Origin of the sequence: Desulfobulbus elongatus DSM 2908 (assembly GCF_000621145.1) — a bacterium.
GTDB lineage: Bacteria > Desulfobacterota > Desulfobulbia > Desulfobulbales > Desulfobulbaceae > Desulfobulbus > Desulfobulbus elongatus.
Genome location: NZ_JHZB01000026.1, coordinates 1 through 54,497, shown reverse-complemented (window position 1 = coordinate 54,497; position 54,497 = coordinate 1). Strand labels below are relative to the sequence as shown.

At 61.6% G+C, this 54,497-nt stretch carries 45 protein-coding genes and 1 tRNA gene; 20 read left to right on the top strand and 26 right to left on the bottom strand.

The window, feature by feature from the left end:
* From Q362_RS22885 to Q362_RS0112840, 10 genes are all read right to left on the bottom strand, one after another.
* Positions 1–234: transposase (locus tag Q362_RS22885; RefSeq protein WP_028319031.1), on the bottom strand; the 234-nt coding region annotated here is incomplete at its 3' end.
* Positions 235–689: 455 nt separating this feature from the next.
* The gene (locus Q362_RS0112880) at positions 690–1,811 is read right to left on the bottom strand and encodes an ABC transporter permease (RefSeq protein WP_028319029.1); all 1,122 of its coding nucleotides are present in this window, start codon (positions 1,809–1,811) and stop codon (positions 690–692) included.
* A gap of 2 nt (positions 1,812–1,813) precedes the next feature.
* Complete coding sequence (rbbA, locus tag Q362_RS0112875; protein ID WP_028319028.1) at positions 1,814–4,576, bottom strand: ribosome-associated ATPase/putative transporter RbbA; 2,763 nt, start codon at positions 4,574–4,576, stop codon at positions 1,814–1,816.
* The gene (locus tag Q362_RS0112870; RefSeq protein WP_028319027.1) at positions 4,573–5,658 is read right to left on the bottom strand and encodes an HlyD family secretion protein; all 1,086 of its coding nucleotides are present in this window, start codon (positions 5,656–5,658) and stop codon (positions 4,573–4,575) included. Before Q362_RS0112870 ends, rbbA begins: the two co-directional genes overlap by 4 nt.
* A gap of 21 nt (positions 5,659–5,679) precedes the next feature.
* Positions 5,680–6,081, bottom strand: a complete 402-nt coding sequence (locus tag Q362_RS23655) for an avidin-fold protein (RefSeq protein WP_028319026.1) — start codon at positions 6,079–6,081, stop codon at positions 5,680–5,682.
* A 15-nt stretch (positions 6,082–6,096) separates the two neighbouring features.
* A complete protein-coding gene (locus Q362_RS0112860) occupies positions 6,097–6,738 on the bottom strand; it encodes a TetR family transcriptional regulator (RefSeq protein ID WP_028319025.1) in 642 nt (213 codons plus the stop codon).
* Positions 6,739–6,816: 78 nt separating this feature from the next.
* The gene (locus tag Q362_RS0112855; protein WP_051554266.1) at positions 6,817–8,259 is read right to left on the bottom strand and encodes an efflux transporter outer membrane subunit; all 1,443 of its coding nucleotides are present in this window, start codon (positions 8,257–8,259) and stop codon (positions 6,817–6,819) included.
* A 1-nt stretch (position 8,260) separates the two neighbouring features.
* Entirely contained in the window at positions 8,261–11,401 is a 3,141-nt protein-coding gene (locus tag Q362_RS0112850) for an efflux RND transporter permease subunit (protein WP_028319023.1), read from the bottom strand.
* A gap of 3 nt (positions 11,402–11,404) precedes the next feature.
* Positions 11,405–12,598 (bottom strand): efflux RND transporter periplasmic adaptor subunit, encoded by a 1,194-nt coding sequence (locus Q362_RS0112845; protein ID WP_028319022.1) that lies wholly within the window; start codon positions 12,596–12,598, stop codon positions 11,405–11,407.
* Between the two features lie 12 nt (positions 12,599–12,610).
* On the bottom strand, positions 12,611–13,735 hold the full coding sequence (locus tag Q362_RS0112840; protein ID WP_028319021.1) for an HlyD family secretion protein: 1,125 nt from the start codon (positions 13,733–13,735) through the stop codon (positions 12,611–12,613).
* Positions 13,736–13,952: 217 nt separating this feature from the next.
* Between Q362_RS0112840 and Q362_RS0112835 the strand changes: the two genes are divergently transcribed.
* Complete coding sequence (locus Q362_RS0112835) at positions 13,953–15,482, top strand: sigma-54-dependent Fis family transcriptional regulator (protein WP_028319020.1); 1,530 nt, start codon at positions 13,953–13,955, stop codon at positions 15,480–15,482.
* A 126-nt stretch (positions 15,483–15,608) separates the two neighbouring features.
* Here the strand turns inward: Q362_RS0112835 and purM are convergent, their stop codons facing one another.
* The gene (purM, locus tag Q362_RS0112830) at positions 15,609–16,667 is read right to left on the bottom strand and encodes a phosphoribosylformylglycinamidine cyclo-ligase (protein ID WP_028319019.1); all 1,059 of its coding nucleotides are present in this window, start codon (positions 16,665–16,667) and stop codon (positions 15,609–15,611) included.
* 174 nt (positions 16,668–16,841) lie between these two features.
* Here purM and Q362_RS0112825 point away from each other — a divergent pair, with 174 nt between their 5' ends.
* The 3 genes from Q362_RS0112825 (at position 16,842) to Q362_RS20560 (ending at position 19,338) form a co-directional block, all read left to right on the top strand.
* Positions 16,842–17,042, top strand: a complete 201-nt coding sequence (locus Q362_RS0112825) for a DUF2065 domain-containing protein (protein ID WP_028319018.1) — start codon at positions 16,842–16,844, stop codon at positions 17,040–17,042.
* 217 nt (positions 17,043–17,259) lie between these two features.
* Positions 17,260–18,192 (top strand): magnesium/cobalt transporter CorA, encoded by a 933-nt coding sequence (gene corA, locus Q362_RS0112820; protein WP_028319017.1) that lies wholly within the window; start codon positions 17,260–17,262, stop codon positions 18,190–18,192.
* Positions 18,193–18,252: 60 nt separating this feature from the next.
* On the top strand, positions 18,253–19,338 hold the full coding sequence (locus tag Q362_RS20560; RefSeq protein ID WP_035216646.1) for a S1C family serine protease: 1,086 nt from the start codon (positions 18,253–18,255) through the stop codon (positions 19,336–19,338).
* Between the two features lie 19 nt (positions 19,339–19,357).
* On the opposite strand, the gene Q362_RS22315 is transcribed toward Q362_RS20560, so the two are convergent.
* Both Q362_RS22315 and Q362_RS0112805 read right to left on the bottom strand, forming a co-directional pair.
* Positions 19,358–19,990, bottom strand: a complete 633-nt coding sequence (locus tag Q362_RS22315) for a TIGR04211 family SH3 domain-containing protein (protein ID WP_028319016.1) — start codon at positions 19,988–19,990, stop codon at positions 19,358–19,360.
* A 268-nt stretch (positions 19,991–20,258) separates the two neighbouring features.
* Positions 20,259–21,293 carry a hemolysin family protein gene (locus Q362_RS0112805; protein WP_028319015.1) on the bottom strand — a complete coding sequence of 345 codons (1,035 nt, stop codon included), beginning with the start codon at positions 21,291–21,293 and terminating at the stop codon, positions 20,259–20,261.
* Positions 21,294–21,455: 162 nt separating this feature from the next.
* Here Q362_RS0112805 and Q362_RS0112800 point away from each other — a divergent pair, with 162 nt between their 5' ends.
* The 4 genes from Q362_RS0112800 to Q362_RS0112780 all read left to right on the top strand — a co-directional run bounded on the left by Q362_RS0112800 (position 21,456) and on the right by Q362_RS0112780 (position 26,546).
* Positions 21,456–23,015, top strand: coding sequence for a leucyl aminopeptidase (locus Q362_RS0112800; RefSeq protein WP_084312681.1), 1,560 nt, complete (start codon positions 21,456–21,458; stop codon positions 23,013–23,015).
* Positions 23,016–23,072: 57 nt separating this feature from the next.
* Complete coding sequence (gene fbp / locus Q362_RS0112795) at positions 23,073–24,089, top strand: class 1 fructose-bisphosphatase (RefSeq protein WP_028319013.1); 1,017 nt, start codon at positions 23,073–23,075, stop codon at positions 24,087–24,089.
* A 247-nt stretch (positions 24,090–24,336) separates the two neighbouring features.
* Entirely contained in the window at positions 24,337–26,034 is a 1,698-nt protein-coding gene (gene leuA, locus Q362_RS0112785; RefSeq protein ID WP_028319012.1) for a 2-isopropylmalate synthase, read from the top strand.
* A gap of 5 nt (positions 26,035–26,039) precedes the next feature.
* Complete coding sequence (locus Q362_RS0112780; protein ID WP_028319011.1) at positions 26,040–26,546, top strand: CreA family protein; 507 nt, start codon at positions 26,040–26,042, stop codon at positions 26,544–26,546.
* A 16-nt stretch (positions 26,547–26,562) separates the two neighbouring features.
* On the opposite strand, the gene Q362_RS0112775 is transcribed toward Q362_RS0112780, so the two are convergent.
* Together Q362_RS0112775 and Q362_RS0112770 are read right to left on the bottom strand one after the other, a co-directional pair.
* A complete protein-coding gene (locus Q362_RS0112775) occupies positions 26,563–27,102 on the bottom strand; it encodes a carboxymuconolactone decarboxylase family protein (RefSeq protein ID WP_028319010.1) in 540 nt (179 codons plus the stop codon).
* An 80-nt stretch (positions 27,103–27,182) separates the two neighbouring features.
* A complete protein-coding gene (locus Q362_RS0112770; RefSeq protein WP_245590224.1) occupies positions 27,183–27,797 on the bottom strand; it encodes a TetR/AcrR family transcriptional regulator in 615 nt (204 codons plus the stop codon).
* Between the two features lie 169 nt (positions 27,798–27,966).
* Between Q362_RS0112770 and Q362_RS20550 the strand changes: the two genes are divergently transcribed.
* Positions 27,967–28,863 carry a universal stress protein gene (locus Q362_RS20550; RefSeq protein WP_051554264.1) on the top strand — a complete coding sequence of 299 codons (897 nt, stop codon included), beginning with the start codon at positions 27,967–27,969 and terminating at the stop codon, positions 28,861–28,863.
* Complete coding sequence (locus Q362_RS0112760) at positions 28,860–30,977, top strand: SulP family inorganic anion transporter (protein ID WP_028319008.1); 2,118 nt, start codon at positions 28,860–28,862, stop codon at positions 30,975–30,977. The genes Q362_RS20550 and Q362_RS0112760 overlap by 4 nt, the downstream gene beginning before the upstream one ends.
* 57 nt (positions 30,978–31,034) lie before the next feature.
* Here Q362_RS0112760 and Q362_RS0112755 read toward each other — a convergent pair whose 3' ends face one another.
* Positions 31,035–32,675, bottom strand: a complete 1,641-nt coding sequence (locus Q362_RS0112755; RefSeq protein ID WP_028319007.1) for a fatty acid--CoA ligase — start codon at positions 32,673–32,675, stop codon at positions 31,035–31,037.
* Positions 32,676–32,956: 281 nt separating this feature from the next.
* Here Q362_RS0112755 and Q362_RS0112750 point away from each other — a divergent pair, with 281 nt between their 5' ends.
* Both Q362_RS0112750 and Q362_RS0112745 read left to right on the top strand, forming a co-directional pair.
* On the top strand, positions 32,957–34,762 hold the full coding sequence (locus Q362_RS0112750; protein ID WP_028319006.1) for a sulfatase-like hydrolase/transferase: 1,806 nt from the start codon (positions 32,957–32,959) through the stop codon (positions 34,760–34,762).
* A 15-nt stretch (positions 34,763–34,777) separates the two neighbouring features.
* Positions 34,778–36,085, top strand: a complete 1,308-nt coding sequence (locus tag Q362_RS0112745) for a helix-turn-helix domain-containing protein (RefSeq protein ID WP_028319005.1) — start codon at positions 34,778–34,780, stop codon at positions 36,083–36,085.
* A gap of 63 nt (positions 36,086–36,148) precedes the next feature.
* Here Q362_RS0112745 and Q362_RS0112740 read toward each other — a convergent pair whose 3' ends face one another.
* From Q362_RS0112740 to Q362_RS20545, 5 genes are all read right to left on the bottom strand, one after another.
* The gene (locus Q362_RS0112740; protein WP_028319032.1) at positions 36,149–37,786 is read right to left on the bottom strand and encodes a glutamate synthase-related protein; all 1,638 of its coding nucleotides are present in this window, start codon (positions 37,784–37,786) and stop codon (positions 36,149–36,151) included.
* 262 nt (positions 37,787–38,048) lie between these two features.
* Positions 38,049–38,762 carry a GAF domain-containing protein gene (locus Q362_RS0112730; RefSeq protein ID WP_028319004.1) on the bottom strand — a complete coding sequence of 238 codons (714 nt, stop codon included), beginning with the start codon at positions 38,760–38,762 and terminating at the stop codon, positions 38,049–38,051.
* Between the two features lie 16 nt (positions 38,763–38,778).
* A complete protein-coding gene (locus Q362_RS0112725; protein WP_028319003.1) occupies positions 38,779–39,021 on the bottom strand; it encodes a hypothetical protein in 243 nt (80 codons plus the stop codon).
* A gap of 381 nt (positions 39,022–39,402) precedes the next feature.
* Positions 39,403–40,725 (bottom strand): M18 family aminopeptidase, encoded by a 1,323-nt coding sequence (locus tag Q362_RS0112720; protein WP_028319002.1) that lies wholly within the window; start codon positions 40,723–40,725, stop codon positions 39,403–39,405.
* A 37-nt stretch (positions 40,726–40,762) separates the two neighbouring features.
* Positions 40,763–41,515: a putative metalloprotease CJM1_0395 family protein gene (locus Q362_RS20545; protein ID WP_211248492.1), complete on the bottom strand. Its 753-nt coding sequence runs from the start codon at positions 41,513–41,515 to the stop codon at positions 40,763–40,765.
* A gap of 204 nt (positions 41,516–41,719) precedes the next feature.
* On the opposite strand from Q362_RS20545, the gene Q362_RS0112710 reads away from it, so the two are divergent.
* Positions 41,720–42,400 (top strand): DUF533 domain-containing protein, encoded by a 681-nt coding sequence (locus Q362_RS0112710; protein ID WP_245590223.1) that lies wholly within the window; start codon positions 41,720–41,722, stop codon positions 42,398–42,400.
* Between the two features lie 59 nt (positions 42,401–42,459).
* Here the strand turns inward: Q362_RS0112710 and Q362_RS0112705 are convergent, their stop codons facing one another.
* On the bottom strand, positions 42,460–43,455 hold the full coding sequence (locus Q362_RS0112705) for a TIGR00266 family protein (RefSeq protein WP_028319000.1): 996 nt from the start codon (positions 43,453–43,455) through the stop codon (positions 42,460–42,462).
* Positions 43,456–43,885: 430 nt separating this feature from the next.
* Here Q362_RS0112705 and Q362_RS0112700 point away from each other — a divergent pair, with 430 nt between their 5' ends.
* Positions 43,886–44,362, top strand: coding sequence for an SET domain-containing protein-lysine N-methyltransferase (locus Q362_RS0112700; RefSeq protein WP_028318999.1), 477 nt, complete (start codon positions 43,886–43,888; stop codon positions 44,360–44,362).
* Positions 44,359–45,573: a type III PLP-dependent enzyme domain-containing protein gene (locus Q362_RS0112695; RefSeq protein ID WP_028318998.1), complete on the top strand. Its 1,215-nt coding sequence runs from the start codon at positions 44,359–44,361 to the stop codon at positions 45,571–45,573. Before Q362_RS0112700 ends, Q362_RS0112695 begins: the two co-directional genes overlap by 4 nt.
* Positions 45,574–45,637: 64 nt before the next feature.
* Here the strand turns inward: Q362_RS0112695 and Q362_RS22310 are convergent, their stop codons facing one another.
* Both Q362_RS22310 and mutY read right to left on the bottom strand, forming a co-directional pair.
* Positions 45,638–47,158, bottom strand: a complete 1,521-nt coding sequence (locus Q362_RS22310) for a sigma-54 interaction domain-containing protein (protein ID WP_051554260.1) — start codon at positions 47,156–47,158, stop codon at positions 45,638–45,640.
* A gap of 150 nt (positions 47,159–47,308) precedes the next feature.
* On the bottom strand, positions 47,309–48,421 hold the full coding sequence (mutY, locus tag Q362_RS0112685; RefSeq protein WP_028318997.1) for an A/G-specific adenine glycosylase: 1,113 nt from the start codon (positions 48,419–48,421) through the stop codon (positions 47,309–47,311).
* Positions 48,422–48,478: 57 nt separating this feature from the next.
* Between mutY and Q362_RS0112680 the strand changes: the two genes are divergently transcribed.
* The 5 genes from Q362_RS0112680 (at position 48,479) to Q362_RS0112660 (ending at position 53,531) form a co-directional block, all read left to right on the top strand.
* Positions 48,479–49,615 carry a TIGR03790 family protein gene (locus Q362_RS0112680; RefSeq protein ID WP_035216643.1) on the top strand — a complete coding sequence of 379 codons (1,137 nt, stop codon included), beginning with the start codon at positions 48,479–48,481 and terminating at the stop codon, positions 49,613–49,615.
* Between the two features lie 109 nt (positions 49,616–49,724).
* The gene (locus Q362_RS0112675; protein WP_028318995.1) at positions 49,725–50,954 is read left to right on the top strand and encodes an AmpG family muropeptide MFS transporter; all 1,230 of its coding nucleotides are present in this window, start codon (positions 49,725–49,727) and stop codon (positions 50,952–50,954) included.
* Positions 50,955–51,033: 79 nt separating this feature from the next.
* Complete coding sequence (cysS, locus tag Q362_RS0112670; RefSeq protein ID WP_028318994.1) at positions 51,034–52,497, top strand: cysteine--tRNA ligase; 1,464 nt, start codon at positions 51,034–51,036, stop codon at positions 52,495–52,497.
* 46 nt (positions 52,498–52,543) lie between these two features.
* Complete coding sequence (gene amrB, locus Q362_RS0112665) at positions 52,544–53,350, top strand: AmmeMemoRadiSam system protein B (protein WP_028318993.1); 807 nt, start codon at positions 52,544–52,546, stop codon at positions 53,348–53,350.
* A gap of 107 nt (positions 53,351–53,457) precedes the next feature.
* Positions 53,458–53,531 (top strand) — tRNA-Gln (locus tag Q362_RS0112660).
* 212 nt (positions 53,532–53,743) lie between these two features.
* Here Q362_RS0112660 and Q362_RS23650 read toward each other — a convergent pair.
* Together Q362_RS23650 and Q362_RS20535 are read right to left on the bottom strand one after the other, a co-directional pair.
* Positions 53,744–54,178 (bottom strand): hypothetical protein, encoded by a 435-nt coding sequence (locus Q362_RS23650; protein ID WP_157470102.1) that lies wholly within the window; start codon positions 54,176–54,178, stop codon positions 53,744–53,746.
* Between the two features lie 107 nt (positions 54,179–54,285).
* Positions 54,286–54,497 (bottom strand): ATP-binding protein (locus Q362_RS20535; protein WP_169737421.1); only part of this gene is annotated, 212 nt, incomplete at its 5' end.

Genomic DNA, 54,497 nt, shown 5'->3' with positions numbered 1-54,497 from the left:
CATAGCAGAACTGACGCCTTCAAATTTCTCACGCGGCAAGGCGTTCCAGATGATTCCTGTCCTCAGGACGTACACTATTGCGGAGAAAAAGAGTCGGTTCGAATACTTCGGCTTTCGGCCGCCGCCCGGCTTACGAGTATATTCTTTTCCGGCTTCTCGCAGATCTGTGGGGATCAACGGTTCAACGATCGCCCAGAATGCATCCGAAATTTCCCAGGTTTTGATGCGTGCCATTTCTCCCCCCGTTGCTTGGTTTCAACGGATATTAGCTGGTGGCAGGAAAATTGCGAGCAATTTATTTGTGGATAATCACTAAACACCAGCGAAGCCTCCGAGCTGATCCTGCTACCGCAAAAAAAACGTGACCGCCCGGGGGGTGTTTGTCGGCTGTCGGCCCAAGGGGTGCGGGCTGATATGCATCTTGGAATCGATGTGCTTGCCTTTGCACAATTGCTTCGATTTCGCAATGCTGGAAAGATCCAAGTGTAAAGGTGACGATCAGTTCTTCATCGATTCGAAGAGTGGAATCATGTTGATGAAGTATCGTGTGAATCTGAGGTCTGCGAGCGCAATAGTCCGGATTCTTTTGCAGGCAAGGCATCGGATTGTTATCTTGTCGTTTTTTCCAACATAGTGTTTCTGTGCAGTTTTCATGCATGCTCCATGCATTTATGACCTCGGTCTGTTGTTCAGGCCATTAATGATATCGTCTTGCGAAAACGGACAAGAGCCAGCACAAAAAGAAGAGTGCCGATAAGGAGTAACTTGAGGAAGTCGAGCCAGACGACCTCGATGCCTCCTCCACGGTACAAGATGGTTTGCGCCAGAGCGACAAAATGAGTGGTCGGAGCCAGTTGCATCACGTTTTGGACAATGACAGGCATGCTTTCCCGCGGAGTGACACCGCCGGACAGCATTTGGAGAGGGAGCAGCACCAGCATCATCAGCAGGCCGAATTGAGGCATGGAACGGGCCACCGTGCCCAGGAAGATGCCCATGGAGGTGGTGGCGAAAAGATGCAAGCCGGCACCGATGAAAAACAGCAGCAGGGAACCCTCGACGGCCACCGCCAGCATCCCCTGAACCACGACGGTCAGGCTCAGGGCGCTGGTGATCAGGACCACGAGCCCCATCGACCAACTTTTGCTGATCATGATCTCCAGGGGGGTGACCGGCATGGCCAGAAGATGCTCGACCGTGCTGTGCTCCCGTTCGCGGATCAGAGAAGCCCCAGTCAGGATAATGGAAAGCATGGTCACATTGTTGATCACCTCCATGACCGCACCGAACCAGGATTGGGTCAGGGCAGGATTGAAGCGGGCACGGAGGGCCAGGGAAGCCGCTGTCGCGGTCTCTCCCCGATAACGGCGGACAAATTCGGCCACCTCGTCGTTGATGATGGATTGGATGTAGTTGTTGCCGGTGAATGCCTGGCTCATCCGAGTGGCATCGACGTTGAGCTGGATGGTCGGGGAACGGCCGGCCAGGAGGTCGCGCTGAAAATCAGGAGGGATGTTGATGGCAAAGGTGTCCAGCCCGGCATCCATGCGGGCATCCATCTCCTGGTGGTTGATCATCACGGGGTGGAGGAAATGGGGAGGATAAAAGGCTGCGGCGATACGCGCCGACAGCGGCGAATCGTCTTCATCGACAATGGCGACCGGCGCCCTGTTCAGGGAATCCGGCATGGCGATGGCGGAGGCGTACACGCCCACGGTGAAGGCGTAGACGATCAAGAAGAGCAGAATCGGGTCCCTGATCAGGCAATACAGTTCCTTGTTTCCCAGACGGACAACATTGGCGATGCGCATGGTCAGGCCTCCTGTTTTCTGAGAAGCAACGTGCACAACGTCAACAGGACGACAATGGTGAGGGCGAGGGCGAGAAACTCTTTCTGGAGATCGGCGAATCCCAGGGATTTGGAGAAGATGCCCCGGGTGATGACGAGGAAATGCGCGGTGGGATACATCTGGCCGATCAGGTGCCCCGCTCCTTCCAGCGACGAGACGGGATTGGTCATGCCGGAGAAATTGACCGAAGGCAGGATGGTGAAGATGGCTGTCCCAAAAAGCGCAGCGACCTGGCTGCGCATGAATGTGGAAACCAGGAGGCCCAGCGCCGTGGCGGCCGTGACATACAGCAAGGCCGCCAGGCACAGGGAGGCGAGATCGCCCTTGATCGGCACCCGGAACAGAAACACCGCCAGCAAGGCCAGCAGGCAGAAATTGACCATGGCCAACCCCATGTACGGCAACTGTTTGCCCAGCAGGAACTCCAGCTTGGTCACCGGGGTGACGTACAGGTTGACGATGGAGCCGAGTTCCTTCTCCCGGACGACGCTGAGCGCGGTGAGCACGGCCGGAATCATGATCAGCAGGAGGGGGATGACCGCCGGGACCATGGCGACCAGGCTCTTGACATCGGGGTTGTAGCGGTAACGGGTTTCAATGTGTGCCGATGTGCGGTCGGATGCGGATGAGGACCGGTGGGTCGTCTGGTCGGATAGCCACAGACTGTGCATGCCGCTGACATATCCTTGAATGGTTTCGGCCCGTTGCGGGTTTGACCCGTCGATCCAGACGCCGATGGCCGGTTGGCGGCCGCGCGCCAGATCGCGGCCGAATCCCGGTGGCATTTCAATGGCGAGGCTCAGTTCTCCCGAGCGCATGCGTCGGTCCAGGTCCTGGTAATCGGTAATCGGCGGCCGCTCGATGAAATAACGGGAACCCGACAGATTGAGGATGTATTCCCGGCTGGTTGTGCTTTGGTCCCGGTCCAGGACCGCAAAAGCCAGATCTTCCACATCCATGCTGATGCCGTAGCCCATGACCACCATCAGGATGACGCTGCCCAGGAGCGCCAGCGTGGCGCGGATCGGGTCGCGGCGCAGTTCCATGGCCTCGCGCCGGGTGTAACTCAAGAGCCGGGCAAGGCTGAAACGCCGATGCGGTACGCCGGGGCAATCAGAGGAGGTGTCGGCCAAGGGAGGAGGGTGGAACCCTTCGCCGCGTTCTGTCCCGCTTTGATCGCCCCGCGCACCCGCCTCCTGCAGGTAGCCGATAAAGGCCTGTTCCAGCGTTGTTGTGTCCCGTTCGGCGACCAGGTCCGCAGGGCGGCCGCTGACCAGCACCTTGCCCTCGTGCATCAGGGAGATCCGGTCGCACCGTTCGGCCTCGTTCATGAAGTGGGTGGAGATGAAAATGGTGACGCCATCCCGTCGGGCGAGATCGATCATGATCCGCCAGAAGCCGTCGCGGGCAATGGGATCGACCCCCGAGGTCGGCTCGTCGAGAATCAGGATCTCCGGTTTGTGGATCATGGCCACGGCCAGGGACAGTCGCTGCCGTTGGCCAAGCGGCAGGTTGTCGGGTAGCGCGGCCATGACATCGGTCAAGCCGAACCGTTCCGCCATTTCGTCGATCCGATCGGCAATCAGCTCCGCCGGCACGCCAAACAGGCGGGCGTGGAGCACCAGGTTCTGCTCCACCGTCAACTCGGAATAGAGCGAGAATGCCTGGGTCATGTAGCCGACCCGCCGCCTGGTTTCGATATCCTCGGGATTCACGGGGTGGCCGAAGAGGCTGGCCTGCCCTGAACTGGCCGGAAGCAGGCCGGTCAGCATCTTCATGGTGGTGGTTTTGCCGCAGCCGTTCGAGCCGAGAAAGCCGAAGATTTCGCCGCCGGTAATCCGGAAATTGACCCGGTCGACCGCGACAAAATCGCCGAACCGCATGGTCAGGTCCCGGGCCTCGATGGCAACTTCCGCGGAATCGTCCGTTGCCTTGGGGATGATCGCCACCGGTTGGTGTTCCTTGCGGCGTTCCTCCGGCAGCAGGGCGATAAAGGCCTTTTCCAGCGATCCGGTCCCGGTCCGTTCCAGCAAACTGGCGGGCGTCCCGATTGCAAGCACCCGGCCGGAATCCATGACGGCAAGCCAGTCGAACCGGGCGGCCTCTTCCATGTAGGCGGTCGCCACCAGCACGCTCATCCCCGGTCTGGAGGCGCGAATCCGTTCGATCAGGTTCCAGAACTGCACCCTGGACAGCGGGTCGACCCCGGTGGTCGGTTCGTCGAGAATCAGCAGGTCGGGATCGTGGATCAAGGCGCAGCAGAGCCCGAGTTTCTGCTTCATGCCGCCGGAAAGCTTGCCGGCGGGCCGATCGCAAAACGGCGCCAGCCCGGTGCTCGCTACGAGGTGGTCGATCCGTGCTCGCCGCTCCGCCGCTCCCTGGCCAAACAAACGGCCGAAAAAATCGATGTTCTCGAAAACCGACAGGGTTGGATACAGATTTTTCCCCAGCCCCTGCGGCATATAGGCGATGCGCGGACAAACTGTTTCACGGTGGCGGCGCATGCGCATGTCGCCGCCCAACACTTCAACCCGGCCGGTCTGGATGACATGGGCACCCGCCACCAGGGAAAAGAGGCTCGACTTGCCGACCCCGTCCGGTCCGATCAGGCCGGCCATGCATCCCGACGGCACATCGAGGGTCACATCGTTCAAACCCAGGGTCGCACCGTAGCGCAAACTCACTCCGCGCAAGCGGGCGACGGAAGCATCGGTGTACCGGTTCATTGCCGCGCCGGTGTTTCCGGGAGTTGCACCTGCAAGTGGGGCGGCCAGTCAACCTGCTGGTCCAGCCGGACATAGGCCATGCCGGGCAGTCCCGTCTTGACCTGGGTAATGTGTTTTTTCAGCAATTCAGGCTCGAGCCTGGCCTTGACCCGGAACATCAGTTTTTGCCGTTCGCTGGCCGTTTCAACGGTCTTGGGCGTAAACTGGGCGACATCGGCCACAAAGGAGATGCGCGCCGGAATGACGTATTGCGGGGCCGCATCGAGGACCAGGCGGGCTTCCGAACCGAGCCCCAGCTTTCCCACCACTGCGGTTGGCAGGAAAAACGTCATGTAGACATCCGACAGGTCGACCATGTTGAGAACCTTGCCGCCACTGTTCAGCACTTCTCCCGGCTGGGATACCCGGTATTGGACGCGGCCGCCGCACGGCGCCTTGAGGACACAGTCGTTTATATCGGCTTGCAGCCGGTCGATCGTGGCCTGGATTGCCATGACCACGGTATGGCTGCCAAGGAGCTGCGACTTGGCCGTTGAAACCGCCGCCTCGGCAGCGGCTATCTGGGCTTCGGCGGCACTGATGGCGGCCTGGCCGCTGAGAAAGCGGGCACGGCTGTCATCCAGGTCCTGTATCGAACTCGCTCCCTTTTTCGACAAGACCTCGGCGCGTTCGAGGCGCTTGCGCAATGTCTCCAGCTCTGCCTTCCGCTGGGCCAATACCGCCAGGGCGGCTGCTTTTTCGCTTACTTTCTGATTCACCTGGCTCTGTGCCGTTTCCACCGCATACCGCGCCTGTTGCAATTGCGCTTCCGCCTCGCGGCGCTGTGCCTCCAGTTGTTGCGTATCCATGCGTGCGAGCACCTGCCCCTTGCTGACAAAATCGCCCTCGTCGGCAAAAATCGCTTCGATGCGGCCGGCTGTCTTGGTGGCGATGTCGATCTCGGTCGCCTCGATTCTGCCGTTTCCGCTCGAAAAGTCTTCCCCCAGTTTTTCAGGTTGCAGATACCGCCAGAAGAAGAAAACGCCGGCGACCAGGGCCACACATCCGGTCCATTGCACCCATTTCGTCATGCTCTGAGTCATCACGGCCTCCGTCCCACCGGATCAAACCCGTTCGTGGTTACATGGCACATCCACGCCGTCCGGTTGTTTCAGTTCGGTATAACTCACGGCGCCATATCTCGTGCTGCCGCGAGCGAAATGCCAGTTGAGAAACAATTGTAATCCCTCCGATGGGTTTCCGCATATAAATCCCCATAACCTTCCGGAAATCACAAATGACGATGTGCGGTCGAACCACTGAAAAAAGAGTTCTATCTGATCCGGGGCGACGAATCTGCCGAGGAATGCGCCGGAGCTTATGCCGTCACCCCGCAATGCGCCATTGACCGCCTCCTCGGATTGATGCGATGAAAACACTATGGTGTGCACGGGAAAACCGTCCGCGTTTTTCGAGACGGTGAAGAGCCGGCTCTCAAGACAGTATGCTCGTTCATAGGTGCGCATGTGCGGTGTTTTCTTTTAATTCCTCGAATAATCATGATAAAAACATCCAAAACGAATCAGGTGCATCAATCCATTCACCATGAAGGATATATTCAATCGTATATCGAGTTCGGTCATCAACTGGCGACATTGTGGGATATAGTTGTCGACATAGGAGATGATCGCTATCGCTGTCAGGCGGGTGTCAATGCTTGACGGGAGCTGTTTCTGGTCAATGGCGTCATTGAGCAGGGATTCGATTTTTTGAATCCTTCCCAACTGAAATGTTTTTCTGTCGAACTGAAATGAATAGTTATGGTTTGGCCGACCGCTCTCCTCGACGAAAAGGGAGAAGAGCTGTTGCCGTCGGGCATTTTCAGGCATCTTCCTGAGGAAGATATGGAGTTGTGCCACCAAAGAACCCAGGGGGTCGCATTCGCTGCTGTCGGCCACCTGGAACAAAAAGTCGTTTTTATCGACCAAGTCTTCCCAAAGCGTACGCAGCAGATTGGCCTTGTTTGCAAAGTGCCAGTAGATCGCCCCTCTCGTCATTTTCGCCTCACGGGCGATATCGGCGAGATGCGTCTGTGCGATTCCGCGCATGAGCAGGATGTGCGTGGCTGCGTCGAGAATGATTGTGCGCGTTTTCTGCGCCTCGTTTTTTGTCTTGCGGGACATGGTTCTTTCCTCCTGCTTTCTGGCGACATTCAGGATGACTGCTCCAGCCCGCCCGTTCTCTGCTCCGATTTCGTAGAGCTACTCCAGAGCGGAGACTGATTGGCGCCGTTCCTTCCAGCCACCGCCCAGGGTTTTGTAGACCGTCACCTGGTTGACCTGCTGGGCCAGTTGCAGGTTCAGGTAGTTCTGGCGGGCGCTGTAAAGGGAGCGCTGGGCGTCCAGGAGAGTGAGAAAGCTGTCGAGCCCGTGCTGGTAGCGGTTCCTGGCCAGGGCGTAGTACTCTTGATTGGCCACCAGGTTGGCCTTCTGGGCCACCAGTTGTTCCCGGTAGGTTTCGCTGGCGACCAGGGCGTCGGCCACCTCGCGGAAAGCGGTCTGGATCGCCTTTTCATAGCGGGCTACCGTGATCTCCCTGCTGATCTTGGCCACATCCAGTTCGGCGGCCAATCGCCCGGCCGTGAAGATCGGCAGGCTGACCGATGGGGAGAACAGCCAGCTGCCGGTACCGGAATCGAAGAGATCGGACAGGTCGCCGCTGATCTTGCCGGCATTGGCGGTCAGGCTGATGGCGGGGAAAAAGGCGGCCCTGGCCGCCCCGATCTGGGCATGGGCGCCCTTGAGTTCGTGTTCGGCGGCGACGATGTCCGGCCGTTGCAGCAGCACCTGCGACGACAGTTGCGGCGGCACGGCGGACAACGCCATCTGCTCGCCCAGCGGTTTTTTTTCGGTGAAACTCGCCGGCAGCGGCGCCCCGGTCAGCAGGGTCAGGCTGTTGAGGTCTTGGGCGACCTGGCGCTGATACCGCGCCAGGTTGGCCTTGGCCGTTTCCAGACTGGTGCGCGCCTGGGCGAGATCCAACTGGGTGGCGAGTCCTTCCCGGGCCCGCTGTTCGATCAGGTCGAAGGATTCCTGCTCGATGTTTTTCGTATCCTCGGTGATGGCCAACAGTTCCCGGTCGGCGAGCCAGGTCAGGTAGGCGATGCTGACCTCGGCCACCAGGCTGATCCGGTTGCTCCGATAGGTCTCCTCCATGGCCAGGTACTGTTCCAGGGCCTTGTCCTTGAGGCTTCTGACCCGGCCGAAGAAATCGAGTTCGTAGGCGGTGACGCCCATCGAGGCCGAATAGGTCTCCGCGGTCACATAGTTGTCGCCGCTCAGGGTGCGCTGCTTGCTGCCGTATCCCTCGCCGGCAAGGGAAGGGAAGAGAGCGGCGCGCTGAATGCGGTATTGGGCCTGGTAGGCCTCGATGGTCAGGGCCGATTCGCGCAGATCCCGATTGTTGGCCAGCGCGGCCTGGATGAGCTGTTGCAGTTGGGCATCGACGAAAAAGTCGCGCCAGCCGAGTTCGGCGTCAATGACCGCCTCCCGGGGAGCGGTCGACGCACTGCGCTGCTCGCCCGCAACCGACAGGTTTTCGGCCACCGGCAGATCCGGCCGCTGATAGGACGGCGCCAAAGTACAGCCGCCGAACGCGAACAGCAGGGCTCCGGCAGCCAGGGATTTTCTTGAAGAAGCGAACATATCAGGACTCCTGGACCGGTGCGGCGTCGATCGCCGCGACCCGGCGGGTTTGGGACAGACGGGTGACCATCACGAAAAAGAGCGGGATGAAGACAATGGCCAGCACGGTCGCCGACAGCATGCCGCCCAGCACGCCGGTGCCGATGGCGTGCCGGCTGTTGGCGCCGGCGCCGGTGCTGATCGCCAGCGGCAGCACGCCCAGCATGAAGGCAAGCGAGGTCATGATGATCGGCCGGAGCCGCAGGCGGCAGGCCTTGATCGTCGCCTCGATCAGGTCGCGGCCCTTGTCGTGGCGCCGCTTGGCGAACTCGACGATCAGGATGGCGTTCTTCGCCGACAGTCCGATGGTGGTCAGCAGGCCGACCTGGAAATAGACGTCGTTCTCCATGCCGCGGAGAGAGGCGGCGGCCAGGGCGCCGAGCACGCCGAGCGGCACGGCGAGCATGACCGAGAACGGCACGGACCAGCTCTCGTACAGCGCCGCCAGACAGAGAAAGACGACGATGAGCGAGATGGCGTACAGGGCCGGGGCCTGCGATCCGGCCTGGGCCTCCTGGAAGGAGGCGCCGGTCCACTCGTAGCCGATGCCGGTGGGGAGCTGCGCCACCAGTTGGCCGACGAGGGCCATGGCCTCGCCGCTCGACCTGCCGGGCGCCGCCTCGCCGACGATCTCCACCGCCGGGTTGCCGTTGAACCGTTCCAGACGGGGCGAACCGAAGCTCCAGTGGCCGGTGGCGATGCTGCTGAACGGCACCATTTCGCCGCTGTCGTTGCGCACGTACCAGTAAGCGACATCCTCCGGCTGCATGCGGTAGGGGGCGTCGGCCTGGAGGTAGACCTTCTTGATGCGGCCGTTGTTGATGAAATCGTTCACATAGTAGGAGCCCCAGGCCGTTGCCAGGGTGGTGTTGATCGAATCCACCGAGACGCCGAAGGCCATGGCCTTTTCAAAGTCGATGTCCAGGTTGTACTGCGGCGTGTCCTCCATGCCGTTGGGACGGACCCGGGTCAGGTTGGGATTCTGGGCGGCCAGGCCGAGCAGCATGTCGCGGGCCTCGATCAGTTTCTCGTGCCCCAGCCCGGCGCGGTCCTGGAGGAAAAAGTCGAAGCCGGTGGAGGTGCCCAGGGAAGTGATGGCCGGCAGGTTGAAGGGGAAGACCATGGCGTCCTTGTTCTGCGAGAAGGGGCCCATGGCCCGGCCGAGGATCGCCTTCACGCCCTGATCGGGTCGTTTTCGTTCACGCCAGTCCTTGAGCTTGACGAAGGCGATGCCCATGTTCTGGCCGCTGCCGGCAAAGCTGAACCCGGCCACGGTGAGCACGGATTCGATGTTTTCCTTTTCCTCGTTCAGATAGTACTCCCGCACTTGGTCGAGAACCTTCTGGGTGCGTTCCTGGGTGGCGCCGGTGGGCAGTTGCACCAGGGTGAAGAACACGCCCTGGTCCTCCTCGGGCAGGAACGAGGTCGGCAGCTTGGCGAACAGGAAGATCATGCCGCCGATGAGCACGAGATAGATCAGGCCGAAGCGGCCGGTGCGCTTGAGCACGTAGGCGACCGTGTCGCGATAGGTATCGGCGCCGCGTTCGAAGCTGCGGTTGAACCAGCCGAAGAAGCCGCGTTTCTGCCCGTGCGCTTCTTTGTTCACCGGTTTGAGAATGGTGGCGCACAGGGCCGGGGTGAGGATGAGGGCCACGATGACCGACAGGGCCATGGCCGAGACGATGGTCAGGGAGAACTGCCGGTAGATGGCGCCGGTGGAGCCGCCGAAAAAGGCCATGGGCACGAAGACCGCCGACAGCACCAGGGCGATGCCGATCAGGGCGCCGGTGATCTGGTCCATGGACTTGCGGGTGGCCTCCAGCGGCGACAGACCCTCCTCGCTCATGATCCGCTCGACGTTCTCCACCACCACGATGGCGTCGTCGACCAGCAGGCCGATGGCCAGTACCAGGCCGAACATGGTCAGGGTGTTGATGGAGAAGCCGAAGGCGGCCATGACCCCGAAGGTGCCGAGCAGGACCACGGGCACGGCGATGGTCGGGATGAGGGTGGCGCGGAAGTTCTGCAGGAACAAATACATGATGAACACGACCAGGATGATGGCCTCCACCAGGGTGTGGGCCACCTCCTCGATCGAGATACTGATGAAGGGCGTGGTGTCGTAGGGATAGACCACCTCCACGCCCGCCGGAAAATAGGGTTGCAATTCTGCCAGCTTGGCCCGGACCGCCTTGGCGGTTTCCAGGGCGTTGGCACCGGTGGCGAGCATGATGGCCATGCCGCCGGTCTTGTGGCCGTTGTAGGTGGCGACGGTGTTGTAATCTTCGCCGCCGATCTCCACCCGGGCCACGTCCTTGAGCCTGATCTGGGAGCCGTCGCTGTTCACCTTCAGCAGGATCTGGGCAAACTGCTCCGGCGAACTCATCATGGTCTGGGCCATCATGCTGGCGCTTACCTGCTGCCCGGCGACGGACGGCGTGCCGCCGAGGTTGCCCACGGCCACCTGGCTGTTCTGCGCCTCGATGGCCGTGCGGACATCGATGGGCGTCAACTGGTAGCTGTTGAGTTTATGGGGGTCGAGCCAGATGCGCATGGAGTACTGGGAACCAAAGATCTGGATGCTGCCCACGCCGGTGACGCGGCTTAGGGGGTCGCGCAGGGTGGAGACCATGAAATCGCTCAGGTCGATCTGGTCCATGCTGCCGTCGGTGGTGATCAGGCTGACCACCATCAGGAAGGTCGAGTTGGACTTGGTGACCTGCACCCCTTCCCGCTGCACCTCCTGCGGCAGGAGGCTGAGCGCCTGCTGCAGCTTGTTCTGCACCTGCACTTGGGCGATGTCGGGATCGGTGCCGGCCTCGAAGGTGAGGGTGATGGTCACGTCGCCCGAATTGGAGCTCTCGGATTTCATGTAGATGAAATGGTCGAGCCCGGTCATGTTCTGTTCGATGATCTGGGTGACGCTGTCCTCGATGGTCTTGGCCGAGGCGCCGGGATACTTGGTGGTGATGGTCACTTCCGGCGGAGCGATCTCCGGGTACTGGGCGATCGGCAGGTTGATGACCGCCAGGCCGCCGGCCAGCATGATGACGAGGGCGATGACCCAGGCAAAAATGGGTCGATCGATGAAAAAACGAGCCATGGGTTACTCCGTTTTGGCAATCGATGCGGTGGCGTCGGTTGCGGATTGTTTGCGGTCGGGCGTCGAGGCGGCCACGGCCTTGACCGGGACGCCGGCCTTGATCTTCTGCAGGCCGGAGACGATCAGTTGCTCGCCGTCGGCCAGCCCCTCGCTCACCAAAATCTGGTCGCCCATGTTCTGGCCGGCCTGGATGAGGCGCGCTTCCACGATGGATTGGTCGTTGACCAGCATCACCATGGCCTGGCCCTTTCTGTCGCGGCTGACGCTGGCGGCCGGTACCAGGATGCCGTTGGGCACCTGCCCCTTGTCGATCCGCGCCCGCACAAACATGCCCGGCAGCAGCTCATGGTCGGCATTGGCCACGATCGCCCGGAGGATCACCGTGCCGGTGGTCTGGTTGACGGTCACGTCGGAGAATTCGAGCATACCGGTCTGGCCGTATTCCGAGCCGTCCTCGAGCAGGACCTTGACCGGCTGCGAGGTGTCGCGGTTGTGCTTTTGCCCGGCGGACAGCTCTTTCCTCAGGTTCAGGAGTTCGATGCTGGACTGGTTGAGGTCCACGTAGAGGGGATCGAGCTGCTGGATGGTCGCCAGGGCGGTGGCCTGCTCGGCCGTGACCAGGGCTCCCTCGGTTACGGCCGACTTGCCGATGCGGCCGCTGATCGGCGCGGTGACCCGGGTGTAGTCGAGATTGATGCGGGCGCTGTCGAGGGCGGCCTTGGCGGCGGCGACGTCGGCCACCGTCTGTTTCCAGGTGGCGTCCATTTCCACCTGATCCTGTTCGCTCACCGCCTTGGTCTGCACCAGGGTCTTGTAGCGCTGCGCCTTGAGCCGGGCGGAGTACTCCAGGGCCTCGGCCCGCGCCAGCGTGGCCTTGGCGCTGTCGAACTTGGCCTGGTAGGTGTCCGGATCGATCTGATAGAGCAGTTGGCCGGCCTTGACCTCGCTGCCTTCGGTGAACAGTCGTTTCTTGATGATGCCGCCAACCTGCGGCCTGACTTCGGCGATGCGGTACGCCGCGGTCCGGCCGGGCAGTTCCACCACCAGGTTGACCGGCTGGGGCCTGATGGTCACCACTTCGACCTCCACGGCGGGTGGCGCGAGGGCCGTGGCTTGCTCCTGCTTGCAGGCGTTCAGGAGGAGCAGGGCAAGAAGCATGGGGAGAAAAACCGATGCCGGTTTGTGCAACTGTTTCATGGATATGTCCCTTTACCTTTTGGAATTGTTTTGGAAAATATGACGGAGCTTGTTGTTGGCACCCAGCATGGCCTGATAATCCACGCGCAGCGCTTCCGGCCATGGGGAATCCGGATCAGGTCGCGCATACACTGTGCCGGTGAGGCCGCCGATGCTCTCTCCGGCGTAGAATTTCAGCACTTCCGGGGCTATTTTTGCTTTCACGGCGACATCCGGCTGATGGTGGACGGAGCAGACGGCCCCCGTGCACTGGTGAGCGTGTGCGGCAATCGATGCTATCTGCGCCGGAAAAACGGTGGGCGTGGGCAGGTCGAGCACCAGCCGGGCCTCGGCACCGATGGTCAATCTGTGCGCGGCGTGCGCGGGCAGGGAAAAGGCCAAGGTGACCTCCCGCAGATCCAGCAGGCGGAGCACCCGGCTCCCCCGCGTCATCCCGTCGCCATCCTTCGCGTACCGTTGGAGGACGCGACCGGGGCCCGGCGCCCTGAGCGCACAGGCATCGATGGCGGCTTGCAGGCGGCCGATGACGGTCTCGAGGGCAATGACGCGTGCCTGCGCTTCAAAAAGCTGCGATCTCATGCGCATGACCGTTGTTTCCCGCACGGCTTTGTTCGTCCTGGCATGGTTGATGTCGTGCAGTCGCTGCTCGCTCGCAGTGGCTGGAAGGCGGGCATCGCCCGGATGCCGCACCACGGCCTCGTCGAGAGAGGACGCCATCTTTTCGGCGTGTTGCCGGGAAGCGTCCGTTCCGCCGCCTCCCACGGGTTGCGGCAGGCTTTGGCGCGAAGACGCCTTTTTTCCCTGCAACCAATAGTTCAATTGGATGTGTGCCCCTTCCACGAACGTGCGTGCTTGGAGCAGATCGCTCCCCACCTCGCGCAACCGGACTTCCAGTTGGTGCGTGTCCATGCGGGCGATCACCTGGCCGGCGGCAACCGTGTCGCCCGGCCGCACGAGAAGGTGTTCCAACACCCCTTCGTGCGGCACGACGATATCGAATTCCTTTGCTTCCACGTGGCCAATGCCGTTGATCAAACCGTCTCGTTGCTCCGGAAGCCGGCTGGGCTGCCATCGGGCGGCATACAGGCCTGCCACGGCGACGACCAGACTGATCCACCACAGGAATGTGCGCATCATGCCCTCTTCCCCGCTCCCTTGGTAGCGTTTCGTTCCCTGCGGGGAAAAGCGACAATCATGCCAGATTGCAGAAGTGCTCATTTCCAATGAGATAGCGTTTGGGCAGGGTTCGGGATCGCAATATTTAGCGAATGAGTTGCCATATTTGACAAACGGTGATATCTTTCGTCAAATATGGCATAATGGGGCTGATGGCGGCCGGCCGGGAGGGAAGCGTATGGTCAAGAAGGATGATTTTTTCAGGGAAACCACGCTGCGCATCTGCGGCAGTCTGCAGATCGCCACGGCCCTGGCCGATGTTTTCGACTACTTCAAACGCCACTTTCCCATCATCGGCATGCGGCTGAGCATCAAGGACGACGATCTGGGCGCCATCCGCAACATCGCGCTGGTGGCGGACAACCAGCGGGAGTTTCCGGAGGAGATCGTGCCGCTTTCCAAGGAGCTTTGGAGCGAGGTGCAGGATTGGGCGCCCCGCGTCCCGCACATTTTCACCGCGGATATGGATGAACGGTTTGCGGCGCTGGTGAAACTGGAAAGCAAGGCGGAACTGGTCATGCCCCTGTGGATGGACGAAAAACTCTGTGGTGTCCTGACCCTGCGCGCGACCAGGAAAGAGCATTTCACCAAACGACTTATCGAGCTGATGACCAGCATCAGCCGACCCGTGACCATCGCCCTGACCAATGCCCTGGCCCATGAGCGGCTCAAACGCACCAGCGAACTGCTGGCCGAGGACAACCGCCTCATGCGCAAGGAATACTATCTGCGGGCTGCCGACGAGATCATCGGCCAAGACGGCGGCATGAGCCATGTCATGCACATGGTGCGGCAGGTGGCGCCGCTGAACAACACCGTGCTGCTGTTGGGCGAGACAGGGACCGGCAAGGAGTTGATCGCCAATGCGATTCACTTTTCCTCGGCGTACAAGGATGGCCCGTTTGTCAAGGTGAACTGTGGGGCCATTCCCGAGCAACTCATCGACAGCGAGCTGTTCGGGCACGAGAAGGGCGCGTTCACCGGGGCCGTCACCGCGCAGCGGGGCCGTTTCGAACGCGCCAACCACGGCACCATTTTTCTGGACGAGGTCGGCGAACTGCCCCTGCAGGCGCAGATACGGCTGCTTCGCGTCCTGCAAACCAGGGAAATCGAGCGGGTGGGCGGACAACGGGCCATTCCCGTCGATATACGGGTGATTGCCGCCACCCACCGCAATCTGGAGGGCATGGTGCTGGAGAACAGATTTCGGGAAGATCTCTGGTTTCGCCTCAACGTCTTCCCGTTGATCATTCCGCCCCTGCGGCAGCGGAAGGAAGACATTCCCGCCCTCATCGTTCATTTCATCGACAAAAAAGCGAAGGAAATGGGCATCAGGAAGAGGCCGGCCATAGCGCCGGGGGCGCTGGAGCAGCTGATGCGGTACAATTGGCCCGGAAACGTGCGCGAACTGGAAAACCTGGTGGAACGGGAACTCATCATCCGGCACGATGCCTCCCTGGTTTTCGATTCCCTGCCCAACGCACCCGCGGGGACACGGCAACCGGTCGCCGCTTCCGAAGATGCCGACATTTCCGGTCCCCTCCCGCTCGACGATGTCCTTGCCGCCCACATCGAACGGGTGCTTGCGCGCACAAAAGGAAAGGTCAGCGGTTCGGGCGGGGCGGCGGAATTGCTCCGGGTCAATCCGAGTACCCTGCGGGCACGGATGAAAAAATACAACATCCGCAGCAAGCCATCGGTCATGTGATGTCCTGCCCGGCAAAACGATCCGGTTCGGTTTTCCGACGGTCGAACGACACGGGAGTGGAAAAAAGCAGGCTCCGGACGACGGTGTCGCCCGGAGCCTACGTATAAGGAGATGCGATCGGGGAGATCAGCAGATGCCGTCGATGACGACTTGTCCGCCGCCGCTTGCCTGGGCCGCCTTGATTTCGCCGATGAGGTAGGGTTGCTCGCCATGGGCGCCGAACTGGTAGAGCGTGTCTTCGGCGCTGTTTTCCGGAACCACGACCATCATGCCGATGCCCATGTTGAAGGTCCGGTACATCTCGTTCGCCGTGATGCCGCCTTTTTCCTGCAGGTAGGAGAAACAGGGCGGAACGGGCCAGGTGCCGGGATGGATATGGGCGGTGCAGCCGGCGGGCAGGATGCGGGGGATGTTGTCGATGAAGCCGCCGCCGGTGATGTGGACCAGGCCGTGGATTTTGTAGCGCCGCAGGGTGTTGACCACGCTGTCCACGTAGATGCGGGTGGGCTTCAGCAGTTCCTCGCCGACCGTGCAGCCGAATTCCTCAATGAAGTCATCGATCTTCCTGCCCAGTTCCTCAAAAAAGACCTTGCGGATCAGGGAATAGCCGTTGGAATGGAATCCCGAGGAGGCCAGGCCGATGATCCGGTCGCCGACCCGGATGTCGCTGCCGTCGACAATGGCGTTGCGGTCGCCGATGCCGACCACGAATCCCGCCAGATCGTAGTCGCCCGGTTGATACAGGCCGGGCATCTCCGCCGTCTCGCCGCCGATCAGGGAGCATTGCGCCTGCTTGCACCCCTCGGCGATGCCGCGGACCACGTCGGTGGCCACCTCGACATCCAAGGTGCTGCTGGCGAAATAATCGAGAAAGAAGAGTGGTTTGGCGCCACTGACAATCACGTCGTTGACACACATCGCCACCAGGTCGATGCCGATGGTGTCGTGCTTGTCGCACAGTTTGGCCACAGCCAGCTTGGTGCCGACACCGTCGGTGGAGGCCACCAGCACCGGATTTTTCAGGTCTTCGTTGCCGATGGCGAACAGCCCGGAAAAGCCGCCGATGTCGGAAATCACGCCGCGCCGGTGGGTCTCGGCAACGATGGATTTGATCCGGGAAACAAAGAGATTGCCTTTGTCGATGTCAACGCCGGCTTCGCTGTATTTGGAAGGTGATAGGGTCATGGAGAGCCGTTGTGAGTCTGCCGCCTGTGTCCAATTCGATGCGGAAAATAGGCACCTGTCGCATGGGGTCTACAAGTGCAGTGCTTGAGGGGCAAGGTACTTTTTTTAACCGGCCATTGTCAACAGCTTTGTGGTATATTGCGCCACAGGCCGCTTTCTGGTAAAGCACCACCTATGAAACTCCTGATAACCTTGGTCGGGCTGGCGCTCGTCCTCGAGGGGCTGCCGTACGTCGCCTTTCCCGAGTCCATGCAGCGGTGGCTCCGTCAGATTGCCGCCCTGCCGCCCCATCTCGTGCGCCGGATCGGTGTGGTCGCCATGGTCGTGGGGTTGCTCCTGTGCGCTCTTGCCCAAAAAACCAGCATCTTTGATTAGATGGTCCTCCCGCGGGCGGTGAGTCCCGGAGGAGCCGGACATCTGCCGGCGCCTTTTTTTCCCGATTGACTTTTCCTGTTGGCACTCAGTAAAATTACCCGTTTTTGTGGCGGGGGAGCCGGAAGTTTCCCCCGCAGGGAAGAGGCGGGGACGTTGACCGACGCGACGGGCCCCAGACGCGCTGCTTGCGCCCCATCATCGGATCCGGAACGCTGCCATGGTCAATTATTTTTATTTGGACAACAAGATCGTCAAGATGGAGAGCGGCAACAGTTCCGTCAGCCCCAACATTTTCTGGATCGATCTGATCAATCCCACCGAGGAGGAGGTCCGTCAGGTGGAGAAGGATTTCCGGGTGGAACTCTTCACCAAGCAGGAGAGCGAGGAAATCGAGTCCAGTTCGAAATATGTCGAAACCGAAGACGAAATCGGCATCAACCTCAACTTTCTCGTTCCCGAGAACAACACCTTCGCCAACGAGCCGGTCTCGTTCATTCTCAAGGACAAGATCCTGTTCACCCAGCGTTCCCACGAATTCCGGTCCTTCACCGAGACGTACCGCAAGCTGCGGGCGATCAAGCCGGTAGACGGCGAGGACATCTTCCTCACCATCCTCGAAACCCGGATCGATTCCGACGCCGATCTCATCGAGAGCATCACCGACCGGATATCCGAAATCAGCAAGCAGATGATCGGCGACAAGGATCCCAACCGCGAGCTGCTGCTCAAGATCACGACCCTGCAGGAATCGACCATTGCCATCCGTGAAAATATTGTCGAGAAACAGAGAATCATCTCGTCCATGCTCAAGAGCAAGATGTTCCCCAAGGAGGACCACGAGAACATGCGGATCATGATCAAGGACGTGGGCTCGCTTCTGGACCACACCTCGTTCAATTTCGAGCGCCTCGAGTTTCTCCAGAACACCTTCCTCGGTCTGGTCGACATGGAGCAGAACCGGGTGATCAAGATTTTCACCGTGGTGACCGTGATTTTCATGCCGCCCACGCTTATTGCCAGCGCCTACGGCATGAACTTCAAGTTCATGCCCGAGCTGGACGAGATCTGGGGCTATCCCTTCGCCATCCTGCTGATGATCCTGTCCTCGGCCATGACCCTGTTTTTCTTTCGGCGGAAAAAGTGGCTGTAAGGCCGGAGCGCCGCCGGACGCCGTGAGGCCGCCCGACCCGTCTCCTCCGGGGGGAACCAGATGAAACCACTGTATCTCGTCCTGATCGCCGGCGTGATCGGCTGGCTGCTGTTGCAGACGTTCCAGCCGCCGCTGCTCGATCCCAAGGCGGTGTCCCGGCCGGTGGCAGCCAGGGGGGATCTGGCCGCCGACGAGCAGAACACCATCGACATCTTCCGCAACGCCGCGCCCTCGGTGGTGTACATCACCAGCATCGCGGTCCGCCGCAACCTCTTCAGCCTCAACGTCTACGAGATCCCGCAGGGCACGGGGTCCGGCTTCATCTGGGACAAGCAGGGGCGGATCGTCACCAACTACCACGTCATTTCCGACGCCAGCCGGCTGGAGGTGACCCTGGCCGACCATTCCACCTGGAAGGCGGCGCTAGTGGGATCGGCGCCGGACCGCGATCTGGCGGTGGTGCAGATCAGCGCCCCGGCCGACAAGCTGCGGCCCATCACCCTCGGCGAATCCAAGGACCTGCTGGTGGGCCAGAAGGTGTTCGCCATCGGCAACCCCTTCGGCCTGGATCAGACCTTGACCACCGGCATCGTCAGCGCGCTCGGCCGGGAGATCACCGCGGTCACCGGCCGGACCATCCACGATGTCATCCAGACCGACGCGGCCATCAATCCGGGCAACTCCGGCGGACCGCTCTTGGACAGCGCCGGCCGGCTGATCGGGGTCAACACTGCCATCTACAGTCCGTCCGGGGCCAGTTCGGGCATCGGCTTCGCGGTGCCGGTGGGCGAGGTCAACCGGGTGGTGCCGCAGATCATCGCCAAGGGAAAGCTGATCCGGCCCGGCCTGGGCATTGCCCTGGCCAACCGGAGACTGACCGAGGAACTGGGCCTGGAAGGGGTGATGATCCTGAAGGTGCTCCCCGGCTCGACGGCGGAAAAAGCGGGGTTGCGCGGCACGGCCCAGGTGCGGGACGGGCTGGTTCTGGGCGATATCATCCTTGCGGTCAACGGCAGGCCGGTCAAGGATTACGACACGCTACGCGATGAGCTGGAACGCTACGAGGTGGGACAGAGCGTCACCCTGACCCTGATGCGCGATGCGGCCACGGCGGACGTCAAGGTGGCGCTCGAGGCGATGAACTGAAACGGCCGGCGCCGGCGGATCAGAGCAGCGAAGGTCGTTTTTTCCGTCCGTTGGAACTCACGCGGCCGATCAGCCAGCCAAACAGCAGGACAATGGCGCCGGTGAAGAACCAGGTGATCGACTGGTTCTTTTTCAGGACCGTGCACTCGATCTGGGCCGCCGCCAACTGCTGGCGCAGTTCCTCGATCTGTTTCTGCGCCTCGCCCAGGTAGGTCTTGGTATGGATGCTGCTGGTGGGGTCGGCGACGAGGGTCTGGTATTTGTCGGCCAGGGTGCTGCGGTCGGTGGTGCAGGCCGCCAACTCCTTGCGCAACCGTTCATTTTCCTCGACAATGTCCCGGAACCGTGCCTGAGGGTCGGTCACGGTTCCGTCCGGCCCCAGCCCGGGTTTGATGTTGGCCACCGGGATCAGCGGCGAACTGCCGAGGAACCGGCTGCGCACCCAGCCCTCGGTGCCGCCCTGCAGGCGCACCCGCGACCACTCCTTCCCCCCCTGCAACAATTCCACGGCCGTCCCCATGGGGACAGTGGCGACGATCCGGGCATTGTCGCCCTGGTTCCTGCGCATGAGCACTTCCAGGCTCGGTTTGATATAGAGGATTTCCGCGTACACCGGTGCAGCGAACCAACAGATGAGCAACAGGGGGATCATCGCGACGATTTTTCGGCATGCGAGAGCAAAAAACGGGTGTTTCATCGAATCTACCCTGAAAGGACGGTAAGAAAGACGATTGGGGAAATGGCGTTGAATTGTGCAATCGTCTGGGAAATGTCCCGTGCCGGTCGTCACGGCATGGGCCGAACATTCCTGTGAGAAATTCTTCCTGAGAAAAGGACGGAACATTGGGCGGCACCCTACCATGAAATGGTGCGGACCGCCAGTTCTGCCTGAAAAATGACTTCTCCTTTTTCGGGAACGTTCACACGGTATGGAGTTTTTTCTTCCTGATCATGGCCAGTTCCCGCATGTTGCGGGCCTTGTCGGATTCGTCGACGATCTCCCGGCCGATGATCTCCTCCAGAATATCCTCCATGCTGATCACCCCGGTGACGCTGCCGTATTCGTCGACCACCACGAACAGATGCTGATACCGCTCGAAGAAATCGACGAATATGCGGTCCAGCGGCGCGGTTTCCGGCACAAAGTGCACCGGCCGCATGATCTGCGAGAGTTTGAGCGTATCCTGGCCGACGGCCGCCGCCATGAGCACATCCTGGCTGAGCACGATCCCCACCACCTTGTCGGGTTCGCCGTCGTATACCGGCACCCGGCTGTGCATCCGCCATTTGCCCTCCAGGCGGGCCGCCTCCTTGATGGTCAGCGATTGAGGGGCGGAAAAGGTGACGGTGCGCGGAGTCATGACCTGGCGCACGGTCTTTTCGCCCAACTGGAGGATATTGGCGATCACCTTTTCCTGGTCGGCCTCGATCTCGCCGGACTTCCGGCTCAGGCTGGCGATGGTCTTGAGTTCCTCCGCCGAGATCTGCTGGGATTTGTGGCTGTTGGGCACCAGACGGGTCATCTGTTGCGCCAGCCAGATCAGCGGGAGCAGCACCGCGATCATGAAGCGCAGCGGCGTGACGATGTGCGGCCCCAACTGCCGGGCAAAGGTGACGCCGATGGTTTTGGGCACCACCTCGGTGAACAGCAGGATGGCCAGGGTGAAGATCAGGGAGAACCAGATGAGGCCGTCATGGCCGAACAGGGCGACCGCCGCGGCACCGGCCACTGAGGCGCCGATGGTGTGCGCCACGGTGTTGAGGGTGAGGATGGCGGTGATCGGCTGCTCGATATTTTCCTTGAGCCGTCTCATGGCCTCGGCCTGACGGGGGTGGGTCTCGGTCATCAGTTCGACCTGCGCCGCCGACAGGGAAAGAAGAATGGCCTCGAACAGCGAGCAGGTGGTGGACACCAGCAGGGCGGTGCTCACGGCGAGGATGAAGACCAGCAACACGGGTAACCTCCGGGAACCATGGGGTATGTGTGGAGAAATCCGGCAACCGGCGGTTTTGCCGATTGAGGTTGGATCAAGTTTAGTGTATGAAAAACTTACATTAAATCAGTTGCCGTTGCTTTTCAAAACATTCCGCCATTCGTCCGGGGAGGGACAGATTCTGTGCCCGATCAGACCACGACCATCGCATTGTTCGACCAAGAACCATCCACGTTTGCCGGCGACCTGCTGGTTTATTTGATAGAAGAGGGGTTCCCCCAGGCCGCCGAGTCCGGCGCGGCCGCCAACCGGCTTTTGGCCAAGGTCCAGGAAACCGGCGATTTCAAGGGCGAAAAGGACCAGGTTTTTCTGCTGTATCCCAGCTTGGCGGCCTTGGAAGCGCAACCGGCCATCCAGGCCAAGAGGCTGCTGTTCGTCGGCCTGGGCAAACCCGACGATGCGGTCAACGGCCGCCGGGAACGGCTCCGCCTGGCGGGTGGCGCCATCGCCAAGCAGGCCTGCGAGGTGAAGGCCAGGGAGGTTCTGGTCGTTCTGCCCAAGGAGTATCTGCTCGATGCGGTCGAGATCGCCCAGTGCCTGAGCGAAGGGCTGCTGCTGGGCAACTACCGCTTCGATCTGTACAAACGCCCCAAGGACGACAAGGCACCGGGCCGGGTCGAGCGTTTTTTCCTGCACGACGGCGGCTTGGCCGCCAGCGCGGTCGGCAAGGGCCTGGAGCGCGGGCGGATTCTGGCCGAGGCGACCTGCGCCGCCCGCGACATGGCCAATCAGCCCGGCAACGGCTGGACTCCGGCCGAGTTCGCCGACTATGCCAAGAAACTGGGCAAGAAAACCCGGCTGAAATGCACGGTCCTCGACAAGGCGGCCATGCAGAAGCTGCGTATGGGCGGCATCCTCGGGGTCAATCAGGGCTCGGCCCAGCCACCGTTTCTGGTGATCCTCGAATACAGGACCAACAAAAAGTACCCGACCGTCCTTTTGGTGGGCAAGGGCCTGACCTTCGATTCCGGCGGCATCAGCGCCAAACCGCCGGCCGGCATGGAGGATATGAAATACGACATGTGCGGCGGCGCGGCGGTGCTCGCCGCCATGCAGGCCATCGCCGAGATCGGGGTGGCGGGGGTGAACGTGGTGGCCCTGGTGCCGACCACCGAGAACCTGTCCGGCCCGGCGGCGCTCAAGCCGGGCGACATCATCCGCCATTACGGCGGCATGACCTCGGAGATCATCAACACCGATGCCGAGGGTCGGCTGATCCTCGCCGATGCCCTGGCATACGGCATCGAGACGTACAAACCCCAGGCGGTGGTCGATGTGGCCACCCTGACCGGCGCGATGATCATCGGCCTGGGCCATCATTATACCGGTCTGCTCAGCAACAACGATCCATGGGCCGAGCAGCTGATCGCGGCCGGTGCCCGGGTCGGCGAACCCGTGTGGCGGCTGCCGCTGGGGCCCGAATACCGCAAGCAGATGGATTCCCGGATCGCCGACATCAAAAACGCCGGCAGCGACCGCAGCGGCGGCGGTATCACCGCCGCCTGCTACCTTGAGGAGTTTGTCGGCGACACCCCCTGGGCCCATCTCGACATCGCCGGCACGGCCTGGGATTTCACCGAGAAATCGTACATTCCCAAGGGGCCTTCGGGCACCGGGGTCCGCACCCTGGTCGAGTGCCTGAGCCAATGGCGACCGATCCCGGCCGCCGACAGGAATCAATAAAAAAAAGACGTCTCTCGCCGGCCCGGCCCGGTCGAGGACAGCCAAAGGGAGAACAGCATGCTTGCCAAAAGAAAGGGAATCACCGTCAGCCGGCAGATCATGGACGACCAACGGCTCCATCCGGAGGCCACCGGCGAACTGACCGGCCTGCTCAACGATCTGGTGGTGGCCGGCAAGATCATCAGCGCCGAGGTCAACATGGCCGGTCTGGCCGATATCCTCGGCCAGTCGGGCCGGACCAACATCCAGGGCGAGAACGTGCAGAAGCTCGACGTGTTCGCCAACCAGACCATCAAGCGGCGGATGGAGCAGTGCGGCCACGTCTGCGTCATGGCCTCGGAGGAGGACGACGGCATCATCCCGGTGCTCGACGGCTACGAGGGCAACTACACCATCGCCTTCGATCCGCTCGACGGCTCCTCCAACATCGACGTCAACGTCTCCATCGGCACCATCTTCTCCATCCATCGGCGCCTCAGTCCCTCCGGCCAGGGCGATGTCGGCGATCTGCTGCAAAAGGGCAGCCGGCAGGTGGCGGCCGGCTACATCATCTACGGTTCCTCCACGGTGATGGTCTACACCACCGGTTCCGGGGTGCACGGTTTTACCCTCGATCCGAGCGTCGGCGAATTCTTTCTTTCCCACCCCGACATCAGGATTCCGGAGACTTCGCTCTACTACAGCGTCAACGAGGCCTACGCCAACCACTGGTTCGACTCCACCCGCCGCTTCATCGACTATCTGAAAACGGCCGACGGCGGCAAGGGGGCCTACAGCCTGCGCTATATCGGCTCGCTGGTGGCCGATTTTCACCGGAACCTGATCAAGGGCGGTATTTTTCTCTACACCCGCGACAAGAAAAGCGGCGAAAAATCCGAAGGCAAGCTGCGGCTCCTCTACGAGGCCGCGCCGCTGGCGATGATCGTCGAACAGGCCGGCGGCCGGGCGATCACCGACGACGGCCGGCGCATTCTCGACATCGAACCGGCGAAGCTGCACCAGCGCGTGCCTCTGATCATCGGCGCCAAGCGCGACGTCGATCTGGCGGAAAAATTCCTCCGCGGAGAAATGTGACCGGCGGTCAGATACCGTCTATTTTCCCGCTTGACAAATATGTCCGGGGTTTTACTATGACAGAAATTCAACAGACAGGCCTGAACATGACCCACATCCTCGCTCTCCTTCTTCTCCTGAGCCGACTGCACGGACCAACCGTGGCAGGGGAGGAGGGTGTGTCCTGACGGGCCGCTCACAATCTGAACCCGCAAAGCCACGGTTGAAAAAACCGTGGCTTTTTTTTTGACCGAGACCAGGAGAAAACATGGAGCAGCAAAACTTCAAGAAATATCGTCCCTATCCGCCGGTGCGGCTGACGGACCGCACCTGGCCCGATCAGGTGATCACCAAGGCGCCGGTCTGGTGCAGCGTCGATTTGCGCGACGGCAATCAGGCCCTCATCCAGCCCATGAACCTGGAGGAGAAGCTGGAGATGTTTCAGCTCCTGATCCGGATCGGCTTCAAGGAGATCGAGATCGGCTTCCCCTCGGCCTCGCAGATCGAATACGATTTTCTTCGCCTGCTGATCGACGGCAAGCACATCCCCGGCGATGTGGTGCCCCAGGTGCTGACCCAGGCCCGCGAGCATCTGATCAAAAAATCCTTTGCCGCGCTGCACGGCGCGTGCGAGGCGATCGTCCATCTCTACAATTCCACCTCGACCCTGCAACGGGACGTGGTGTTCAAGAAGGGACGGCGGGAGATCGTCGAGTTGGGCGTGGCCGGAGCGCGGCTGATCCGCGAGCAGGCGGCGCAAACCGAGACCAAGATCCGCTACGAATACTCGCCGGAGAGCTTCACCGGCACCGAACTCGATTTCGCCCTGGAGATCTGCGATGCGATCATGGATATCTGGGAACCGACGCCGGACAACCCGGTGATCATCAACCTGCCGGCCACGGTGGAGATGTCGACCCCGAACATCTATGCCGACCAGATCGAGTGGTTCTGCCGGCACATGAAAAACCGCGACTGCGCGGTGATCAGCCTGCACGCCCACAACGACCGGGGCGAGGCGGTGGCCGCCACCGAGCTGGCCCTGATGGCCGGCGCCGATCGGGTGGAGGGCACCCTGTTCGGCAACGGCGAGCGCACCGGCAACGTCGACATTGTCACCCTGGCACTCAACATGTTCACTCAGGGCGTGGATCCCAAGCTCGATTTCTCGCGGATCAACAAGGTGATCAACGTCTACGAGCGCTGCACCAAACTGAAGGTGCATCCGCGCCATCCTTATGCCGGCGAGCTGGTGTACACCGCCTTTTCCGGTTCGCACCAGGATGCGATCAACAAGGGGATGACCGCCATCGAACTGACCCAGAGCGGTCTGTGGGAGGTGCCCTACCTGCCGATCGACCCGCAGGATGTCGGCCGCACCTACGAATCGATCATCCGGATCAACAGCCAGTCGGGCAAGGGCGGGGTGGCCTACATCATGGACCACGAGTTCGGCTTCAAGCTGCCCAAGGACATGCATCCGGGCTTCGGCCGGGTCATTCAGGAGGTGTCGGACGCCTATGGCGACGAGCTGACCCCGGAGATGGTCTTGCACACCTTCGAGAAGGAATACCTGTTCAACACCAACGGCTATTCCCTGAAATCCTTCAACGTGCTCAAGCGACACTTCGAGAAGGACGAGGAGAGCTCGGTGGCGGAAATCGAGGCGGTGGTGGTGGCCAGGGGCGAGGAACAGACTATCAGCGCTGCGGGCAACGGCCCGCTGGACGCCTTCTGCACCGCCCTGCGTGACGGCCTGGGCCTGCGGTTCGTCCTCCACTCCTACCACGAGCACGCCCTGACCCGCGGCAGTTCCGCCAAGGCGGTGAGCTACATCGAGATTCTCGATCAGGACGACGAAAGCTGGTGGGGTGCCGGCGTGGATACCGACATCATTGTCGCCTCGATCAAGTCGCTGCTCAGCGCCCTGAACCGTTCGGCGGCCAAAACAAAGAAGAAGGAGTAGAAGATATGCGGAACAAACGGCTGGCCGCCCTGGGCTGCGGCGTGCTGCTGCTGGCCGCGACAACCGTTGCCGCCGAGGAGATCGGCGAGGTCAGCACCACCTTCAAGTTTGTCGGCGCCAACGACAAGATTGTGATCGAGGCCTTCGACGACCCGGACATCGGCGGCGCCACCTGCTATGTCAGCCGGGCCAGGACCGGCGGCATCAAGGGGACCTTCGGGGTAGCCGAGGATACCTCGGACGCCTCGATCTCCTGCCGCCAGACCGGGCCGATCACGCTGCCGGAGCGGGTGGCCTCGGGCAAGGACGACGGCAAGGAGGTTTTCAAGAAATCGGCCTCGCTGATCTTCAAGAAGGTCCAGGTGGTGCGCTTCTACGACAAGAAGCGCTCCACCCTGATCTACCTCACCTACAGCGACCGGATCATCGAGGGCTCGCCGAAAAATTCCATCTCCACCATTGCCCTGACCCAGGCGATCCAGGGCGGCGCCGTGGCGGTGCCGGGCAACTGAGCGCCGCCCGTCCGGTTCAGGCGGGATGCCGCTCTCCCGCCTGTTTGCTGAACGCCTCGAACAGGCAGGACATGCCCAGCATGTTGGTCCCCTGGGCGCAGGCGTCGAGGATGTCGCTGTCCCGCCAGCCGAGGGCGCGGAGGCGCTGCACCTCGTCCTCGCCGATCTTCTCCCGGCGCAGCACCCTAGCCACCGTGGCCAGGAGCGCATTTTCGGCCTCGCTGAAAGCTGCCACCTGCCGGCCGGCGGCGAGATCGTCCAAGTCCTCTGCCAACAGCCCGGTCTTGCTCAGCCAGGTTTTGTTGAGATTGACGCAGTGGTCGAAACAGACCTGCTGTGCGGCAAGGAAGCGGATGGCGGCCAGCAGGGGAAAGCTGAGCGCCTCGTGGCGCATGAAGTACGAGATCTGGGCAAAGAAGACCTCGAACAGGCCCGGACTGGTGCTCATCAGCAGCAACGGTGCCGGCACCGGGCTGCGCCTCTGTTTGAAGATGTCGTAGGTTTCTGCCACTGCTCCGGTCGCCTGTTCCGGGGTTTGGTACGCAAGCACAAACATGGGGTTTTCTCCTGGTAGTAGACTGGTCGTCTAGGTTAGGGGTGCATGCCCCATCAGGGGGCACGCGGACGCACGGATCGTTACGTCAACAAAACTGCAAAGGTCATGTGTTGGAAGGTGTCCAGCGGTTCGGGGCCGGCCACGGCCTTCATCCGGATCAGGGCGCCCTGCCAAGCGGAAAGGATGTAGCGCGCCGTGGCCTCGGGTTCGAGGCGCGCGGGCAGTTCGCCCCGTTCCCCGGCCTCCTGCAGCAGCCGGGCGATGAAGCGGGCCAGGCCTTCCAGGGAATGGTTGAGCTTCTCCCGGAAGGCGGGATTGACATCGCCCATCTCTTGGACGAGATTGCCGATGGGGCAGCCCTTGATGAATCCTTCCTGCTCGAAATGGTTGCGGAACCAGAGAAAGAAGTTGGCCAGCCGTTCCAGCGGCGGCTTGTCCATATCCGTGAGGATGGGGCGCACCTGGGCCGCGAACCCGTTCTGGTAGTGGTCCACCAGGGCCAAGCCAAATTCTTCCTTGCTCTTGAAATAAAAATAAAAAGACCCCTTGGGCACGCCGGCCGCCTGGAGGATCTCCTGCAAGCCGGTGGCGGTGAACCCCTTGTGGTGGACGATCCGGCCGCCGCAGGCCAGGATATGTTCGCGGGTGGTCGTTGGCATGGTGGTATAATAGACCGGTCGTCTATAACGTGTCAAGGGGAATGTGGCCTGCGGGAGAAAACCGGGGCGATGGGCCCCGTCACGGTACCGGCGAGATGCGGACCGGCGGTAGGCGGGCGCAGGAGGTGCCGAAGGTTTGCTTGTTTCGCTGGCGCAAGAATGGTAATGATTGACAGAACGTTTCCATCCCATCCGAGGACCAGCCATGGACAACTCTGCCGCCAGCCTGCTCGGCGAGGCCAAAACCCTGCTGCTGGCCACCGATGGTTCCCGTTTCAGCGAGGGGGCCATCCGGGAGGCCATTTTTTTCGGCCGGGCCTGCCGGGCCAAGGTGATCGTCCTGCATGTGGTTTTCACCCAGACCGAATCGATCGGCGCCGCCAATTTTGCCGTCCGGCAGGGCAGGGAAGAACTGGCCCCGCATTTTGACCGCATCCGTACCCTGGCCGATGACAGCGGCGTGGAACTGGAGATCGTGGTGGTCGGCTCCAGCAGGCCGGAGAAAACCCTGGTCGAACAGGCCCGCCTGCGGCAGGCCGATGTCATCCTCATGGGCCGTCGCGGCAAGGTCGGCCGGTGGTCGCGGCTGGTGGGCAAGAGAACCACGGCGGTGATCGCCCAGGGGTTCCCGCGGGTTTTGGTGGTGCCGAAAGAGTGCAGCCTTGCCGGCACGCACATTCTGGTGGCGGTGGACGATTCCCCGAACGGCCGGCGCGCGGCGCAGGAGGCCCTGAGCCTGGGCCGCGCCTGTCCCACGCTCCAGCAAATAACGGTCATGGCCGTGGCGGGGCGCGAGGAGCAGCGCTCCCGGACCGAAGTCCTGGCGGCCGCGATCTGTGCCCAGTCCCTTCGGGAGGAGTTGCCCGTTTCGTGCGAGCCGCTTGTCGAGGTGGGCGATCCGGCCGAGGCCATCCTGCGGGCGGCAGAGGGGCGGCAGGTGGACATGATCCTCCTCGGCGGTCCCGGCAGGAGCGGGCTCGCCAAGCTGCTCAAGGGGCATGTCACCGAGCATGTCATCGGCCAGGCGCACTGCGCTGTCCTGGTGGTGACCGCCCAGGATGACGCATCCGACCAACCCTCTCCTGCCGATCCCGCCCCATGACCAGCAGACTGGTATTGCGCCTCTTTCCGTTTCTCGCCTGGTTTCCCCTTGCGCCGCTGGTCCTGCGCGCCGATCTGATCGCCGGCATCACCGGCGCCCTGGTCCTGGTTCCCAAGGCCATGGCCTATGCGCAACTGTCCGGGCTGCCGCTCCAGTTCGGCCTTTACACCGCCCTGGTCCCGGCGGTCATCGGCGCCCTATGGGGCTCGTCGCGACAACTGGCCACCGGGCCGGTGGCCATCCTTTCCCTGATGACCGCCGCCGCCGTTGCGCCATTGGCCATTCCCGGATCGGAAGAGTATGTCGGTCTGGTGCTGCTGCTCACTCTCATGGTGGGCTGCATTCAATTCGTGCTCGGGCTGGTCAAGCTGGGCAGCGCGGTCAATTTCGTCTCCCATCCGGTGGTCCTCGGGTTCATGAACGCAGCGGCCCTTATCATCGGGCTCTCCCAACTGGATATGCTCCTCGGCATCCCCAAGGGGCGCAGCGATTTTTTCCTGAAGGATGTCTGGGAGATGCTCGGCTATCTTCCCCTGACGCATCTGCCCACCCTGGCGATATCGGTGGTCAGCCTGGTACTGATGGTGGCGGTGCAGAAGGTCCGATTGCTGGCCAAACCCGGCGTTCTGATAGTGGTCGCCGCCACCATCCTGGTTAGCGCCCTCATCGGCTTCGAACATAATGCCACCGGCCGGATCGCGCATGTGGCCACGCCGGAGGCCAGGGAAATGATCGCCGGCTACAACGCCACCGCCCAGCGCATCGCGGAGTTGAACAGCGGTCTTGCCGGCCTTTCGACACGGCTGCGGCAGGCGGAGAAAGAAGACGGCTCCCGCGTGGCGGCTGATCTGCGCTATCGACTGGAACTGCTCGATCTCGACATCAAGGCGGCCGAAAAGGAAGAGCGCAACCGGATGCGGGAGATCCGCAGGCTGTATTTCGTCCGCACCATCCCCGACGAGGGCCATCCTCCCCTGTTGTACCGGATGGGGGCGGCTCCGGCAGGGGTCGAGACCGACGGCCGTCTGTGGCGCATCAAGAAAATCGAGCAGGAGGCGTTGAAGCTGAGCGGCGGCGGCGATGTGGTCGGGGACATTCCCGCCGGCCTGCCCTCGTTCCGGCTGCCCGCCATCAGCCTCGACGGCGTGTTGCAGCTGATGAGCTCGGCCCTGGTCATCGCCCTGGTGGCGTTCATGGAGTCGATTTCCATGGCCAAGGCCATGGCGGGAAAAACCAAGCAGCGTCTCGATCCCAATCAGGAGCTGATCGGGCAGGGCCTAGCCAACATCGGCGGGTCTTTTTTCCAGTCCTATCCGGCCTGCGGTTCCTTCACCGGTTCGGCCGTCAACCTGCAGACCGGGGCGAAAACCGGGCTGGCCATGGTGTTCAACGGCGGGTTCGTCGCCGTGACCCTCCTTTTCCTGACCCCCCTGCTCTACCATCTGCCCCAGGCGGTGCTGGCGGCGAACAACCTCCTGGCGGTCTCGGGGTTGATCACCTTCCAGGCGTTCAAGCACACCTGGAAAGCCAGCCGGGCCGACGGGATCGTGGCCCTGGTGACCTTCACCGTCACCCTCCTGGCCGCGCCCCATCTCGACAAGGGGGTGATCATCGGCGCGCTGCTGGCCATCGGCCATTACCTCTACCGCACCATGGCGCCGCGGGTCGCCATTCTCGGCCGGCACGAGGACGGGACCCTGCGGGATGTCAAATACCACCCCAACTTGGCCACCTCGACCAAGGTGGTGGCCATCCGTTTCGACGGTTCGCTCTACTTCGCCAACATCGCCCATTTCGAGGACGCGGTCCTCGGCGCCATGGCCGATCACCGCGAGGCCACGTTTCTGCTCGTGGTCGGCGACGCCATCAACTCCATCGACTCCTCGGGCGAGGAAATGCTCCACAACCTGGTGAGCCAATTGCATCAGTCGGGGGTGGAGGTGGTCTTCTCCGGATTGAAAAAGCAGGTGCTCGATGTGATGCGGGCGACCGGCCTCTATGGTGTCGTCGGGGAACGGAACATCTTTTCCACCGAGGACCAGGCCCTGGTCGACATCTCCTGCCGGCTTGGCGAGGAGGGGGAGGCCTGCGCCCTGTTCAGACCGAAACAGTGAGGCGGCGGAGCAGGGGCGGAACCCTGTTCCTGCCTCACCCTTTGCGCCGTTCTGCGCCTACCCCAGGTGCTTGACCCGCAGGGTTTTCTTGTCGGTCTTGCCGACGCTGGTCTTGTCGATGGTCTCGACGATCCTGACCTTGAGCAGCATGGCCTGTTTGGAGAGGAGCCCCTTGTCGATGAACTGGGTGATATGGCTCACCAGTTGCCGGGGCGTCGGCGCGGCCGCATCCTTTTTCGGCACGATCAGGGCGAGCGGCCGCTCGCCCCATTTCTTGTCCGTCATGCCGATCACCGCCACCTCGGCCACCGCCGGATGCAGGCCGATCACATCTTCCAGTTCGAGCGAGCTGAGCCATTCGCCGCCGGTCTTGATCACATCCTTGATCCGGTCGGTGATGCTGACGTAGCGCCGCGCGTCGATATTGGCCACGTCGCCGGTGTGGAGAAAGCCGCCCTTCCACAGGTTTTCCGAATTGCGCTGGTCCTTGAGGTAGCCCTGGGTCAGCCAGGGCGCCCGGACCACCACCTCGCCGACCTGCTCGCCGTCGTGGACCACCTCGGCCATCGCTTCGTCCACCAGCCGCAGCTGCACCAGCGGAATCGGCCGGCCGGTCTTGCAGCGCAGGGTCACCTCGTCCTCCTCGCTCAGATCGTCGCGGTCGACATGGGCAATGGTCAGGATCGGGCAGGTCTCGGACATGCCGTAACCGGTGAACACATCGATGCCCCGGTCCAACACTTTCCGGCACATGGCCTTGGTCAGGGCGGAGCCGCCGATCAGCACCTTCCAGCCGGACAGATCGAGTTCCCCGAAACTGGGATGGTTGATCAGCATGTGCATGATGGTGGGCACGCAGTGGGAGAAGGTCGCCCCTTCCCGGGCGACCAGCCGAAGGATCGGACCGGGGGCGTACTTGCCGGGATAGACCTGCTTGACGCCGAGCGAGGTGGCCACATAGGGCATGCCCCAGGCGTGGACATGGAACATGGGGGTCAGGGGCAGGTAGACGTCCCGCTGATGAAACCGTCCCTGGCTCGCCGACGTGCCGAACGCGGCCAGGTTGGCCAGGGTGTGCAGCACCAGTTGCCGGTGGCTGAAATAGACGCCCTTGGGCATGCCGGTGGTGCCGGTGGTGTAGAAGGTGGTGGCCCGGGTGTTTTCGTCGAAATCCTCGAAATTGAAACGGTCGCCGGCCCGGGAAAGCAGGTCTTCGTATTCTCCCGCCAGGGGGAGGAAGGTTTGGGGCGGATTGTCGAGGTCGGTGAGCAGGACAAAGCGCTTGACCGTGTCGATGCGGCCCCTGATCTGCTCGATGATCGGCAGGAATTCGTCGTTGAGCAGGAGATAGTCGTCCTCGGCGTGGTCGATGGTATAGAGGATCTGCTCCGGCGACAGCCGGACGTTGATGGTGTGGAGGACCGCGCCGAGCATCGGCACGGCGAAGAAGCACTCCAGGTAGCGGTGGCTGTCCCAGTCCATCATGGCCACGGTGTCGCCCGGCTTGACCCCGAGTGCGGTGAGGGCGTTGGCCAATCGGTGGACCCGGCGGCGGAAATCCCGGTAGGTGTAGCGCATGTGGTCGCGGTAGACGATCTCCTGGTCGGGGTTGTCGACCACCGGCGCCAGGAACAGATTCTTGATCAGCAGGGGATAGGTGTACGCCGAGGCGGTGCGCTGGATGAGGGAGGCGGTCATGGCAGGTCCTTTTGCAAGACTGGCGGAAAGTACGGCGGACAAATTCGGTGCTCACCATTACTGAACCGGCGAGCGCTTGTCAAACAGGTTTGAGTGGATGGAGCAAAAACGGCGCCAACTACCATGACGTGGCAGCACGGGCGGCAAAATATCTGTTGACGGATTATTTTTCCATTATGATAGTGTTCGCCGTTGATGCACCCGCACCTTCGCGAACAGGTCGGTGCGTGCCGTTGCGCCGGACATCTTTCACTCCACCCGTTTCCCTCTTCGAACATTCCATGGCCGTGATGAATATCGCCGCGGCAATCGCGCGCAAGAACGTGCGGATTGTCGCCAGTACGATCATTTCCCTGCTCTGCAACCGGTACACCGCCTTCATCCTCGGCGTGTACGCCTACTCGCTGACCATCCTCGTCCTGGGCGGTTTGGGCGGCATGTTCGGCGCCATCGAAATCCGGTCGATGTGGCTGTTTCCGCTGGACGAGATCCGGGGCGTGTATCTCAAGAAGGAGTATCTGGAACTGATTTTTCTGGTCTATTTCTATTGTTATTTCAACGCGATCCTGCGCCCGTCCCGCTGGCAGGCGCTGCTGGCGGCGGTGCCCCTGCTTCTGGCCTACCTGGGCCAGGATATCTATTTCCTGATGTACAGCAACGTCTTCCGGGCCTCGGAATTGGCCGAGGTGCCCGAACTGTTCGGGGTGCTGACCTGGCCGTATCTTGTCGCCCTGCTGCTCTTTGTCCTCCTGCCGCTGGGATTCTTTTTCCTGTCGATCAACTATCGCAGGTTCGGGGTCCTGGTGGCGGGGGCCCTGCCGCCGGCCCTGCTGGTCGCGACGACCGCCTTTTTTCCGGAACAGTACGTCAACATTTACCGCAAGGTGGGCGAAGAGATCGTCGACTGGTCCGACCAGGAATCCGTCGAGAACAACGGCCGCTTCATGATGCTGCTCTACCGGGAGGCCGAACGGCATCTCGCCCAGAAAAGGACGGCAACCTTCCGCAACCGGCCGCAATACGAAGAGCAGGTCAGGCAATTCGCCGCCTGGCTCCAGGAGGCCGGCGGCCCCAAACGCAATATCCACCTGGTGGTGATGGAGAGTTTTTTCGATCCCACCCTGTTCAAGGGCGCCTCCTACACCAGGGATCCGCTCCATCCCAGTTTCCGGAAGCTGTTCGGCAACAGGATGGGCTTTTCGCTTTCACCCGTGGTGGGCGGCAAGACGGCCCAGGCGGAATTCGAGGTTCTGTGCGGCGTGCCCGCCTTCGAGGAGATGACCGGCGTGGAGTTCAACAGCTTCACCGGTGCCGCCGCCTACTGTCTTCCCGGCAAGCTGCAACTGGCCGGTTACCGGACCATGGCTTCCAACGCCTATAACCCCAGCTATTTCAACACGCCCAACGCCTACCGGGGCATGGGCTTCGCCAGGATGTTCTTTCCCCGCGAATATACCGGCGGCAACGAAACCTATCTGAGCAAGGGCGACACCACGGGCGAGGGGGAATACATGTTCGACGGCGCCATCTTCTCCCAGAACCTCGAATACGTCGCCTCACAACTGGCGGAAGAGGGCGCGCCGCCGCTCTTCAACTACGTGCTGACCATCTACGGCCATTTCCCGCACCTCATAAACGAGGAAAAAAGGCCGAAGGTGCTGAAGATGCGCTCCAGCTTCAGGGACGAACAGCTCGAGCGGGGGGCGAACCAGATATTCTACCGCACCCAGGCCGTGGCCGACTATGTCAACAGACTGACCGAACTCGACCCCAAGGGCCTGATCATCCTGGTGAGCGACCACCTGCCGCCGGGGCAGCATGGCCGGAGAAGTTTCCAGAAACTGCGCTACCTCGACAACAGCAATGAAAGCATGCACATGAACCGGATATTGATCGTCGAGGAAGGCAAGGTGAAGAAGTACGCCGTCATCCATCATTACGACATCCCGGCCCTGGTGTATAATTTCATCAGCAAGGGGGCCTACTGCAAGGTGAACACCTGCGGCTTCGCCGACAACAAACTGCTCGACGACCGCATGCAGCGGCATGACGACTACATGCGGGTCATGGCGCACGCATCGGAATGAGGAAGGGAGGACGGCATGGAGGCAATGAAGAAAAAACCGGTTTCGTCGGGCATCGCCCAACTCGACAACCTGCTCGGCGACCTCTACATCGGCGACAATGTCCTGTGGTACGAGGATGCCGGCAGCTTCACCGCCGTGTTCTGCATTCACTTCATCCGGGAATCGTTGACCCTGAAGAAACCGACGATTTACGTCAGTTTCGATCGCTCGCCGAAAAACGTGGTCACCTTTCTCGGACCGCTCGCCGAAAGCCAAAACTTCACCATCCTCGACTGCTTCACCAACGGCAAGGGTGATCGTTCCGAGGTCTTCAACAAGTTTTACGAAAAGGACGGGGCCCAGTGGCCCCACCAGGTGATCCGGGTCAACGACCCGGCCCAGCCCGGTCAGGTGGCCGAGGCCATTTACGGCCTGCATGCCAATCTCTCCGGCGACACCCGCTTCATCATCGACAGCCTCACCGGCATGCAGGATCTCTGGGGCGGCGAGGAACAGGTGATGAAATTCTATGCCCGCACCTGTCCCCGGCTGTACGAACTCGATACCATTGCCTACTGGATTGTCGAAAAAGGCGCCCATTCCAGCCGGTTGAAGGCCAATATCAACAAGATCGCCCAGGTGGCCATCGACCTGGCCATCAAGGGCGGCAAGCCGGCGCTCAAGATCCTCAAGGCGGAAAAGCGGAATTCTCGCTTTCTCAACGAGCCGCAATCCTTCAGTTGCACGGGGGCCGAGATCGTGTTCGACCTGCCCAAGCCGCTGCCGGAGCGGTTGGACCTGGGGGGAAAAATCAAGGCGATGCGGAAGAAGCAGGGCCTGAGTCAGAAAGAACTGGCCGAGAAGATCGGGGTGACGCCCAGCAGCATCTCCCAGGTGGAGAAGAATCTCATCTATCCTTCCATCCCGGCCCTGTTTCGTCTGGCCGAGAGCCTCGCCGTCGAGGTGGGCTATTTTTTCGAGGGGGCGCAGGCAGGCAGGCCGGGATGCGTCTTTCGCGCCGGCGAACGGGTGGGGGCCGGTTTCGACGGTCCGGCCAAGGGGCTGGTCGAGGGCAGCCGGCTGTTGCCGCCCGGCATCCGGGACGCGGGCATCGAGCCCTACCTGCTCAGCATCGAGCCGGGCCGGAAAGTGGCCGGGCATTTCTTCACGCACAAGGGCGAGGAAGTGGGCTATGTCCTGGCGGGCGCCCTGGCGCTGTGGGTGAACGGGCAGCGGCAGGAGGCGGCCGCGGGCGACCTGATCTATCTGAAGACGCAGACCCCGGAACAGTGGGAGAACGACGGCGACGCTCCGGCCGAACTGCTCTGGCTGAAGGTCAAATGAATTGTCGTTTCAAGGAAGGGTTGCGGGCGGGTTGCCCCGCCCGCAAATGAAGCGATACTGAACTTAAGCGGCAAGAATCTGCTTGGCGCTTTCATCCCGGGCATCGGTGATGTAGGTGATGCCCGTCTCCTTGGCGGTCTCCCGGTTGCCGGCGAACAGATCGTCGCGGCTGAGCGTGTCGATGCGGAACTTGCGCGCGCCGGCCAGCAACTGCTGCAGGCCGCAGGCCAGCTTGTCGGCCATGGTCCACATGGCGATGGCGCCGTACGGGATGTTCTTCATTTCGTCCTTGCCCACCTTTTTCTCGACATCGTAATAGGAGGCGAAGATCTCTTCCGGCGAACCGCCCATGGCGGCGACGCTGGCCGGCAGTTTGTCCCAGTTGCCGTTGACCCGCTCGCGCCGGTCCGGATGGAGGGCGCCCTCGATGTTGGCGCCGAGAAAGCCGGGAATCATGATGCCGCGGCCCATGCAGATCAGCTTGGTGAACGGAGCGCCCAGGGCGAGGCCCTTGAAGATGGCGTCTTCCAGGGCGAAACCGCCGGCAAAGGAGAGATCGACCACCCGCCTGCCCTGCGCGGCGAGGATGCTCGCGTACTCGTAGGCCTTGGCGTGCAGGTTGATCGACGGCACGCCCCAGCTCTGCATCATGTTCCAGGGGCTCATGCCGGTGCCGCCGCCGGAGCCGTCGATGGTCAGCAGGTCGAGCCTGGCCTCGGTGGCGAACTTGATGGCCATGGCCAGTTCTTCCATGCCGTAGGAACCGGTTTTGAGCGAGATGCGCTTGAAGCCGATCTTGCGCAGGTACTCGACCGACTTCATGAACTCCTCGCGGACCAGCGCCACGGTGTCGAGGTTGGTGCCGCCCAGCCGGCTGTGGCGGGCAAAGGACTTGATCGCCCCCTTTTCGAAGGCCATCTGCACTTCCGGCAGGGTGGGGTCCGGGTCGACGATGTAGCCGCGATTTTTGAGGAACTGGGCATACTTGATGCTGGCGACCTGGATCTCGCCGCCGATGTCCTTGGCGCCCTGGCCCCATTTCAGCTCGACGATGCAGCGGTCGCCGTACTTGCCGACCACGTATTCGGCCACGCCGTTGCGGGCGTCCTCGACGTTCAGCTGGACGATGATCGCCCCGTAGCCGTCATGGTAGCGCAGATAGGTGTCGATGCGCCGGTCCAGTTCCGGGGCCTTGGCGATTTTGCCGTTCTCGATCTCCGAGGCCTTGTCCACGCCGACCACGTTCTCGCCGACCACGATGGGGATGCCGATCAGGGCGCCGCCGACGGCAAAGGAATCCCAGTATTTGGCGGCGATGAAGGTCGAACCCAGGGCGCCGGTCATCAGGGGAAGGCGGGATTTGGTCTTGACCTCGTTGCCGAACTCGGTGGTCAGGTCGACATTGGGGAAAATGCAGTGGTCCGGATCGTTGGACAGTCCTTTGGCCAGGCCGTGCGCCCCGTAGGCGTAGCCCTGGATACGCAGGGAGTTGTAGGAAACCCCCACATGGGTGGTGTTGTTGGCGCCGGCCGTGACCACGCCGAAATCGCGGGGGTAGAGCAGTTTTCTGCCGACAAGGCTCGACTTCCAGGTTTCGCACTGGCCCATGCAGTCGGCGCGACACAGGGTGCACAGTCCGGATTCCGCGGGGTTGCCTCTGTTGGTGGTGCCCAGGACATCGTTGTTTTTTGCAAAACGCATGATTTTCCTCTCCTTATTTTTATAATGAATACGGATTGTTGTAGGTGCAACCGCACATGTCGACAAAAAAAGGCGCCTGTCCCTAGGGGGAGACAGACGCCTTTGTCGTGTCGGAATACGCGAAACACCGTCGGGTACACGCCGTTGTGCACCCGATGTTCAGGTAATTTTTTTATTAAAACTTAATTTGAATGTCAATAAATAAGTTTCAAGCGATTGTTCTTTTGGAGTGCTCCGGCTGGGAAACCGCAGTGCCGCGGCCTTAGTACAACTCGTCGGCGAGCAGAATGGCCTCTGCCACCTCAAGCGTGCTCTTGCGCGAATCCATGCTCCGTTTCCGGATCCATCGGTAGGCCTCGTCGCCGCTCAGCGACTGGCGTTCCATGACGATTTCCTTGGCCCGCTCGATTTTTTTCCGTGCCTTCAGCTCTTCCTGGATGATCTTGGTGTTGATGATCAACTCGGTGTTGCGGATGGCCACCGCCGCCTGGTTGGCCACCACGGTGAGCAGGTTGATGTCGGTGTCGGAAAACTGGTGCGGCGAAGACGTGAAGCAGTTGAGCGCGCCGATGACCTTTTCCTTTTTGCCCTGCAGGGGCACGCCCACCATGGAAACCAAGCCCAGCTTCTTGGCCATGGTCTTTTCCTTGAAAATCTCGCACTGGAGGACATCGGCGATGACCAGGGGCTTCTGGCTGGAAACCACGTGCCCCACCACGCCTTCGTCCAGGTTGAGCGAGCGGTCGATCACGTATTCGGGCTCGATGGCCTGAGTGGCCTTGAGGCGGATTTTCGGCGGCGTGGAACTCTCGTCCACCAGCCACAGGGAGCAGATGTCGACTCCGGTGACCTTGGCGACGACCATGACGATCAGCTTGAAGATATCCTCGAGGAAGAGATCCGAGGTGACTGCCTGGCTGATCTCCATCAAGGCCTTGATGTATTGGTCGTAGCTCTGCTGATGGTGTTCGGGCATGGTGTGGGCGGGACGGTCAATGCACGCTCTGCCGTTCCAACGCCTGGAGGCCCTTGCGCGTGATCAGGGAAAGACAATGGTCGACGTTGCTTTCGACCACGCCCATGTCGTTCATGATTTTTAGCAGCAGGTGCGTCTCGGAGAGGCTGATGTTCAAGCGGTTGGCGATTTCGTCGGAATCGACCAGTTGCGGACTCGGGTTCTGTAAATTCTGCGAGAGGATCTGCAGGATCTGGAGCTTCTTGGCGGCGAGGGACATGGCAAACCTCTTGGCTGGAATGGGCAGCGCGTTTTCCGGGCTGTTGTCCGCCGCCCCTTGCGGTGGGGCAAAGGCGGTCCATGATCGAAGGGGCGGCCGCGGGGGCCGGGGCCCAGGCGGAAACAGACCGGTTTACGCGGTGATATCTTTCCGGTGGCGGCGGTTCCCGGCGCGGGCATGCATCGTCGATTGTCAGGGACTTATTACCGTGACAGGGGTGGGCGGGCAACAAAAAATTATTAAAAATTAATTTTTAATTTCATAAATTATTTTTAATAATTTTTTGTCCGATTGAAAAACCAATGAATATGGTGCGGGAGGGAAGGGAAAACCGGAACGGGATGCTGTGCCATGGTACGGGAAAGAAAACGTCGCCGCCGCTCATGAGGTGGCTTCGGGACAGCGGATGCCCTCGTCTTCCGCCGAGAAGAAGGCAGTCAGGGCGCGCAGCAGATACCAACCGTCGAGATGGCCGATGGTTTCCCGGATCGAGTGCATGGCCAGTTGCGGCACGCCCACATCGACCGTGGCCACGCCGATTTCGGCGGCGGTGAGAGGGCCGATGGTGGAGCCGCAGGCCATGTCGTTGCGCATGACGAACTGCTGGCAGGGAACCTCCGCCCTGTCGCAGAACCGGCGGAAGAGGGCGCCGGTCAGGCCGTTGGTGGCATAGCGCTGGTTGGCATTGGTCTTGATGACCGGTCCCCGGTTGAGCAGGGGCAGGTGGTCGGGGTCGTGCTTCGCGGCAAAGTTGGGATGGACCGCATGGGCATTGTCCACCGAGACGAAAAGCGAACCGGCGATTACCTGCTGGCGGAGATCGGTATCGGGATAGAGCCGTTCCAGCACGCTTTTCAGGAAGGGGCCCTGCGCCCCGGAAGTGGACACGCTGCCCACTTCCTCGTGATCGTTGAGGACGACGAGGCGGTTTCGGTCCGCCCCGGACTGCACCAGAGCCCGGAGGATGGCGTGGCAGGAAAGCAGATTGTCCAGGCGGCCGCCCGTGATGAACTCGCCCTGCAAGCCGACGCGGCAGAGCGGTTGGGTATCGTAGAGGAACAGGTCAAAGGCCAGGATTGCCGCCTGGGCCGCCTCGGGGTGCCGTCTGGCAAGCTCATCGCGCACCACCGCCTGCAGGTCCGGCGGCGCGGCCTCGGCGGACAGCGCCAGCAGCGGTACGAGATCCGTCTGCTTGTTGATGCTCCGCTTGTCGTTGACCTCGCGATCGAGATGGATGGCCAGGCTGGGGATGATGGCCAGCGGCCGCTGACCATCGATCAGGCTGCATCGCAGCTTGCCGTCGCTATCGCTCCAACTGATCCGGCCGGCGATGGACAAGGGGCGGTCGAACCACGGGGCGAGCAGGGCGCCGCCGTACACCTCGACACCCAACTGCACGCAACCATGCCGCATCTGCATGGGGTTCGGTTTGATTTTCAGGCCGGGGCTGTCGGTGTGGGCACCGGCCATGCGCAGCGGCATGCCGGTTTGCGGACTGTGGCTCAGGGTGAAGGCGATCAGGCTGGCGTCGTTGCGGGTGAGGTAGTAGGAACCGGGAGCGAGGATGCCCCAGGTGTCGACCTCGCGCAGCTGCCTGAAACCGTGATCCCGCAGGAGGGCCGCGCTGTTGGCCACCGCATGATAGGCGGTCGGTGATCGGTCGATATAGGAAAAGAGATCGTCGAGATAGTCGCTCGCTTGCATGGCTCGATGCCTTGGCATGAAGTTGGGGATGGGTGGGTCAGGCGAAAACGTCCACGTCCGGACGAGGTGCCGTGCCCATGGCGGCCGGGGCGGCGGATGGGGATGCAGGCGCATCTTCTTCCGGTTCGGCGGACGTGCCTCCGTCCTGCGACTGGTCGGCCTCGGCGGCCTGCTGCGTGCGCAGTTCCTGGCGGGCTCGGTTTTCCATGGCCGCGGCGTTGGCGGCAATGGTGCGGTCGGCCGCCGAAGGTTCGGCCGGAGCCAGGGCCGCCTGCTTGATGGTTTCCATTTTTTGAATGGTTTTCTCGGGCGTGGCCTCCTTGCCCATGTCGATCGGCACTTCGCCGCCGATCGCGTACCGTCGGCCGTCGGGCCCGTGCTGGTAGGTGTAGCTGGGGCCACCTCGGGCATATTGACCCGCGCTGGCGAGGTGGGCCGTTTCGTGGGTTCGCACCTCCCGGTCCCGCGCCTGGAGTTCCCGGACCATTGTTGTCTCGGCCGGGGTCAGGCCTTGGAGATCGGCAGGCGTACCCTTGCCCTGTGACAGGCTGCCGGACTCCGTCGTCCCCGGCTCCGATCCCTTTTCCTTCCCGGCGGCCTCCTCTTCCCGCGATTTTTCGATGCCGTCCGGGGACAATGTTACTTTATCTTTGTACTTTCCGGCAGTTGTGCTACTCTGGTCGCCAATGGTCACGACGGGGCGCGCCGGCTCGGAGCGAAGAGAAGCCCCCATCCGACCGCTGCGGTCATAGGTGCCGATCAAGGAGGTGCTGGTGGCGGTGGTCAACATTGGCGGATCAGGAAAAAACGTGTCGTAGGTAGGAACTACTATACGCCATGACAAAACCCGGAGACAAGCCGAATTTTGCCGGATCGCACCACAGGCGCAGCCGGACGGAGCGCCTGAAACCGGGGGCAGGGGAGGGGTGCCGGCCGCCCGGCCGCGCAACGAGGGGGAAAACACATCTTCCCATGAGGTGAGACAATGTTCAACATGGAAAAATTGCTGGGAAAAATGGTCGGCGAAGTGGTCGGCAAGAGCGGTTCCTGGGGTGGTGGCAAGGCCTCGGGGCTGGGCGGCCTGGGCGCCGGTTCCGGCTTGCTGACCGTGATCGGTCTCGGTGTGGGCGCATACGAGATCCTGAAACAGCAGCAGGGGCGGAAGCAGCCGGCCGGTGGCATGGCCCCGCCGCCCCCACCGCCCGGCTCCGGCGGTCCCGGTGCGCCCCCTCCGTTCCCGCCGGGAGCGGCGCCAGCGGCACCGCCGCCGGTACCCGCAGGGGTAGTGCCAGGTGGGCCGGCGTCATCGCCATCGCCGGCCGGCGGGTTGACCACCGAGGAACTGGCAACCCGGATGATTCAGGTCATGGTGGCCGCGGCCCATGCCGACGGGACCATGGACGCCGAAGAGGAGAAGGAGGTGCTTGATCGGCTGCGGGGCGCGGAACTGACCCGGGAAGAGAAGATGTTCCTGCTCGACGAATTGCACCGGCCCAGAAGCATCGAGGCGCTGGCCGCGGGCATTGCCGATCCGGCGGTGGCGAAAACCATGTATATGCTGGCACTGGCCGCCATCGCGATCGATACCGAGGCGGAACGCCGTTGGCTCGACGAACTTGCGGAACAACTCGGAATCAGCCGGGAAATGCAGGCGTTTATCGAGGAGCAGCGCTGAAAGAAATAAAATCGGGCGGATTTGCTGCTACCAGATCCGCCCGGTGATCGGCGGGGAAATTACCGTTCAAAGATGTTCGCCAGCCCGCCGAGGACCGATCCCTCGCCTTGGCCGCCACCACCGGTCTGGGGGGCTGCTTCCCAGATGCGTCCGGCCAGGCGGGAGAAGGGCAGGGATTGCAGCCAGACATGTCCCGGTCCGCGCAGGTTGGCGAAAAAGAATCCCTCGCCGCCGAAGATGGCCGACTTGACGTTGCCGACAAATTCGATGTCGTAGTGCACCGTGGCGGTCAGTGCCACCAGGCAGCCGGTGTCCACCCGCAGCAGTTCGCCCGCGGCCAGTTCCTTCTCGACGATGGTGCCGCCGGCATGGACAAACACCAGGCCGTCGCCGTCCAGTTGCTGCATGATGAACCCCTCGCCGCCGAACAGGGCCACCCCGATTTTCTTCTGAAAGGCAATCCCCACCGAAACCCCCCTGGCCGCGCACAGAAAGGCATCTTTCTGGCAGATGATCCGGCCGTTGTATCTGGAGAGATCCATGGGAATGATTTTGCCCGGATAGGGGGAGGCGAAGGCCACCTTGCCCTTGCCGCTGCCGGTGTAGGTGAACATGGTGATGAACAGGCCCTCGCCGGTGATCAGCCGCTTGCCGGCGCCGAGCATCTTGTCGAAGAAGGAGCCGGAACTGCCGGCCCGGGAGCCGTCGCCGAACACCGTTTCCATGGCCACCTGATCGTGCATGTACATCATGGCTCCCGCCTCGGAAATGACGCTTTCCTGGGAGTCCAGCTCGATTTCGACAAACTGCATCTCGTTGCCGAAGATGGTGTAATCGATTTCGTGCGCCTCCTTGCCGGAGACGGGAGGTGGGGTCGGGGCAGCCTGGCCGGATCGCAGTTCCGCCACGCTGCCCGCCGGCTGCCAGTCGGCCAGGCCGTCGCGCCAGACCAGGGTTGCCTCGTTGTACTGACCGGAGGCCAGGCCGCCGAGGATCTGTTGCAGGGTGAAAGGCCCCAGGGATTTGCCGTCTGCGGCAACAAACCAGTTCGACATGAAAGACCTCCGATGGGTTGTGAAAAGGAAAGGGAAGGATGCGTTTTCCCAAGCAATGGTATCGCGATTGACCGCCGGCGCAAGGGGAATAATGCCGCCTTGGGCAGTGTCGCTCCCGAGGACGGCGGCCGGGCGATGCCGTTGTCCGGCGGTCGGTGAAGTCAGGAGGAAAGCGCGCCGTCCGTTCTTTCGGGGCGTACCGTGCCGGCGATGCGCCCCTTCCGTTTGGCTGGTGTGGAATCTTTGTTCTTTATATTAATTATATCAATAAGTTATACTGTTTGTTAAATTTCAGGGGCACCTGCTCATAGTCCTTGCCAAGCATTCGCAAGAGCAGTATAGAGCACTGCTTTATTTGACTGACCCTCGCCCCGTCAACGGTGCGGTGTTGATGGAGTCGGCTTCTTCCACCTTCGAGGAGAACACGCACATGCTGTACCCGGACCTGTTCGGCAAAGATCCGCTCTTTCCGAAGCATTCTGATTTTGCCGTTGTTTTTAAGGATGAGGTGGCCGGTCGGGGCGTGATAACCTACCGTGCCCTTGCCAAGGGCGAGATCGTCGCCAGGATGGCCGGGTATGTCGTCCATGAAATCCGGCAGCACACGCTGCAACTGACGCCGGAAACTCATCTGTACGATCCCTATTTTTCAGGATTTTTCCTGCATTCCTGCGCTCCCAACATCTCGCTGAACATGGCGGATCTGATTGTCGTGGCCCTCAGGGATATCCCGGCCAACAGTTTCCTCTACATGGACTACGCCGAAACCGAGGACGTGCTGTTCAAACAGTTTCCATGCTCCTGCGGGGCCTCCAACTGCCGTGGTTGGATCACGGGCCGCAAGGAACTGCTCAGCGGCGAGATCATGCAGTCGGAATACCTGCACAGCGGCCGGGCCTTGCGTTGAAGCGGGACGATCCTGCATCCTGGTGGCAGCGGGACGACCTCTGCTACCGGGACGGTCACCTCGTCTTCGCCGGCCGGTCGGTCCAGACCCTGGCCGATCAGTTCGGTACGCCTGCCTTTGTCTATTCCGCAGCCCGAATCCGGGCCAATCTCGAACGGCTGCACGAGGCGCTTTCCACCGCCAGCTTGGCCGGAGGTTTTTCGCTCTACTACGCCATGAAGGCCAACCGATTCGCGCCGCTGTTGACCTTTCTCAGGCAAACCGGCCTGTGCGGCATCGACGCCTGCTCGCCGGCGGAGGTCGAACATGCGGTGAGCTGCGGTTTTTCTCCGGCGGACATCTCGCTGACCGCAACGAGCCTCTCCCAGCGGGACATGGACCAACTCGCCCGGTACGACGGGCTGTTCATGGATTGCGATTCCCTGCACGCCATCCGGAGCTGGGGGACGCGCAAGCCGGGAACCAGGATCGGGTTGCGGGTCAATCCGGGCATGGGGATCGGCAGAGCCGCCAACGACAAGCTCCAGTACGCCGGCGCCGCCACCACCAAGTTCGGCATTTACGAGGAACAGTTCGCCGAGGCCCTGGCGATTGCCAAGGCCCACGACCTGCGCGTCGCCAAGATTCATTTTCACACCGGCTGCGGCTATCTGACCCCGCAGTTGGAGCAGTTGGAGCGGATCATCGGCCAGTGCCTCCGCTTTGTGGAGGCGGCGGGAGAAGTGGAACGGGTCAATATCGGCGGCGGTCTGGGCGTACCCCACCTGGCCGCCGACCAGCCCCTGGATCTGCATCGATGGGCAGAGGTGCTCCGGCGGCAGTTCGCCGGGCGTGGGCTGCACGTGGAAATCGAGCCGGGGGACTACATCGTCAAGGACGCGGGCATCCTGTTGGTGGAAAAGACCTACGTCGAACAAAAAAAAGAGGCGTGGTTCGTCGGGGTCGATGCCGGTTTTAACATCGCGCCGGAACCGGCCCACTACAACCTGCCTTTCCAACCGGTGCCGCTCCGCGATCCGGATGCGCCCCGCATGCCGGTGCACGTGGTCGGCAACATCAACGAGGCCCTGGATGTGTGGTATGAAAATGCCCTGCTGCCCGACCTGACCGGCCACACCCATCTGGCCTTGATCAACGCCGGGGCCTACTCCTCGGCCATGGCCTCGCACCACTGCCTGCGCGGCCACTTCAAGGAATTTCTGCTTTTCTGATCTCCACCGGCGGGCGCTTGGACCCACCGGTCATGGTGCGGGGACAGCCGGAGAAAACGGCAGGTCAGTCGCCGTTTTTCCTGGACTGTTTGATGCTCTTGGCCGAGATGCCGTGCTGCTTCATCTTGTCGTAGAGGGCGGTCTTGCCGATTTTGAGCTGGCTGGCCGCGATGGAGACGTTGCCGCTGTATTTGTGCAGGGCCCGCTGGATGATGGTGGCCTCGAAATCGGCCACGATCAATTTGAGGGCCAGGGCGCCGAGCTTGCCGTCGATGTCGAAGCTGTCGGTCTGCTGCGGGGTCATGCTGGGGTCCTGGTCGAAGATCAGGTCGTTTTCGGTGATCATCTTCCCCTTGGCCATGAGGACGGCCCGCTGGATGAGATTCTCCAGTTCGCGGACGTTGCCCGGCCAGTCATGGGCCAGCAGACGGTTGATCGTCGATTTCGGCACAAAGTCGATCTCCTTCTTGAAGGCCTCCCGGTAGTGGTTGACGAAATGGGAAACCAACTCGACGATGTCTTCCTTGCGCTCGCGAAGCGGGGGAATGTCGATGTTGATGATATTGAGCCGGTAGTAGAGATCGAGGCGGAATTTTTTTTCCTTGACCGCCAGGGTGAGATCGACGTTGGTGGCGGCAATCACCCGGACATTGACCCGCACCGGTTCGGTGCCGCCAACCCGTATGATTTCACCATTTTGCAGCACCCGCAGCAGGGCGACCTGCATTCTCGGGCTGATGTCGCCGATTTCGTCCAGGAAAATGGTGCCGCCGTCGACCACCTCGAATTTGCCTATCTTGCGGCTTTGCGCCCCGGTGAAGGCCCCTTTTTCGTAACCGAACAGATCGGCCTCGAGCAGTGAATCGTTGATGGCGTTGCAGTTGATTTTCAGAAACGGCTTGTCGTCGCGGCCGCTGGTGGCCTTCACCAGGTTGGCCACCAATTCCTTGCCGGTGCCGGACTCGCCCGTGATGAGAATGGTGGCGTCCGAACTCGACACCTGGTGGATCATTTCCCGCAATTCTCGCATCTTGCGGCTGCGGCCCACCATCTTGTCCGCCTTGTGGTAATGGCCCAATTGGCTCTTGAGGCTGTTGACCTGGCGGGAGAGCCGGAACCGCATCTCCTCGCTGGCCTGCAGCTCGCCGATTTTCTGTTCCAGGATGGTTTCGATGCTGGTGTTGAACTGGAGCAGTTCGCGCTCGAAGCTCTTGCGCTGGGTGATGTCGCGCATGATCAGCATGATCAGTTTTTCGCCGGTATAACCGACAAAGGGAACGGAGGAATATTCCACCGGCGTGGCGTCGATGAGGCCCTCGACGATCTTGCCGTCACCCGTGGATGCCGACAGGTTGTGGAGTGTCTCGCGGCAGTTCTGTCCGATCTGCTTCAGACTCTCGCGGACGGACCGCGGGCACGGGTCTCCGAAGCAGGTCTTGGCGCTCCTGTTCATGTATTCGACGGCGCCGTCGTCCCGTAGCAGGAACACCATCTCAGGCATGGCGTCGAGCAGGGTCTGCCAATTGGTACTGAGACGGTGAACTTCTTCCTCTGCGTTGGAAAGGGTCAGGTGTTTGTAGGACATGTCGTCGCCACCGGTTCGTGAGAAGGAGACATAATTTCTTTACAATACCATTGTCGACAGTGGATGACAATTTTTTTCCGGTAATTCGTATTTTGTTTACATATTTTCTTTAACACAGCGAAATTTATTAAAAAACATGGTTAGGTAAATTTACCTAATTTCCGGAAAATGAGCGTGCAGCGCAGCCACGAGTTGGCGGTGGCCGGCTGGAAAGGGATAGTCCCGGAGCTGTGCCAGGGGAACCCAGGCGTGGCGACTGGCCGCAGTCAGGACAGGTTCCGGCGCGGTGGCGGGAAGGGTGGTGAGAAAGCCGTGCAGGGTGACGCGGTAGCGGGTGTAATGGTGAGTGACCGTGGCCAGCGGAATCAGCCCGTCGACGTCCCAGCCGGTTTCTTCCTTGATTTCCCGCCGTGCGGCCTGCTCGGGTGATTCCCCCGCTTCCAGCCGGCCGCCGGGAAACTCCCACAGGCCGCCCCAGATGTCGTCGGGCAGCCGCTGCTGGATGTAAAAATCCGATCCCTTGCGGAGAATGCCGCAGGCCATGGCGATGTCGATTTTTTTCTGCCTGTCCGCGGGCAGGGGACGGAACTCGACGGTATCGGCCCGATACGCCTGGCAGTGGGGCTGAAGCGGGCACGCCGTACACGCCGGTTTTTTCGGGGTACATACCAGGGCGCCCAGTTCCATGAGCGCCTGATTGTGGATGCGGGGGTTGTCCCGGTCCAGCAGGGTCCCGGCCATGGCGGCCAGCCGTTTCTTGGTTGTCTCCTGCTTGAGCGGCCGGTCGATGTCGGCCAGACGGGCGAACACCCGTTCGACGTTGGCGTCGACCAGGGGATAGGGCTGGTTGAAGGCGATCGACAGGATGGCGGCGGCGGTATAGGGGCCGATGCCGGGAAGGGCGAGCAGTTGCTGGTGGTCGGCGGGTATCGCGGGAGTGCCGGCGGCGACCAGTTGGTGGGCTGCCCGATGGAGGTTCCGCGCCCGGCTGTAATACCCCAACCCTTCCCATGCCTTGAGGATGGCCTGTTCCGGTGCGGCGGCCACGGCGGCGAGATCGGGGAACTGCGCCATCCATCGTGTGAAATAGTGGGCGACCCGGTCCATCTGCGTTTGTTGCCCCATGATTTCCGCAATCCAGACTTGATAGGGATCGTAAGTGCCCCGCCAGGGCAGGGGACGTCGGTGAACCGCGAACCAGTCGCGCAACCGTTGCCGCAGCGCGTCGAGTTCAGCCGGATTGTTCTTGTCAAGTAGTGCCATGCGTTTATTCTGTGAGGGGATGGGGTCTCAACACAACAGGTTCAACGGTAAGGCATCATGTTTCTCCACGCCAGTCATATTCCGGTTATGGTCTTTCTCCTCGCCGTGGGCTGGGTGCTGGGGCCGACCGCCGGCTGGGCGCTCGATTCGGGGGAGGTGGCGGTGATCGCCAACGAGCAGGTCGGCGACAGCCTGGAATTGGCCGACTACTACATGCAGCGGCGGCGGATTCCGCCCGAGCATCTGATTCGCCTCAGCGTCGCGGCAAACGAGCGCTGCTCGCGGCAGGAGTATGACGAGCGCATCAGAGAGCCCGTGCGCCGCGCCTTGGCCGAAATCGATCCGAAGCGGCGCATCCGCTGCCTGGTGGTGATGTACGGCGTGCCGCTGGCCGTTCATCCGGTCGCAACGAAGCTGAAGGAACACCTGCACGTGCAAGATGGTACCGGCGTGACCGCGGCCGCCGTGGACTCCGAACTCGCTCTGGTCCTGGCCGATGACTATCCCCTGGAAGGGTGGCTGCCCAATCCGTATTTTCTCGGTTTCCACGGGCAGGCCACACGGTTTTCCCGGGACACGGTGCTGATCGTGGGCCGTCTGGATGGGCCCGACCCGGCGACGGTGCGGCGGGTGATCGACGATACCCTCTTTGCCGAGAAGAGAGGGTTGCGTGGCCGGGCCTGTTTCGACGCCCGCTGGCCCAAGCCGTCGTCCACGGGCGGCCTGAGCGGCTATGCCTTCTACGATGCCTCGCTCCACGCGGCGGCGGAGGCCGTTCGCGCCAGCGGTCGCATGGAGGTGCGGCTCGACGCCCAGGGGCAGCTGTTTCAACCGGGCCAATGTCCCCGCACAGCGCTCTACTGCGGCTGGTACAGTCTGGCGCATTATGTCGACGCCTTCGGTTGGCTGCGGGGTGCCATCGGCTACCACATCGCCAGTGCCGAATGCACGACGCTCAAAAAGGAGAACTCCCAGGTCTGGTGCAAGCGCATGCTGGAAGACGGGGTCGCCGCGACCATCGGCCCGGTGAACGAGCCCTATGTCGAGGCCTTTCCCCCGCCGGAACTGTTCTTCACCAAACTGCTCGAGGGCTACCTCAGCCTCGGCGAGACCTACCTGGTCAGCCTGCCCCTGCTCTCCTGGCAAATGGTCCTGATCGGCGATCCCCTCTATCAGCCTTTTGCTCCCCGTTGACCGTTCTGTCCTGTTTTTTTCGCGCCAACGCGGCCGCTGGGCGGATTCCGTTTTGCAAACCGGGTGGGTGTGGTAGAAGGGAGCATTTGATTTTTCCCTTGCCACCAAAATGAACACGCAACTGCTCCGTCAATTTTTCTCGCCCCGCATGCTGGTCGCCTTTCTGATGGGCTTTGCCTGCGGCATGCCGCTTCTTCTGACCTCCACCGTGCTCCAGGCCTGGATGACCGACCAGGGGGTCGACCTGACCACCATCGGCTTCTTTTCCCTGGTGGGGCTGCCGTATACCGTCAAGTTTCTGTGGGCGCCGGTGTTCGACCGGTTCACGCTTCCGTTCCTGGGGCGCCGGCGCGGCTGGCTTTTGGTGATGCAGGTGTTGCTGATCCTGGCCCTCGTCGGCCTGGGCCTGACCGATCCCGGTCAGACCCCGTGGCTGGTGGCCCTGGCCGCCTTTTTCGTCACCTTTCTTTCCGCCTCCCAGGATATCGTGGTCGACGCCTACCGGCGTGAAGATCTGACCGACAATCAACTGGGGCTCGGCAGTTCCTTCTACGTCAACGGCTACCGGCTCGGCATGCTGCTGGCCGGCAGCGGCGGCCTCATCCTGGCCGACCATGTCGCCTTTGATCGCGTCTATCTGCTGATGGCGTCCACGCTGCTGCTGGGCGTCGTCACCACCCTGCTCTGCCGGGAGCCGCCCCTGACCAAGGGCACGCCTCGGACCTTCCGGGAGGCGATCGTCGAGCCCTTTGTCGACTACTTCAGCCGCGACCGGGCCCTGTGGCTGCTGCTCTTCATCCTGCTGTACAAAATCGGCGACCAGATGGCCTCGACCCTGACCACGCCTTTCTATCTGTCCCTGGGATTCAGCAAGACCCAGATCGGGGCGGTGGCCAAACTGTTCGGCTTCTGGTCGGCCATCGCCGGCGGCCTGCTGGGCGGTGCCATCCTGCTCCGCATCGGCATCATCCGCAGCCTGTGGCTGTTCGGCATCCTCCAGGCGGTGAGCATCCTCAGCTTTTCGGCCCTGGCCCTGATCGGCAACTCGGTGCCGGGGCTGATCGTCGCCATCGTGCTGGAGCAGTTGACCAGCGGCATGGGCACCACCGCCTATGTGGCCTACATGGCCTCCCTGACCAACAAGCGGTTCACCGCCACCCAGTATGCCCTGCTTTCCAGCTGCATGGGGATTCCGCGGGTGATCATCGCCGCGCCCGCGGGTTGGCTGGCCGAACTGGTCGGCTGGCCGCTGTTCTTTCTCGGCTGCACGCTGGCGGCCGTACCCGGTCTGCTGCTCCTGCCCCTGGTGGCCGGGCAATACCGGCGGGATGCGCAATAACGTTTTGAGTTCTCCCCTGGTTGTAGTACATTATCCGCACGTTTCATCAACCCGCCTTGACCATGCCATCGGAATGCAGATGTCGATCAGAATATACAATACCCTGACCCGCAAGAAGGAGCCGCTGCAACCCCTTGAAGAGGGACACGTCAAACTGTACGTCTGCGGCATCACCTCCTACGATTACTGCCATGTCGGCCATGCCCGGTCGGCCCTGGTGTTCGACATGGTGGTCCGCTATCTGCGCCATCGTGGATACAGGGTGACCTTTGTCCGCAATTTTACCGATATCGACGACAAGATCATCAAACGGGCCAACGAGCAGGGCATTGAAAGCGCGGCGCTGGCCCAGCGGTTCATCGAGGAGTTCTACACCGATATGGACGCCCTCGGCACGCTCCGGCCCGACATCGAACCCAGGGCCACCGAGCATGTCCAGGAAATGATCCGCCTGATTGGCGAGCTGATCGACAAGGGCATGGCCTATCCGGCCAACGGCGACGTCTATTACCGGGTGGAGAAGTTCGCCGGATACGGACAACTCTCCGGCCGCGGCCTGGAGGACATGCAGGCCGGCGCCCGTGTGGAGGTCAACGACAGGAAAGAACATCCCATGGATTTCGTACTGTGGAAGGGGGCCAAGCCCGGCGAGCCGAAATGGCCCAGCCCCTGGGGCGAGGGCCGGCCGGGGTGGCATATCGAATGCTCGGCCATGAGCCGCAAGTATCTGGGTGAGACCTTCGACATTCACGGCGGCGGCAAGGACTTGGTCTTTCCCCACCATGAGAACGAGATCGCGCAGAGCTGCGGCGCCTCGGGCAAGCCCTTCGCCAAGCTGTGGATGCATCATGGCTTCGTCACGATCAAGGACGAGAAGATGTCCAAATCGCTGGGCAATTTCCTGACCATCCGCGATGTGCTCACAACCTACGAGCCGGAGGAGCTGCGGTTGTTCATCTTTTCCACCCATTACCGCAACCCGCTCGATTTCACCGAAACCGCCCTGCACGATGCCCGCTCCGGCCTGGAACGGATGTACGAATGCCTGGCGCAGATCGAGGCCCTGCCTGCCGGCGATTCGGCCGCGCCGGCCCGCATTGCGGACCAGGACAGGGAGCAGTTGGCATCGCTGCCCAAACGGTTCCACGAGGCCATGGACAACGATTTCAATTCCGCCCAGGCCCTGGCCCATCTTTTTGAGGCGGTCAAGTCGCTCAATAAACTCCTGCGCGTTTTGCCGGAGCGTCCGGCGGAGCAGGATGTGCGGGTGCTGCGGGAGACGGCGGCGGTCTTCCGCGAACTGGCCGGAGTCCTCGGGCTGGTGCAGCGCGATCCCGTCGAGGTGGTCGCCGCCAACAAGGCCAAGGTGCTTGCCGGCCTCGATCTGGACGAAGACGAGATCCAGCGCCTCATCGCCAAGCGGAATCAGGCCAGGAGCGTCAAGGACTGGGTCACCTCGGATCAGGTGCGGGACGAGCTGTTGGCGCATCGGATTGTCCTCAAGGACAGCCCGGAGGGGACGACCTGGGAAGTGAAGAAATGAGCAGGCATTTCCGCTTGGCAACCCATTGGACAGGAGGACGGCAACCATGACGCGCGTACCGGCTGTGGCCGACCGTTTTTATCCCGGCGATCCCGAGCACTTGCGAGCCGCCATGAAGATGCTCGTGCCCACGGTGGCGGAAGATGAAAAACAGCCGGCCATGGCGGTGGTCATGCCCCACGCCGGCTACATCTATTCCGGGGCCACCGCCGGGATGACCATCGGCCGGGTGCGAGTGCCGGAGACAGTGTTGATCCTGGGGCCCAATCACCATGGCCGGGGTGCCGCCCTCGCCCTCGGCACCGACGATTGGCGGATGCCCTTGGGCACGGTGGCCATCGACCGGGAACTGGCCGCGGCCATCCTCCGGCATTCCGCCCGGATCGTGGAGGATTCCGCAGCCCATGTGCCCGAACATTCGCTCGAGGTGCAGGTGCCCTTTCTGCAGCAGGTCCGGCCGGGGCTGCGCATCGTGCCCCTGGTTGTCTCGCAGGTGCCCTACGATTTCTGCCAGGCTGTGGCCCTTGAACTGGCCACAGCCATCCGGGAGTTCGGCCGGCCGGTTCTGATCGTGGCCTCCACCGACATGAGCCACTACGAATCGCGGTCGCAAGCCGCCAAAAAGGACGGGATGGCGATCGAGCGCATCCTCGCCCTTGACCCGCAAGGGTTGTACGCGACCGTGCTCGGCAACAGGATCTCCATGTGCGGCGTGATCCCCACCACCATTGCCCTGCTGGTCGCGCTGGAGCTGGGCGCCACCCAAGCGGAACTGGTCCGCTATACCGATTCCGGCGAAGCCAGCGGCGACGTCAGCCAGGTGGTCGGCTACGCCGGGCTGATCATTTCCTGAATGGAAGCGCGCGGTTAGCGGGAAGGGACGACGGTCCGCCGCCGGCATCGGGTTTTTCCTTGACAACCGGAACGAATCCTTCTATTTTCACCGCACTTCACGCCTGCTGGGGGATGGTCTAACGGCAAGACGGCGGACTCTGACTCCGCTTATCGGGGTTCGAATCCCTGTCCCCCAGCCAAGTAAATCCAAGCGCTTAACTCGAATAGGGTTAAGCGCTTTTTTCGTTTGTTGGTAATCTGCTAGCACACTGCTAGCACTTTTTGTCAATGGTTATCAATGGTTCAGGGGCTAACTCTAGCAAAAGAGCGGTGGGGAGAAGCAAAGACATTTGTATTGCTGGTACTAAGCACCAAGTCAGGATGCTCAGAGGGGTGTCTGTTGGAATTAAGGTTAGCCTTCTACAATTTCTATAGCATCCGTTTCAAGCAAAGCGAATTTACGCTCGTATTTCACAATCAGCTCGGTGATGTCAGGATCATAAGCGCGACTCTCAGCTTCGCGCAATTTTTGGATAGCATCATTGAAAATTGTGTTGTTGGCGGTCTTTTTGTAATATTCGATGCCAACGTCGCAATAAGTTCTCAAAATATGTTTGTTATCTTGAAAATGATAAAGAGCGGCAACAGCTTGTTCTTTGGCCATCTCCAAAATTTTAATTCGATCTTCTTTCATTATACCGTGCGATTTTATTGCACGTTCCATTGTCAGGATAATTTTAAATCGACTGATTGCGCCGTCTGGCCGAAAGTCATGTTCATAAAGCTTTATTTCAGTTTCAGCTTTCTCAAAATGCCCGAGATTGCCTAATCCGGTGAAGTCGGCCACGCATTCCAGTCGAAGCCGGCCGGGCATTCCGGTGGAAGCCGGCCACCTGTTCCGGTGGAAGCCGGCCACCCTGTCGGAGCATAGCGACGCGGTTGCTTATAGTGTCTCTACTTGCTGTCTCGTTGTTCTGTCAACGGGGTCTTTTTCCGCATCGATCCTCCTTTGAGTTGCAGGGTGTGGGCATTGTGGACCAGCCGGTCAAGGATGGCGTCAGCCGTGGTGGGGTCGCCGATCTGTTCATGCCAGTGCTCGACCGGCAACTGGCTGGTGACCAGTGTGGAGCGCAGACCGTGGCGATCCTCTAGAATTTCTAAAAAAT

What these genes read in the sequence shown, in the direction of transcription:
- Q362_RS22315 (WP_028319016.1), bottom strand. Translation starts at nt 19,990, where the DNA reads ATGATCCCCCTGTTGCTCATCTGTTGGTTCGCTGCACCGGTGTACGCG.
- Q362_RS0112880 (WP_028319029.1), bottom strand. Translation starts at nt 1,811, where the DNA reads ATGCGCATCGCCAATGTTGTCCGTCTGGGAAACAAGGAACTGTATTGC.
- rbbA (WP_028319028.1), bottom strand. Translation starts at nt 4,576, where the DNA reads ATGAACCGGTACACCGATGCTTCCGTCGCCCGCTTGCGCGGAGTGAGT.
- Q362_RS0112870 (WP_028319027.1), bottom strand. Translation starts at nt 5,658, where the DNA reads ATGACTCAGAGCATGACGAAATGGGTGCAATGGACCGGATGTGTGGCC.
- purM (WP_028319019.1), bottom strand. Translation starts at nt 16,667, where the DNA reads ATGACCCTATCACCTTCCAAATACAGCGAAGCCGGCGTTGACATCGAC.
- Q362_RS20545 (WP_211248492.1), bottom strand. Translation starts at nt 41,515, where the DNA reads ATGTTGACCACCGCCACCAGCACCTCCTTGATCGGCACCTATGACCGC.
- Q362_RS0112825 (WP_028319018.1), top strand. Translation starts at nt 16,842, where the DNA reads ATGAAACTCCTGATAACCTTGGTCGGGCTGGCGCTCGTCCTCGAGGGG.
- Q362_RS0112760 (WP_028319008.1), top strand. Translation starts at nt 28,860, where the DNA reads ATGACCAGCAGACTGGTATTGCGCCTCTTTCCGTTTCTCGCCTGGTTT.
- Q362_RS0112705 (WP_028319000.1), bottom strand. Translation starts at nt 43,455, where the DNA reads ATGTCGAACTGGTTTGTTGCCGCAGACGGCAAATCCCTGGGGCCTTTC.
- Q362_RS0112860 (WP_028319025.1), bottom strand. Translation starts at nt 6,738, where the DNA reads ATGTCCCGCAAGACAAAAAACGAGGCGCAGAAAACGCGCACAATCATT.
- Q362_RS20560 (WP_035216646.1), top strand. Translation starts at nt 18,253, where the DNA reads ATGAAACCACTGTATCTCGTCCTGATCGCCGGCGTGATCGGCTGGCTG.
- Q362_RS0112740 (WP_028319032.1), bottom strand. Translation starts at nt 37,786, where the DNA reads ATGCGTTTTGCAAAAAACAACGATGTCCTGGGCACCACCAACAGAGGC.
- Q362_RS0112700 (WP_028318999.1), top strand. Translation starts at nt 43,886, where the DNA reads ATGCTGTACCCGGACCTGTTCGGCAAAGATCCGCTCTTTCCGAAGCAT.
- Q362_RS0112725 (WP_028319003.1), bottom strand. Translation starts at nt 39,021, where the DNA reads ATGTCCCTCGCCGCCAAGAAGCTCCAGATCCTGCAGATCCTCTCGCAG.
- fbp (WP_028319013.1), top strand. Translation starts at nt 23,073, where the DNA reads ATGCTTGCCAAAAGAAAGGGAATCACCGTCAGCCGGCAGATCATGGAC.
- Q362_RS23655 (WP_028319026.1), bottom strand. Translation starts at nt 6,081, where the DNA reads ATGCGCACCTATGAACGAGCATACTGTCTTGAGAGCCGGCTCTTCACC.
- Q362_RS0112780 (WP_028319011.1), top strand. Translation starts at nt 26,040, where the DNA reads ATGCGGAACAAACGGCTGGCCGCCCTGGGCTGCGGCGTGCTGCTGCTG.
- Q362_RS0112745 (WP_028319005.1), top strand. Translation starts at nt 34,778, where the DNA reads ATGGAGGCAATGAAGAAAAAACCGGTTTCGTCGGGCATCGCCCAACTC.
- mutY (WP_028318997.1), bottom strand. Translation starts at nt 48,421, where the DNA reads ATGGCACTACTTGACAAGAACAATCCGGCTGAACTCGACGCGCTGCGG.
- cysS (WP_028318994.1), top strand. Translation starts at nt 51,034, where the DNA reads ATGTCGATCAGAATATACAATACCCTGACCCGCAAGAAGGAGCCGCTG.
- Q362_RS0112845 (WP_028319022.1), bottom strand. Translation starts at nt 12,598, where the DNA reads ATGAAACAGTTGCACAAACCGGCATCGGTTTTTCTCCCCATGCTTCTT.
- amrB (WP_028318993.1), top strand. Translation starts at nt 52,544, where the DNA reads ATGACGCGCGTACCGGCTGTGGCCGACCGTTTTTATCCCGGCGATCCC.
- Q362_RS0112835 (WP_028319020.1), top strand. Translation starts at nt 13,953, where the DNA reads ATGGTCAAGAAGGATGATTTTTTCAGGGAAACCACGCTGCGCATCTGC.
- Q362_RS0112840 (WP_028319021.1), bottom strand. Translation starts at nt 13,735, where the DNA reads ATGATGCGCACATTCCTGTGGTGGATCAGTCTGGTCGTCGCCGTGGCA.
- Q362_RS22310 (WP_051554260.1), bottom strand. Translation starts at nt 47,158, where the DNA reads ATGTCCTACAAACACCTGACCCTTTCCAACGCAGAGGAAGAAGTTCAC.
- Q362_RS20550 (WP_051554264.1), top strand. Translation starts at nt 27,967, where the DNA reads ATGGACAACTCTGCCGCCAGCCTGCTCGGCGAGGCCAAAACCCTGCTG.
- Q362_RS0112730 (WP_028319004.1), bottom strand. Translation starts at nt 38,762, where the DNA reads ATGCCCGAACACCATCAGCAGAGCTACGACCAATACATCAAGGCCTTG.
- Q362_RS0112750 (WP_028319006.1), top strand. Translation starts at nt 32,957, where the DNA reads ATGGCCGTGATGAATATCGCCGCGGCAATCGCGCGCAAGAACGTGCGG.
- Q362_RS0112720 (WP_028319002.1), bottom strand. Translation starts at nt 40,725, where the DNA reads ATGCAAGCGAGCGACTATCTCGACGATCTCTTTTCCTATATCGACCGA.
- Q362_RS0112855 (WP_051554266.1), bottom strand. Translation starts at nt 8,259, where the DNA reads ATGTTCGCTTCTTCAAGAAAATCCCTGGCTGCCGGAGCCCTGCTGTTC.
- leuA (WP_028319012.1), top strand. Translation starts at nt 24,337, where the DNA reads ATGGAGCAGCAAAACTTCAAGAAATATCGTCCCTATCCGCCGGTGCGG.
- Q362_RS0112755 (WP_028319007.1), bottom strand. Translation starts at nt 32,675, where the DNA reads ATGACCGCCTCCCTCATCCAGCGCACCGCCTCGGCGTACACCTATCCC.
- Q362_RS0112675 (WP_028318995.1), top strand. Translation starts at nt 49,725, where the DNA reads ATGAACACGCAACTGCTCCGTCAATTTTTCTCGCCCCGCATGCTGGTC.
- Q362_RS0112710 (WP_245590223.1), top strand. Translation starts at nt 41,720, where the DNA reads ATGGAAAAATTGCTGGGAAAAATGGTCGGCGAAGTGGTCGGCAAGAGC.
- Q362_RS0112850 (WP_028319023.1), bottom strand. Translation starts at nt 11,401, where the DNA reads ATGGCTCGTTTTTTCATCGATCGACCCATTTTTGCCTGGGTCATCGCC.
- corA (WP_028319017.1), top strand. Translation starts at nt 17,260, where the DNA reads ATGGTCAATTATTTTTATTTGGACAACAAGATCGTCAAGATGGAGAGC.
- Q362_RS0112775 (WP_028319010.1), bottom strand. Translation starts at nt 27,102, where the DNA reads ATGTTTGTGCTTGCGTACCAAACCCCGGAACAGGCGACCGGAGCAGTG.
- Q362_RS0112680 (WP_035216643.1), top strand. Translation starts at nt 48,479, where the DNA reads ATGTTTCTCCACGCCAGTCATATTCCGGTTATGGTCTTTCTCCTCGCC.